At 74.8% G+C, this 47,836-nt stretch carries 38 protein-coding genes, 3 tRNA genes and 1 pseudogene; 17 read left to right on the forward strand and 25 right to left on the reverse strand.

The annotated features are described in order from the left end of the window. The first annotated feature begins 76 nt into the window (after positions 1-76). Complete coding sequence (locus tag ACFVVA_RS21950) at positions 77-1,336, forward strand: low temperature requirement protein A (protein WP_387691801.1); 1,260 nt, start codon at positions 77-79, stop codon at positions 1,334-1,336. Here ACFVVA_RS21950 and ACFVVA_RS21955 read toward each other — a convergent pair. Next, complete coding sequence (locus ACFVVA_RS21955) at positions 1,333-2,310, reverse strand: LysR family transcriptional regulator (protein WP_387691803.1); 978 nt, start codon at positions 2,308-2,310, stop codon at positions 1,333-1,335. The two genes, ACFVVA_RS21950 and ACFVVA_RS21955, sit on opposite strands and share 4 nt — an antisense overlap. 289 nt (positions 2,311-2,599) lie before the next feature. On the opposite strand from ACFVVA_RS21955, the gene snpA (ACFVVA_RS21960) reads away from it, so the two are divergent. The 4 genes from snpA (ACFVVA_RS21960) to ACFVVA_RS21975 all read left to right on the forward strand — a co-directional run bounded on the left by snpA (ACFVVA_RS21960) (position 2,600) and on the right by ACFVVA_RS21975 (position 7,360). After that, the gene (gene snpA / locus ACFVVA_RS21960; protein ID WP_387691805.1) at positions 2,600-3,244 is read left to right on the forward strand and encodes a snapalysin; all 645 of its coding nucleotides are present in this window, start codon (positions 2,600-2,602) and stop codon (positions 3,242-3,244) included. 312 nt (positions 3,245-3,556) lie between these two features. Further along, positions 3,557-4,180, forward strand: a complete 624-nt coding sequence (snpA, locus tag ACFVVA_RS21965) for a snapalysin (protein WP_359901799.1) — start codon at positions 3,557-3,559, stop codon at positions 4,178-4,180. 262 nt (positions 4,181-4,442) lie between these two features. Continuing rightward, entirely contained in the window at positions 4,443-5,102 is a 660-nt protein-coding gene (locus ACFVVA_RS21970) for a pentapeptide repeat-containing protein (RefSeq protein ID WP_387691807.1), read from the forward strand. A gap of 179 nt (positions 5,103-5,281) precedes the next feature. Beyond that, positions 5,282-7,360, forward strand: a complete 2,079-nt coding sequence (locus tag ACFVVA_RS21975) for a phosphocholine-specific phospholipase C (protein ID WP_387691808.1) — start codon at positions 5,282-5,284, stop codon at positions 7,358-7,360. A gap of 87 nt (positions 7,361-7,447) precedes the next feature. Here ACFVVA_RS21975 and ACFVVA_RS21980 read toward each other — a convergent pair whose 3' ends face one another. Next, a complete protein-coding gene (locus ACFVVA_RS21980; protein WP_387691809.1) occupies positions 7,448-7,987 on the reverse strand; it encodes a carboxymuconolactone decarboxylase family protein in 540 nt (179 codons plus the stop codon). Positions 7,988-8,106: 119 nt separating this feature from the next. After that, positions 8,107-8,913 carry a phosphoribosyl-dephospho-CoA transferase MdcG domain-containing protein gene (locus ACFVVA_RS21985; protein ID WP_387691811.1) on the reverse strand — a complete coding sequence of 269 codons (807 nt, stop codon included), beginning with the start codon at positions 8,911-8,913 and terminating at the stop codon, positions 8,107-8,109. A gap of 188 nt (positions 8,914-9,101) precedes the next feature. Here ACFVVA_RS21985 and ACFVVA_RS21990 point away from each other — a divergent pair, with 188 nt between their 5' ends. Continuing rightward, a complete protein-coding gene (locus ACFVVA_RS21990; RefSeq protein WP_359901784.1) occupies positions 9,102-9,314 on the forward strand; it encodes a hypothetical protein in 213 nt (70 codons plus the stop codon). 9 nt (positions 9,315-9,323) lie between these two features. On the opposite strand, the gene ACFVVA_RS21995 is transcribed toward ACFVVA_RS21990, so the two are convergent. After that, positions 9,324-12,545: a S41 family peptidase gene (locus tag ACFVVA_RS21995; RefSeq protein WP_387691813.1), complete on the reverse strand. Its 3,222-nt coding sequence runs from the start codon at positions 12,543-12,545 to the stop codon at positions 9,324-9,326. A 200-nt stretch (positions 12,546-12,745) separates the two neighbouring features. Here ACFVVA_RS21995 and ACFVVA_RS22000 point away from each other — a divergent pair, with 200 nt between their 5' ends. Together ACFVVA_RS22000 and ACFVVA_RS22005 are read left to right on the forward strand one after the other, a co-directional pair. Continuing rightward, complete coding sequence (locus ACFVVA_RS22000; protein WP_387691815.1) at positions 12,746-14,458, forward strand: chitinase; 1,713 nt, start codon at positions 12,746-12,748, stop codon at positions 14,456-14,458. A gap of 109 nt (positions 14,459-14,567) precedes the next feature. Further along, positions 14,568-15,776, forward strand: coding sequence for an MFS transporter (locus ACFVVA_RS22005; RefSeq protein WP_387691817.1), 1,209 nt, complete (start codon positions 14,568-14,570; stop codon positions 15,774-15,776). On the opposite strand, the gene ACFVVA_RS22010 is transcribed toward ACFVVA_RS22005, so the two are convergent. The 4 genes from ACFVVA_RS22010 to ACFVVA_RS22025 form a co-directional block, all read right to left on the reverse strand. Next, the gene (locus tag ACFVVA_RS22010) at positions 15,773-16,402 is read right to left on the reverse strand and encodes a DJ-1/PfpI family protein (protein ID WP_387691819.1); all 630 of its coding nucleotides are present in this window, start codon (positions 16,400-16,402) and stop codon (positions 15,773-15,775) included. The genes ACFVVA_RS22005 and ACFVVA_RS22010 overlap by 4 nt on opposite strands. Continuing rightward, positions 16,402-17,373, reverse strand: coding sequence for a GlxA family transcriptional regulator (locus ACFVVA_RS22015; RefSeq protein ID WP_387691821.1), 972 nt, complete (start codon positions 17,371-17,373; stop codon positions 16,402-16,404). Before ACFVVA_RS22015 ends, ACFVVA_RS22010 begins: the two co-directional genes overlap by 1 nt. A 190-nt stretch (positions 17,374-17,563) precedes the next feature. Beyond that, a tRNA-Lys gene (locus ACFVVA_RS22020) sits at positions 17,564-17,637 on the reverse strand. Positions 17,638-17,710: 73 nt separating this feature from the next. After that, entirely contained in the window at positions 17,711-18,619 is a 909-nt protein-coding gene (locus ACFVVA_RS22025; RefSeq protein ID WP_387691823.1) for an NADP-dependent oxidoreductase, read from the reverse strand. Between the two features lie 159 nt (positions 18,620-18,778). Between ACFVVA_RS22025 and ACFVVA_RS22030 the strand changes: the two genes are divergently transcribed. Together ACFVVA_RS22030 and pgi are read left to right on the forward strand one after the other, a co-directional pair. Next, positions 18,779-20,362: a Na+/H+ antiporter gene (locus ACFVVA_RS22030; protein WP_387691825.1), complete on the forward strand. Its 1,584-nt coding sequence runs from the start codon at positions 18,779-18,781 to the stop codon at positions 20,360-20,362. A gap of 196 nt (positions 20,363-20,558) precedes the next feature. Continuing rightward, on the forward strand, positions 20,559-22,220 hold the full coding sequence (gene pgi, locus ACFVVA_RS22035; protein WP_387691826.1) for a glucose-6-phosphate isomerase: 1,662 nt from the start codon (positions 20,559-20,561) through the stop codon (positions 22,218-22,220). Between the two features lie 131 nt (positions 22,221-22,351). On the opposite strand, the gene ACFVVA_RS22040 is transcribed toward pgi, so the two are convergent. The 3 genes from ACFVVA_RS22040 to ACFVVA_RS22050 form a co-directional block, all read right to left on the reverse strand. After that, positions 22,352-22,425: transfer RNA gene (locus ACFVVA_RS22040), tRNA-Lys, on the reverse strand. 68 nt (positions 22,426-22,493) lie between these two features. Beyond that, positions 22,494-23,030, reverse strand: a complete 537-nt coding sequence (locus tag ACFVVA_RS22045; protein WP_359909009.1) for a bifunctional DNA primase/polymerase — start codon at positions 23,028-23,030, stop codon at positions 22,494-22,496. 206 nt (positions 23,031-23,236) lie between these two features. Further along, the gene (locus ACFVVA_RS22050; RefSeq protein WP_380664254.1) at positions 23,237-23,590 is read right to left on the reverse strand and encodes a hypothetical protein; all 354 of its coding nucleotides are present in this window, start codon (positions 23,588-23,590) and stop codon (positions 23,237-23,239) included. A gap of 235 nt (positions 23,591-23,825) precedes the next feature. Here ACFVVA_RS22050 and ACFVVA_RS22055 point away from each other — a divergent pair, with 235 nt between their 5' ends. Next, positions 23,826-24,161: a hypothetical protein gene (locus ACFVVA_RS22055; protein ID WP_387691829.1), complete on the forward strand. Its 336-nt coding sequence runs from the start codon at positions 23,826-23,828 to the stop codon at positions 24,159-24,161. A 9-nt stretch (positions 24,162-24,170) separates the two neighbouring features. Here ACFVVA_RS22055 and ACFVVA_RS22060 read toward each other — a convergent pair whose 3' ends face one another. From ACFVVA_RS22060 to ACFVVA_RS22070, 3 genes are all read right to left on the reverse strand, one after another. Then, complete coding sequence (locus ACFVVA_RS22060; protein WP_387691890.1) at positions 24,171-25,523, reverse strand: AAA family ATPase; 1,353 nt, start codon at positions 25,521-25,523, stop codon at positions 24,171-24,173. Between the two features lie 8 nt (positions 25,524-25,531). After that, on the reverse strand, positions 25,532-27,139 hold the full coding sequence (locus ACFVVA_RS22065) for a hypothetical protein (RefSeq protein ID WP_387691831.1): 1,608 nt from the start codon (positions 27,137-27,139) through the stop codon (positions 25,532-25,534). Positions 27,140-27,209: 70 nt separating this feature from the next. Continuing rightward, the gene (locus ACFVVA_RS22070) at positions 27,210-28,454 is read right to left on the reverse strand and encodes a hypothetical protein (protein WP_387691833.1); all 1,245 of its coding nucleotides are present in this window, start codon (positions 28,452-28,454) and stop codon (positions 27,210-27,212) included. A 252-nt stretch (positions 28,455-28,706) separates the two neighbouring features. On the opposite strand from ACFVVA_RS22070, the gene ACFVVA_RS22075 reads away from it, so the two are divergent. Next, positions 28,707-29,363: a histidine phosphatase family protein gene (locus tag ACFVVA_RS22075; protein WP_387691835.1), complete on the forward strand. Its 657-nt coding sequence runs from the start codon at positions 28,707-28,709 to the stop codon at positions 29,361-29,363. Positions 29,364-29,409: 46 nt separating this feature from the next. Here ACFVVA_RS22075 and ACFVVA_RS22080 read toward each other — a convergent pair whose 3' ends face one another. Beyond that, positions 29,410-31,032, reverse strand: coding sequence for a tetratricopeptide repeat protein (locus ACFVVA_RS22080; protein WP_387691837.1), 1,623 nt, complete (start codon positions 31,030-31,032; stop codon positions 29,410-29,412). A gap of 262 nt (positions 31,033-31,294) precedes the next feature. Between ACFVVA_RS22080 and ACFVVA_RS22085 the strand changes: the two genes are divergently transcribed. The 3 genes from ACFVVA_RS22085 (at position 31,295) to ACFVVA_RS22095 (ending at position 33,410) form a co-directional block, all read left to right on the forward strand. Beyond that, entirely contained in the window at positions 31,295-31,810 is a 516-nt protein-coding gene (locus ACFVVA_RS22085; protein ID WP_387691839.1) for a hypothetical protein, read from the forward strand. Positions 31,811-31,915: 105 nt separating this feature from the next. Then, on the forward strand, positions 31,916-32,821 hold the full coding sequence (locus ACFVVA_RS22090) for a spermidine synthase (protein ID WP_387691841.1): 906 nt from the start codon (positions 31,916-31,918) through the stop codon (positions 32,819-32,821). A 130-nt stretch (positions 32,822-32,951) separates the two neighbouring features. Then, a complete protein-coding gene (locus ACFVVA_RS22095; protein WP_387691843.1) occupies positions 32,952-33,410 on the forward strand; it encodes a GNAT family N-acetyltransferase in 459 nt (152 codons plus the stop codon). 257 nt (positions 33,411-33,667) lie between these two features. Here ACFVVA_RS22095 and ACFVVA_RS22100 read toward each other — a convergent pair whose 3' ends face one another. From ACFVVA_RS22100 to ACFVVA_RS22120, 5 genes and pseudogenes are all read right to left on the reverse strand, one after another. Beyond that, a complete protein-coding gene (locus tag ACFVVA_RS22100) occupies positions 33,668-34,576 on the reverse strand; it encodes a hypothetical protein (RefSeq protein WP_387691845.1) in 909 nt (302 codons plus the stop codon). 110 nt (positions 34,577-34,686) lie between these two features. Then, a complete protein-coding gene (locus tag ACFVVA_RS22105; protein ID WP_359908975.1) occupies positions 34,687-35,133 on the reverse strand; it encodes a DUF4442 domain-containing protein in 447 nt (148 codons plus the stop codon). 183 nt (positions 35,134-35,316) lie between these two features. Beyond that, a tRNA-His gene (locus ACFVVA_RS22110) sits at positions 35,317-35,392 on the reverse strand. Between the two features lie 174 nt (positions 35,393-35,566). After that, the gene (orn, locus tag ACFVVA_RS22115; protein ID WP_387691847.1) at positions 35,567-36,169 is read right to left on the reverse strand and encodes an oligoribonuclease; all 603 of its coding nucleotides are present in this window, start codon (positions 36,167-36,169) and stop codon (positions 35,567-35,569) included. Positions 36,170-36,759: 590 nt separating this feature from the next. Continuing rightward, positions 36,760-38,049: pseudogene (locus tag ACFVVA_RS22120) on the reverse strand (helix-turn-helix domain-containing protein); the annotation flags it as partial. Between the two features lie 1,010 nt (positions 38,050-39,059). Between ACFVVA_RS22120 and ACFVVA_RS22125 the strand changes: the two are divergent. Next, positions 39,060-39,866 carry a GNAT family N-acetyltransferase gene (locus ACFVVA_RS22125; RefSeq protein WP_387691849.1) on the forward strand — a complete coding sequence of 269 codons (807 nt, stop codon included), beginning with the start codon at positions 39,060-39,062 and terminating at the stop codon, positions 39,864-39,866. Positions 39,867-40,042: 176 nt separating this feature from the next. Here ACFVVA_RS22125 and ACFVVA_RS22130 read toward each other — a convergent pair whose 3' ends face one another. Then, the gene (locus ACFVVA_RS22130; protein WP_387691851.1) at positions 40,043-41,200 is read right to left on the reverse strand and encodes an HAD-IA family hydrolase; all 1,158 of its coding nucleotides are present in this window, start codon (positions 41,198-41,200) and stop codon (positions 40,043-40,045) included. Positions 41,201-41,634: 434 nt separating this feature from the next. Further along, the gene (locus ACFVVA_RS22135) at positions 41,635-42,051 is read right to left on the reverse strand and encodes a hypothetical protein (RefSeq protein ID WP_387691853.1); all 417 of its coding nucleotides are present in this window, start codon (positions 42,049-42,051) and stop codon (positions 41,635-41,637) included. A gap of 357 nt (positions 42,052-42,408) precedes the next feature. Here ACFVVA_RS22135 and ACFVVA_RS22140 point away from each other — a divergent pair, with 357 nt between their 5' ends. Next, positions 42,409-42,885, forward strand: a complete 477-nt coding sequence (locus tag ACFVVA_RS22140) for a universal stress protein (protein ID WP_380351429.1) — start codon at positions 42,409-42,411, stop codon at positions 42,883-42,885. A 158-nt stretch (positions 42,886-43,043) separates the two neighbouring features. On the opposite strand, the gene ACFVVA_RS22145 is transcribed toward ACFVVA_RS22140, so the two are convergent. The 3 genes from ACFVVA_RS22145 to ACFVVA_RS22155 form a co-directional block, all read right to left on the reverse strand. Beyond that, a complete protein-coding gene (locus ACFVVA_RS22145) occupies positions 43,044-44,234 on the reverse strand; it encodes an acyl-CoA dehydrogenase family protein (RefSeq protein WP_387691855.1) in 1,191 nt (396 codons plus the stop codon). A gap of 176 nt (positions 44,235-44,410) precedes the next feature. After that, positions 44,411-45,409, reverse strand: coding sequence for a hydroxymethylglutaryl-CoA lyase (locus ACFVVA_RS22150; protein ID WP_387691857.1), 999 nt, complete (start codon positions 45,407-45,409; stop codon positions 44,411-44,413). After that, positions 45,406-47,685 carry a biotin carboxylase N-terminal domain-containing protein gene (locus ACFVVA_RS22155; protein ID WP_387691859.1) on the reverse strand — a complete coding sequence of 760 codons (2,280 nt, stop codon included), beginning with the start codon at positions 47,683-47,685 and terminating at the stop codon, positions 45,406-45,408. The genes ACFVVA_RS22150 and ACFVVA_RS22155 overlap by 4 nt, the downstream gene beginning before the upstream one ends. Positions 47,686-47,836 lie beyond the last annotated feature (151 nt).

Consider the following 47,836-nt stretch of genomic DNA (forward strand, 5'->3'; position numbering starts at 1 on the left):
CCGGTGCGTGCACCGGGCCGGAGGCGCTGCCAGGATGCGCGGGACGACTCCCCTCCCGACTCCCGGAGCAGCTCCGATGGTCAGTGACCCCGCGGCCGCGGCACCCCCCGGCCACCCCGTCGACCCGCCGCCGGTGCGCCGGATGGTCCCGCGCGACCGGCACGAGCCGCACCGGGTCGCCACCCCGCTGGAGCTCTTCTTCGACCTCTGTTTCGTGGTCGCGGTGGGCCAGGCCGGGCGCGAACTGGCCCACTCCCTGGCGGCCGGGCACTACGGCGAGGGCCTGCGCGGCTACACGCTGACCTTCTTCGCGATCTGGTGGGCCTGGATGAACTTCACCTGGTTCGCCTCCGCGTACGACGTCGACGACGTGCCGTACCGGGTCACCACGCTGGTGCAGATCGCCGGGGTGCTGATCCTCGCCGCCGGGGTGCCGCGGCTGTTCGCCACCCAGGACCTGACGCTGGCGATCGTCGGCTACGTGGTGATGCGCCTGGCGATGGTCACCCAGTGGTTGCGCGCGGCCGCCGGCGAACAGGGCCTGGCGCGCCGGGTCGCGCTGGGCTACGCGGCGGGGATCACGCTCTGCCAGGTCGGCTGGGTGGTGGTGCTGTTCCTGCCGCCCGGCGTCCGGTCGTACGTCATCCCCGTCGGGGTGCTGTGCGAGCTGGCCGTGCCGGTGATCGCCGAGCTGCGGATGCGGACCTCCTGGCACCCGCACCACATCGCCGAGCGGTACGGGCTGTTCACCCTGATCGTGCTCGGCGAGACGGTGGCGGCCGCGACCGTCGCGGTGCAGTCGGCGGTGGACGAGCACGAGGGCCTGGGCCGGCTGGTGCCGGTCGCGATCGGCGGGCTGCTGATCTGCTTCTCGGCCTGGTGGATCTACTTCGCCCGGTCCGTCCACGAGCACCTGCGGTCCAACCGGCAGGCACTGGTCTGGGGGTACGGGCACTACCTGGTGTTCGGCTCGGCGGCGGCGATCGGCACCGGGCTGGAGGTCGCGGTGGATTCGGCGGTGCACAAGGCGCACATCTCGGAGACCGCCGCCACCGCGACGGTCACCGTGCCCACCGCGCTCTACCTGTTCACGGTCTGGTTCCTGCACTCCCGGCACACCAAGCGGGGCGCGGTGGCCCAGGCGGTGGCGCCGACGGGGGCCGTGCTGGTGCTGGCCTGCACCGCGCTCGGCGGCTCCGGGGTGCTCGCGGCGGGCCTGGTCTGCGCGCTGATGGTCGTGGCGGGCGTGCTGATCCACGGCCGGGAGAGCAGGCGGGCGGGCGTCGCTGGCGCGGGTGCCGGTGGGGCGGGCGCCGGCGGGCTGGGCGCCCGCTAGCCGACCCGCTCCAGCAGCACCGGCTCGTGCCGGGCCAGCCAGTCCAGGTAGGCGGGGTTGACCTTGGCCAGATCCAGGTAGGCGGCCCGCAGTTCGCCGTACAGCGCGTCCAGCGCGGGCGGGCTGAGCACGCACGGACGCCAGGTGAACAGCAGCCGGACGGCCAGCGGGTCCCCGTGCACCGGGCGGACCACCGTGCCGGGCCCGGGCAGCGAGGTCGGCTGGCAGGGACGGACGGCCTCGCCGGAGGCGACCAGCTCGGCGGCGGTGGCGTTGTCCCGCACCTGTACCACCCGGGGGTTGAGCCCGGCCTCGCTGAACACCCGGCGCATCGCCGCGTACTCGTGGTCGGCGGTCGGGTCGACCATCCAGGTGTCCTCGGCGAGGTCGGCCAGGTGGACGACCGGCCGGGCGGCGGCCGGGTGCCCGGCCGCGAGCGCGACGAACTGCGGCTCCCGGGCCATCAGCACCCGCTGCTCGGCGTCCGGCGGCACCCGCAGCGGGAAGCCCTCGCTCTCGTACACGAAGGCCACGTCCAGCTGGTCGGCGGCGACCATCCGCAGCAGCGCGCTGGCCGAGACGTCCACGTGGATGGTGGTGTCGGTGTCCGGCAGCCGCTCGTGCACCCGGCGCAGCCAGGCCGCGACCGCCCGGCTGCCGACGCTGCCGATCCGCAGCCGCCGCTGCCGGCCGGGGCCGGCCGCGTCCCGGGCCTCCTGGCGCGCGGCGGTCACCAGGGCCGCCATCTCGGTGATCACCGGCCGGGCCCGGGAGAGCACCGAGTGACCGAGCGCGGTCGGCCGGCTGCCGGTCTGCTCGCGGGTGAACAGGGTGCCGCCGATGGCCCGTTCGATCCGGTGCAGCTGGGTGGTGAGGGAGGGCTGGGTCATGCCGAGCTGGAGCGCGGCCTTGCGGAGGCTGCCGCTGTCGGCGATCGCGCACAGCACCCGGAGGTGTCTCACGTCGAGCTCCACGTCCGGAGCATAGACGCCGCCGCACCACCTCGCCAAGGACATGACAGGCATTCAAGGGCATGCCGAAGGGCCGGTCGGCGGACCGACCGGCGCGGCGCGCGGCGGACCCGGCCGCTATGCGGCCGAGCTATCGCCGGTTGGCATCATCCGCGAGGGCCCCGGGCGGGTCGAAGCTCGGGGACAGCAACCCGCCCCGGTCACCACCGGGACGGCCCCCACCGTGCACCGCCCCCGGGCCCGGCCCCCACCGGCCCCGGTGCGGCGGCGCACCGCGAAACCGGAGCCCCGCATGAAGCGATCCGTGCTGTCCGCCGCCCTGGGCCTGGCCCTCGCGGCCGGCCTCGCGACCCTGCCCGCCACCGTGGCCTCCGCGGCCCCGGCCGCCCCGGCCGCCGTCCAGGGCTACACCCCCTCGACGTACGCCGGCTCGGCCGCGGAGACCGCGGACAACCAGGCCTTCTTCCACGCCGTGATGGCCTCGGCCAAGGCCCGGCAGGCCGCGAACCCGTGGCTGCTGACCGTCACCGTCACCTACGACACCGCGAACGCGCCCTCCTTCACCGGCCAGATATCCCAGGCCGCGCAGATCTGGAACAGCTCGGTGCGCAACGTGCGGCTCCAGGAGAGCAGCGGCAACGGCGACTTCTCGTACTACGAGGGCAGCGACAGCCGCGGGTCCTACGCCAGCACCGACGGCCACGGCCACGGCTACGTCTTCCTCGACTACCAGCAGAACCAGGAGTACAGCTCGCTCCGCGTCACGGCGCACGAGACCGGGCACGTGCTCGGCCTGCCCGACGACTACTCCGGCCCGTGCAGCGAGCTGATGTCGGGCGGCGGCCCCGGCCCGTCCTGCACCAACCCGTACCCCGACGGCAACGAGCGCGGCCAGGTCGACTCCCTCTGGGAGAACGGCCTCGCGGCGCGGAACTGACGCGGCCCGCAGGCGGGTTCGGAGCGGCGGGCCGCCCGGCCGGAATCGGGCGGCCCGCCGCACCGGGTACTTCCCCGGACGGGAGCCTAGCCGCCGCCGGAACGGAATGCCAGGGGCACGATTGAGTCAAGGCCAGGAAAAGACAACTCAATTCGGCCCCATCACAGGGGTATTGGACGGTGCTATCGCGGGTTGGCATCATCCGCGCACGCACCGGGTTGCCCGAAGCTCTGGGGACACCACCCGTTGACCAGGTGTTCCCCCGGGCCGGCCCCCAACCGGCCACGTCACCTCAGGAATCGGAGCCCCCACATGAAGCGATCCGTGCTGTCCGCCACCCTCGGCCTCGCCCTCGCGGCCGGCCTCGCCGTCCTGCCCACCACGGCCGCCGCCGCGGCCCCGGCCGCCCCGGCCGTGCAGGGCTACACCGCCTCGACGTACGCCGGCTCGGCCGCGGAGGCCGCGAACAACCAGGCCTTCTTCCAGGCCGTGATGGCCTCCGCCAAGGCCAAGCAGGCCGCCAACCCGGGCCTGGCGACCGTCACCGTCACCTACGACGCCAGCTCCGCCCCGTCCTTCCGCAACCAGATATCCCAGGCCGCGCAGATCTGGAACGGTTCGGTCGCCAACGTCCAGCTGCGCTCCGGCTCGGCCGCCGACTTCCGCTACTACGAGGGCAACGACAGCCGCGGCTCCTACGCCAGCACCGACGGCCACGGGCGCGGCTACGTCTTCCTCGACTACCAGCAGAACCAGCAGTACAGCTCGGTGCGCGTGGTGGCGCACGAGACCGGGCACGTGCTCGGCCTGCCGGACCACTACTCCGGCCCGTGCAGCGAGCTGATGTCGGGCGGCGGCCCCGGCACCTCCTGCACCAACCCGTACCCGAACAGCGCCGAGCGCACCCGCGTCAACTCGCTCTGGGTGCGCGGCTGACCCGAGTGGTGAACGCCCCGGACCGGCCGCGCCGAGGCGGCCGGTCCGGGGCACCGCCGTGTCGGGGAGGCGTCGGGCCCGCGCTGCTGCCGGGCGTCGCCGGAGGCCGGCTGCCGGATGCCGGTGCCCGGTGCCCGGTGCCGGGCGTCGTCGGAACCGGGTGTCGTCGCTGCCGGGCGTTGTCGGTGCCGGGCGTTGTCGGTGCCGCGTGCGAGCATGCGGGCGAGACCCCTCCGCCCCCCGACCGCCAGGAGCCACCGCCATGTCCCGTGCCGTCCCCGACCGGCTCGCCGACCTCCCTTACGCCGAGCTGCTGCGCCCGCACACCGGGCCGCTGCGCAGTGACGAGCGGTACGACACCGCGCACTTCGACGGGGGCGAGCACACCGACGAGTCGGGTGCCGGGGCGGCCTTCCTGGAGTGCGCCTTCACCGGTGTCGCGCTCAGCGGGGTCAAGCTGCGCCAGGCCCGGTTCAACGAGGTGTGGGTGCAGGCCGGCCGCTGGGTCGCCTGCGACCTGAGCGACTCCGAGTGGCAGGACAGCTCCTTCGCGGGCGGGGTGCTCGCCGGGGTCGCCGGGTACGGCTCGGCGCTGCGCCGGGTGGTGTTCCGGGGCTGCAAGCTGGAGGCGGTCAACCTGCGCTCGGCGGTCCTGCGGGACGTCGTCTTCGAGGACTGCCTGCTGCGCGACGTGGACTTCGGCGGGGCGAAGCTGACCGGGGTGTCCTTCCCCGGCTCGACCCTGGAGGAGGTCCGGCTGCGCGGCGCGACGCTGAGCCGGACGGACCTGCGCGGCGCCGTCCGGCTCGGCCTGGCCGACGGCCACCAGGGGCTGCGCGGCGCGGTCATCAGCTCCCCCCAACTGATGGAGCTGGCACCGCAGTTCGCTCATGCACTGGGGATCGAGGTCAAGGACCGCTGAGCACCCGGCCCCCTTCGCCCGTTCAGCCGGGCGTTGCTCGGTGACGCCCCGACGAACAGTCCGCCAATCCTGCCGCACGCATCTGGTGGGCCGCTTCGCGGGCGGTGGAGACTGCTGCGCGATCGAGTGAGCTCCGACTTGTGTGCACAACATCGCCAGCGAAGGGACGGGCCGGGCTGATGGCCGAGTTGAGTCGTAGGAAGTTCGTCACGCTGTCCGGTGCCGCCGCGGCGGGCCTCGCGGTGGCCGGCACCGGTGCCGCCGCGGGTGCCGCCCCGGGCGGCACGGCCGCGACCGCCGCCACCACCGCGCTCGGCACGACCGGCACCATCACCGACGCTCAGCACGTGGTGATCCTGATGCAGGAGAACCGCAGCTTCGACCACTACTTCGGCACGCTGCGCGGCGTGCGCGGCTTCGCCGACCGCAGCGCAATCCAGATATCCGGCGGCTACAGCGTCTTCAACCAGCCCAACGGCCTGTTCGGCCGCCAGTACCCGTGGCAGTTCAGCCAGACCAAGCCGGCCGGCGGCGCCGACCCCGAGCGCCTCGCCCAGTGCAACGGGGACCTCAGCCACGGCTGGTCCGACCAGCACAAGGCCTGGAACGGCGGGAAGCTGGACTCCTGGGTCGCCGCCAAGGGCAACGTCCGCACGCTCGGCTTCCTGACCCGCCAGGACATCCCGTTCCACTACGCGCTGGCCGAGAACTGGACCATCTGCGACGCCTACCACTGCTCGGTGCTGAGCGCGACCGGCCCCAACCGCACCTACCACTGGTCCGGCCAGATCGACCCGTCCGGCGCCGCGGGCGGCCCGGCCTACGACGGCGGCGACGAGAAGGGCCTGCGCTGGCAGACCTACGCCGAGGCGCTGGAGACGGCGGGCGTCAGCTGGAAGGTCTACCAGAACGCCGCCGACAACTACGGCGACAACGCCCTGGCGTACTTCACCAACTTCACCGGCGCCCCGGCCGGGAGCCCGCTGGCGGCCAAGGGCATGGGCTCGGTGCCCAAGGTCACCGGCAGGACCCCGGACGACATCGCCGCCGCGATCAAGGCCGACGTGCTGGCCGGCACCCTCCCGCAGGTCTCCTGGATCGTCGCCGACCAGGCCTCCTCCGAGCACCCGTACGCCACCCCGGCCGACGGCGCGCACTTCGTCCACATGGTGATCGACGCGCTCAACGCCGACCCGAACGTCTTCAACTCCACCGTGCTGTTCCTCAACTACGACGAGAACGACGGCTTCTTCGACCACGTCCCGCCGCCGGCCGCCCCGGCCGGCACCCCGGGCGAGTTCTACAACGGCACCAACATCGGCCTCGGCTTCCGCGTCCCGCTGATCGCCGTCTCGCCCTGGACCCGCGGTGGCTGGGTCAACTCCGAGACCTTCGACCACACCTCGGTGCTGCGCTTCCTGGAGGTCTGGACGGCCGCCCTCGGCAAGCCCGCCGCCTGTCCCGGCATCAGCGACTGGCGCCGCCGCGTCTGCGGCGACCTGACCAGCGTGTTCGACTTCGCCCACCCGGTGTACGGCCTGCCCGCGCTGCCCGACACCTCGCAGACCATCGGCCTGTCCGCCTGCGGCCCGCTGCCCAACCCGGCCCCGGTGAACAACCAGCTGCCGGTGCAGGAGTCCGGCACCCGGCCCGCGCGCGCCCTGCCGTACCAGCCGAACGCCAACCTGGACCACTGGGACACCGACGCCGGCGGCGTCATGCACGTCTGGGTGAAGATGTCCAACGACGGCGCCGCCCGGGCCTCCCACTTCGCCGCCTACGCCAACGCCTACCGCAGCGGCGGCCCCTGGCAGTACACCGTCGACTCCGGCAGCCCCGTCACCGACTTCTTCAACTGCGGCACCAACGGCTTCGGCAACGGCAAGTACGACCTGACCGTCGTCGGCCCGAACCGCTTCCTGCGCCGCTTCACCGGCGACCTCACCAAGGCGGGCAGGAACGCGGCCGTCACCGCCTCGTACGCGGTCGAGCCGGGGACGGGGAAGCTCGCGCTCCGGTTCGAGCTGGCCAACTCCGGCAGCACGCCGGTGACCTTCACCATCGCCTCGAACAACTACCGGACGGACGGCCCCTGGACGTACCAGGTCCCGGCCGGCGGCAGCGTCGGCGACTTCTTCAACGCGGTCGCGTACAACAACGGCTGGTACGACTTCACCGTCACGGTGGACGCCGACAGCAGCTGGTCCCAGCGCTTCACCGGCCACCTGGAGACGGGTGCGGCGAGCGTCACCGGCTGACCGCCGAACGCACCGGGCGCGGCGCGCGAACGCCGCCGGGCGGCGCCGTCCGAGGACGGCGCCGCCCGGTGCTCCGGCCCCCGCTGCTCAGTTCCCGCGGGCGTAGCCGGAGTCGACGATCCGCTTCGCGCCCTCGGCGTAGTAGCCCGGGTCCTCGGGAAGGTCGGTGGCCAGGCCGTCGACGTACCGGTTGTACATGCAGAAGGCGGCGGCGATCAGCACGGTGTCGTGGATCTCGGTGTCACCGGCGCCGGCCTCGCGGGCGGCCGCCACCGCCTCCTTCGAAACCGGCGCGGCCTGCTTCTGCACCTCCGCCGCGATCCGCAGCAGGGCCCGCATCCGCTCCGTGAGCGGCGCGGCCGAGGGATCGGTCAGGGCCGCCTTCACCAGGTCCTCGCCGCCGTCCAACTGCGCCGCGGCGAAGGCGCTGTGGGAGCCCTCGCAGAAGCGGGTGCCGTTGAGCCGGGAGACGTAGGCGGCGACCAGCTCGCGCTCGCCCCGGCTCATCGGGGCCGGGTCCCGCAGCAGCGCGTTGGCGAGCATCCCCAGCGGGGCCGCGGTGTCCGGGCGCAGCGCCAGCAGCCCGCTGATTCCCGGCTGTCCGTTGTCGATGGTGATGTGCGGCACGGGGCAACTCCCTTGTCCGGGACGGTCGGAGGACGCTCCATCGTCGCGGGTGCCGGGCCCTCGCGCCAACTCCGAGATTGCCCCGGCCCCGGCGGGAGCCGCCCGACCGGTCCGGCCGCTCAGACGAACGGGCCCCGGGGGAACCACGGGTCACGGACCTCGCGGGGGCCGTCCGGGGTGAGCAGGGTGAGGCTGTGGGTGCCGGAGGCGTACTCGGCCAGCTGGACCGAGCCGTGCCGGGTCTCCAGCTCGGCCTGCACGGGGACCGGCAGCTTGGTCAGCGCCCGCCGCAACTGCAGGGCGTCGCGCCGGCTGATCGGCTGCGGGCAGCGCAGCACCAGCCGCAGCGGGCTGAGCGGTCCGCTCACCGGCACCCCGCTGCCCAGCTCGTAGCCGACCGCGCCGATCGGGCCCCAGGGCAGCCGGTGGTCCGCCACCAGCCGGCCGACCTCCGGCAGCAGGGCCAGCGCCGGGATGCCGGCCAGTCGTTCGGGGGCCAGCCGTTCGCGCCGTTCGACCAGCTGCTCGGGCCGCAGCGTCCGGGCCACCGCCGCCCAGGGGGCCAGTGCGTCCATCCGCTGTCCGGGGCGCGGGCCGCGCACGGTGACCGGGAACCACAGTTCGGGCGCCGCCTCCGGGTCCCGGGTGCAGCGCTGCGGGTGCGGGAGGTCCACCGGGTTGCCGACCACGGCGGGTGCCCGGCCGACCGTCACCCAGGGGTGCGCCCGCAGCACCGCCCGCGCCCACGTCGGCAGCTCGCCGCCGGCGAGGGGCCGCAGCGAGCTGGGGCACTGCATCAGCAGCAGGTCGTGCGCGCCGGGCAGCCGGCCGTCCAGCGCGGCCAGCGGGCCGACCCGCCGGCGCGGTCCGTCGTGCGGGTCCTCGGCGGTGCGCCGGGCGTGGCTTCCGGGATGTGCGACGGTCACAGCGGGCTCCAGAGGGTGGCGTCGATTTCGCCGACGGCCCCAATCTGCGCCCGGCCGGGGGCCCGCGGCTACGGTCCTTGGGCGCGTCCACCAGGGACCAAAGGCTCAAGGTGCGCCCGTGGGCACCCGGTGTGAGAGTGGGGGCAGCCCGGTCTTCCGACCTCCCGTCCACCCCGTTTGGAGGAGTCATGGGCATCTTCGACAGGTTGTTCCACCGGCCGCAGCACGAGTCCACCGGGCAGGAGGCCGCCCAGCGCGCCGCCCTCGCCCACGACGAGGCCGCCGACGCGTACGGCAACGACGTCGAGCGGACCCGGGAGCAGCAGGAACGGCTCGCCCAGGAGGAGGACGACCGGCGCGCCGCCGAGAACATGACCGCCGAGGGCGACCCCTGGGGCTGAGCCCGGGGATCACCCCGCACGCGGCGGCAGCGGCGGTCGCCGCAGGTCCGGCCGGGGCGTGGACTCCGGCGGGGGCGCCGCGGCGGGCGCGTCCTCCAGCAGCTCCAGGGCCAGCTGGACGGCCGCGACCAGCTCCGGATGGCGCCCCCGGGCCCAGTCGCGCGGGGTGCGCAGCACGTGCACGTCCGGTTCGACGCCCCGGTTCTCCACCGACCAGCCCAGCCCGCCGCCGAACCAGGAGGCGTTCTTCGGCACCGAGATCTGGGTGCCGTCGCCGAGGGTGTGGCGCCCGCTCATCCCGACCACCCCGCCCCAGGTGCGGGTGCCGATCACCGGGCCGAGACCGAGCAGTTTGATCGCCGCGATGATCACGTCGCCGTCCGAGCTGGTGGCCTCGTCGGCCAGCGCCACCAGTGGTCCGCGCGGTGCGTGCCGGGGCCAGCGCACCGGTCGGCGGTCCCGGCTGAAGTCCCAGGCCAGGACGTGCCGGGAGAGTTTCTCCAGCACCAGTTCGGAGACGTTGCCGCCGGCGTTGCCGCGGACGTCCAGGACCAGCGCGGGCTTGTCCAGCTCGCGCCGCAGGTCCCGGTTGAACTGCGCCCAGCCGGAGCCGCCGAGGTCCGGGATGTGCAGGTAGCCGCACCGCCCGTCGCTGAACTCCCGCACCAGGGCGCGTCGTCTGGTCACCCAGTCCTGGTAGCGGAGGGGCCGCTCGTCGGTCAGCGGGGTGATCACGATCCGCCGCACCGGGCCGTCCGGGCTTTTGCGCAGGGCCAGTTCGAGCGTGCTGCCGCCGGTGCCGGCCAGCAGCGGCAGCGGTCCGCGCAGCGGGTCCACCGGGCGGCCGCCGATCTCCAGGAACTCGTCGCCGTCCCGGACGCCCTGGGCGGCCAGTGGGGCGCGGGCGCGCGGGTCGGAGGTCTCGCCGGGCAGCACCCGGTCGACCAGCCAGCGGCCGTCGGGGGCGTGGCGGGCGTTGGCGCCGAGCAGGCCGAGCGGCTGCTGGGCGAGCGTGGGGCCCTCGGCGCGCCGGGACGGGGTGACGTAGGCGTGCGAGGTGCCGAGTTCGCCGAGGAGTTCGCGCAGCAGGTCGGCGAAGTCGTCGGGGGAGCAGACCCGGTCCAGCAGCGGCTCGTACTGGGCGACCAGCGCGGGCCAGTCCAAGCCGGACATCCGCTCGTCCCAGAACTGGTCCCGGACGATCCGGGCCGCCTCGTGGTAGGCCTGGCGCCACTCGGCGGCCGGGTGCACGGTGTGGGTGATCCGGCGCAGGTCGACGGTGGTCCCGGCGGAGGGGGCGCCGACCGGGATCACCCGCAGCGTCCCGGCCGAGTAGACCGCGATCGAGCCGCCGTCCCCGGAGACCGCGTAGCCGTCCAGTTTGTCGACCACGGTGCTGCGGGTGCCCCGGGCCAGGTCGAAGTGCTCCAGCGAGGGGCGGCCCGAGGTGTCCTCCGGGCTGGCGAAGGTCTGGCCGAGGGTGCCGGAGATCGGCCAGCGCAGCCAGACCAGGCCGCCGCGCACCGCGTCGGTGGCCGAGTACTTGGAGGCGATCACCGGGAACTGGAGCAGCCGCTCGCCGATCCCGTCCGGGTCGACCCGGACGGTGCCGTCGCCGTCGTGGTGCGGGGCGCCGTCCTCGGCCGGGGCGGAGAACGGCGAGGGGGTGTCGGCGGCGAGCGGGACGAGGTACGGGCGGCAGCCGAGCGGGAAGGAGAGGTCGCCGGTGTGCACGTCGTGGACCGGGTCGAAGCCGCGCCAGGACAGGAAGGCCAGGTAGCGGCCGTCCCGGGTGAACACCGGCTGCTCGTCCTCGAACCGGCCGTCGGTGACGTCGGTGGTCGAGGAGGGCGCGTCGGCGCGGGTGAGCCGGATCCGGCGCAGTGAACGCCCGGCGACCGGCTCCGACCAGGCGATCCAGTGCGAGTCGGGGGAGAAGCGGGCGCTGGAGACCGGCCCGTAGCCGGAGGCGGCCAGTTCGCGCACCTCGCCGTCGGCGGCGCCGACCAGCAGCAGTCGTCCGTCCGAGGTGGTGGCGGCGAGCCGGCTGCCGTCGGGGGAGGCGGTGAGCTCCAGGACGCGGCCGATCCGTCCGGCGGCGAGCACCCGGTGGTGGTGCTTCCGCGGTCCGGCGGGGCCCGGCGGGTCGGCGTGGCCGGGCAGCGGCATCACCTCGATCGCGTCGGCGCCCTCGGCGTCGGTGATCCAGGCCGCCTCGCCGGTGTGTCCGAGCACCACCGGCAGCCGGGTGCGCACCCCGGGGGTGTCGGCGAGCGCGCGGGCCGGGCCGTCCTTGTGGGTGAGCCAGTACTGGCTGCCGCGCACGGTGATCACCCCGGCCCGGCCGGTCTGGTCGCAGGCGAGGTCCTTGACCTGGCTCGCGGCGCCGACCTGGTAGGGGCGGCGACCGGCCCGGGCACCGCCGAGCGGGACGTGCAGCCGGCGCGGGGCGGGGGCGTCCAGGCCGTCCAGCAGCCAGAGGTCGCCGGCGTGCTGGTAGACGATCCGGGTGCCGTCGGTGGCGGCCTCGCGGGCGTAGTAGGAGGCGTGGTCGGTGTGGCGGCGCAGGTCGGTGCCGTCGGGGCGGCAGGAGTAGAGGTTGCCGATGCCCTCGTGGTCGGAGAGGAAGGCGATCCGGCCGGCGACCGGCATGGGGGCGGCGAGGTGCCCGGTGTGCTCGGGCAGGATCCGCTCGCCGTCCACCCAGAGCCGGCCGGTGGCGCCGCCCCGGTAGCGCTTCCAGGCGGCGGGTGCGTGCGGGGCGGCGCCGGTGAGCAGCACGGTCCGTTCGTGGCTCATCTGGGCGTCGCCGACCGGCCCCCAGGGCATCCGGCGGCCGGGGGAGCCGTCCGGTGGCAGGGCGTGCGCCCAGGTGTAGTGGCCGAAGGGCTCGTGGTAGGAGGTGACGGCCAGGACCTCGCCGTCCGGCAGCCAGCCGCGCACCCGGGTGTCCTGGCTGCCCCAGAAGCTGAGCCGGCTCGCCTGGCCGCCGTCGACCGGGGCGGTCCACACCTCGGGGGTGAGGCCGAGCCAGCTGGTCCAGGCGAGGGTGGTGCCGTCGGGGGAGATGCGGGGGTCGCCGACCCGGGTGCGGTCGCAGCCGACCCGCCAGGCCCGGCCGGTGCCGGCGCCGTCGGCGTCCAGCGGGGCGATCCAGACGTCGTCCTCGGCGGTGAAGGTGAGCAGGCTGCCGTGCAGATGGGGGTGGCGGAGGTAGCCGGGCGGGGTCACCCCTCCATCCTTCGACGGGGTGTCACCCCCGGCAACCGGAGAAGCCGGGAACCGGTCTGGACCATTGACACCGCCCGGTCGAATCCACTTCAGTGGTCTAGTCCAACTTGGGTGCCAGGCCGGGCCGTTCCCCCCACTGGCGCGTGCTCCGGCGTGCCCTCGGACGTCCCCCACGACCGCGCCATCGCAGGAGCGCCCGCATGCGCAGAACACCCGTCCCCGGAACCCCGGTCACGAGCCGCCGCGCGGCCGTCGCCGCCGGTACCGCCTCCGCCGTCGCCGCAGCCGCCCTGGTCGGCGCCACACTGGGCCTGGCCCCCGCCGCCTCGGCCGGCGAGTTCCTGGCCAACGGCGGCTTCGAGTCCGGCTCGCTCGGCCCCTGGAGCTGCACCGGCAACTCCGGCAGCGTCGTCACCGGCCCGGTGCACAGCGGCAGCCGCGCGCTCGCCGCGGCCGCCACGGCCGGCGACACCGCCCAGTGCGGCCAGACCGTCACCGTCGCCCCGAACACCACCTACACGCTCAGCGCCTTCGTCAACGGCTCGTACGTCTACCTGGGCGTGGACGGCGGCGGCCCGAGCACCTGGACGCCCGGCACCGGCGGCGCGTACCAGAAGCTCAGCCTCAGCTTCACCACCGGCGCGAGCCAGACCAGCGCCACCGTCTACACCCACGGCTGGTACGGCCAGGGCACCTACTACGCGGACGACATCTCGCTGGACGGCCCGGGCGCGCCCAGCCCGACGCCCACGCCGACACCCACCGCGACCGCCTCGCCGACAGCGACCGCCTCGCCGACCGCGACCCCGACCGGGACGCCGACGGGCACCCCGACCGGAACGCCCACCGGAACCCCGACCGGGACCCCCACGGGCACGCCCACCAGCCCGCCCGCCGGCAGCCACACCCTGGTCGGCTACCTGCACGCGAGCTTCGCCAACGGCGCCGGCTACACCCGGATGGCCGACGTCCCGAACTCCTGGGACTTCATCAACCTCTCCTTCGGCGAGCCCACCTCCGTCACCTCCGGCGACATCCGCTTCAACCGCTGCCCGGCCACCGAGTGCCCGGGCGTCGAGTCGGACGACGAGTTCAAGGCCGCCATCGCCGCCAAACGGGCCCAGGGCAAGAAGGTGCTGATCTCGATCGGCGGCCAGAACGGCCAGGTCCAGCTGACCAGCACCGCCGCCCGGGACACCTTCGTCAGCTCCGTCTCGGCGATCATCGACAAGTGGGGCCTGGACGGCCTGGACATCGACTTCGAGGGGCACTCGCTCTCCCTCAACACCGGTGACACCGACTTCAAGAACCCGACCAGCCCGGTCATCGTCAACCTGATCTCCGCGGTGAAGACCCTCAAGGCCAAGTACGGCCCGGGCTTCGTGCTGACCATGGCGCCGGAGACCTTCTTCGTCCAACTCGGCTACCAGTACTACGGATCGGGCCCCTGGGGCGGCCAGGACCCGCGGGCCGGGGCGTACCTGCCGGTCATCCACGCGCTGCGCGACGACCTCACCCTGCTGCACGTCCAGGACTACAACTCCGGCTCCATCATGGGCCTGGACAACCAGTACCACTCGATGGGCGGCGCCGACTTCCACGTCGCGATGACCGACATGCTGCTCAAGGGCTTCCCGGTGGCGGGCAACACCAACAACGTGTTCCCGGCGCTGCCCGCCTCCAAGGTCGCCATCGGCATGCCGGCCACCACCAACGCGGGCAACGGCTACGTCGCCCCGGCCGAGGTGAACAAGGCGCTCGACTGCCTGACCAAGCTGGCCAACTGCGGGACGTACGTGCCGCGTTCGGGCGCGCAGCCGAACCTGCGCGGGCTGATGACCTGGTCGATCAACTGGGACCGGTTCGGCGGCCAGGAGTTCTCCAAGAACTTCAACGGCTACTTCGGGCGCTGACCCGGACGCCCCGGTAATTCAGACGTTCCGCGGGCCGGACGCCCCGCGGGCCGACGCCTCCGGGGCCATGCTTGAACCTGACACCGGTGTGAGGTCCGAGCATGGCCCCATGGCGACCACACAGCTCACAACCCCGGTACCCCGCAAGCCCTTTCCCCTGTCCGCCCTGCTCGCCCTGGCCACCGCCGTCTTCGTCACCGGTCTCACCGAGAACCTGCCCGCCGGCGTGCTGCCCGGGATGAGCGAGGCGCTCGGGGTCGGCGAGTCCGCGGCCGGGCAGACCGTCACCGTCTACGCGATCGGCTCCGCCGCCACCGCGATCCCGCTCAGCGCGGCCACCGCCGGCTGGGGCCGCAAGCGGCTGCTGCTCTCCGCGATGGCGGGGTTCGCGGTCGCCAACACCGTCACCGCGGTCTCCACCAGCTACCCGCTCACGCTGGCCGCCCGCTTCCTCGCGGGCGTCGCGGCCGGCCTGGCCTGGGCCCTGCTCGCGGGGTACGCGCGCCGGCTGGTGCCGGTCGAGCAGCAGGGCCGGGCCATGGCGGTGGCGATGGCGGGCGTGCCGGTCGCGCTGTCGCTGGGAGTGCCGGTCGGCACCTTCCTCGGGCAGGTGCTCGCCTGGTGGGTGCCCTTCCTGGCCATGACGGCACTGGCCGTCGGCGTGATCGGCTGGATCGCGGCGCTGCTGCCGGATCAGCCCGGGCAGCCGGCCGGCGAGCGGGCACCGGTCCGCGAGGCGCTCGCCGTGCCCGGCGTGCGGCCGGTGCTCACCGTGACGGTGCTCTTCGTGCTCGCGCACACCATCCTGTTCACCTACATCGCGCCCTTCCTGGACCGGTCCGGCCTCGGCGGCTCCACCGGCACCGTGCTGCTGGTCTTCGGGCTGGCCTCGCTGGCGAGCGTCTGGCTGATCGGCGCGCACATCCACCGCCGGCTGCGGCAGCTGACGATCGGCGCCGCGCTGCTGGTCGCGCTGACGGCGGCCGTCCTCGCGGTGCGGTCCGGCAGCGCGCCGCCGGTGTACGTCGCGGCGCTGTTCTGGGGCCTGGGCTGGGGCGGCGTCCCGACCCTGCTCCAGACCGCGCTCGGCGACGCGGGCGGGGAGCGGGCGGACGCCGCCCAGGCCGTCCTGGTGACCCTGTGGAACGCCGCGATGGCGGGCGGCGGCGTGGTCGGCGGCCTGGTCCTGAGCGGCCTGGGCACCGGCGCCCTGCCCTGGACGGTGCTCGCGCTGATGCTCCCCGTCCTCGCCGTGGCCACCGCCGCCCGCCGCCACGCCTTCCCGCCCCGCAGGCGGGGGTTTGAAGACAGGCTCTAGCGCACCATCAGCCGGTTGACCGCCTCGACCACCTCGGGGGACGCCTTCGCCATGGAGCCCGACGCGTACGGCGGCTGCGGGTCGTACTCGATCAGCAGCTGGATCGCCTGCGCGGTCGTGTCCCCGCTGATCACGCCGGCCAGCGTCAGGGCGAGGTCGATCCCGGCCGAGACCCCGGCGGCGATGGCGTACTTGCCGTCGATGACGACCCGCTCCGTCCCGGTCGGCTCCGCCCCGTAGTGGGGCAGCCGGTCCAGGACGCCCCAGTGGCTGGTGGCCCGGCGGCCCTTGAGCAGCCCGGCGGCGCCCAGGATCAGCGAACCGGAGCAGACCGAGGTGGTCCAGGTGGTGGTCGCGTCCACCCGGCGCACCCAGTCGAGCACGGCCCGGTCCGTCAGCTGGGCCTCCGTCCCGGGCCCGCCGGGCACCAGCAGCAGGTCGGCCGAGTCCACCTCGTCCAGGGCGGCGTCCGCGACGAGCGCCAGGCTGCCGACGTCGTTGCGCACCGGCCCCCGTTCGGCGGCGGTGAACACCACCTCGGCGCCGGGGATCCGGGACAGCACCTCGTACGGGCCGACCGCGTCCAGGGTGGTGAACTCGGGGTAGAGCAGGATGGCGATGCGCATCAGTGACCTCCGGTGGGTTCGGGTCGGAAGCGGCGTCGGTACTCGGCGGGCGGGGCGGCCAGGGCCCGGACGAAGGCGCGCCGCATCGCCTCCGGGGTGCCGTAGCCGCAGGAGTGCGCGATCTCCTCGATGCCGTCGTCGGTGTCCTCCAGCAGCCGCCGGGCGGCCTCCAGCCGGACCCCGTCCACGTACCGGCCGGGGGTCACCCCCACCTCGGCGGCGAAGGCCCGGGCGAAGTGCCGCGGCGACAGCGCCGACCGGCCGGCCAGCGCCTCGACCGAGAGGTCGGCCTCCGGGTGCTCGGCGATCCACCGCTGCACCTCGCGCAGCGGCCGCCGGGCCGCCACCTGGGCGGCCAGCTGGGTGCTGAACTGGGCCTGGTTGCCCGGCCGGCGCAGGAAGACCACCAGGTGGCGGGCGACCAGCAGGGCCGTTTCGCGCCCGAGGTCCTCCTCCACCAGGGCCAGCGCCAGGTCGATCCCGGCGGTGACCCCGGCCGAGGTGGCGATCCTTCCGTCCCGGACGTGGATCGGGTCCGGGTCCACCTCGATGTCCGGGAACCGCCGGGCCAGTTCCCCGCCGTAGGCCCAGTGGGTGGTCGCCCGGCGTCCGGCCAGCAGCCCGGCCTCGGCGAGCAGGAAGGCGCCGGTGCACACCGACACCACCCGCTCGGCCCGTCCGGCCAGCTCCCGGATCCGTGCCACCAGGGCCGGGTCCGGGAGTTCGGTGTCCATCCCGCCGGGAACCAGCAGGGTGTGCACCGCCCCGACCTCGGCCAGGTCCGCGTCCGGCAGCAGCCGCAGTCCGCTGTGGCTGCGCACCGGACCGCCGCCGGGGGAGGCGGTGGTCACCCGGTAGGCCGGGGGCTGCCCGGACGCCCGGCCCGCCCCCGCGAACACCTCCAGGGGGCCGGTCACATCGAGGCTCTGCACGCCCTCGAAGAGGACGATGACCACGCTGCGCGCTCTCATGCGACCAGCCTCCCAACGGGCGGCGGTGGCAGCAATGACCTGCTTCCCACCTTTCCTGCCATCCGGAGCCTGCGGGGGCGCATGTGGCGGTGTGGGAACGGAGGGGCACGCGGGAGGCGGGCGTACGGAAGGGCGGACGCGGAAACGCCGGAAGGCCCCTCGCTCTCGCGAAGGGCCTTCCGGCTGTCTGTGCGCCGCCAGGGACTCGAACCCCGGACCCGCTGATTAAGAGTCAGCTGCTCTAACCAACTGAGCTAGCGGCGCCTGCTGACGTGGAGAACATTACCTGGTCAGCAGCCGAAACTCACAATCGGCCGGAGCGGGGAGCCGGGCGCGCTCACATGGTCAGCACCACCTTGCCCCGGACGTGCCCGGCGCCGACCAGCTTGTGGGCCTGGGCGACCCGCTCGATCGGGAACGACTCCGCGATCTCCAGCCGCAGCCCGCCGGCCTCCCAGAGCTCGACCAGCTCGGCCAGCCTCCCGGCCGTCCGCTCGCCCCGCAGCCCCCGGACGCCCAGCCGCTCGGCGCCGGGGTAGTCGACCACGGTGCCGATCCGGGTCCGGTCGGCGACCAGTTCGACGGAGGCCTCCAGGGCGCCCCGCCCGGCGGCGTCGAAGGCCGCGGTCACCCCCTGCGGTGCCACCGCCCGGACCCGCTCGACCAGCCCCTCGCCGTAGCTGACCGGCACCGCGCCCAGCTCCCGCAGGTAGCCGTGGTTGCGCTCGCTCGCGGTGCCGATCACCGTGGCGCCCCAGGCCCGGGCCAGCTGGACGGCGACCGTGCCGACCCCGCCCGCGGCGCCGTGCACCAGCAGGGTGTCGCCGGGGCCGACGCCGAGCCCGGTGAGCGCCACGTGCGCGGTCTGGCCGGAGGCGGAGAGGGAGCCGGCCTGCTCCCACGGCATCCCGGTGGGCTTGGCCACCAGCCGGTCGGCGTCCACCGTGACCAGGTCGGCCTGGCCGCCCAGCACCCGGAAGCCCAGCACCTCGTCCCCGACCCGCCAGTGCCCGGCGTCCGGGCCGAGGGCGTCCACCACCCCGGCGAACTCGTTGCCGAGGACGAACGGCGGCTCGACCGCCAGTCCCGGCGGGCGGAACCCCTCGCGGATCGCGAGGTCCACCGGCTGCACGCCGGCGGCGTACACCCGTACCCGCACCTCGCCCGGCCCGGGCCGCGGGTCGGGCACCTCGGCGACCCGCAGGACCTCCGGACCGCCGTTCCCCGTCACGGTGACCGCTTTCATGCTGTTCCCGCCCCTTCTCGATCCCTCCGGTGTCGACGATCATCCGACCTGAAGTGCGCTTGAGGTCAAGTCATTGTTCAGCGTGTCGACACCGATGGGCGCATTGTCAGATTTATCCTGGACGGCGCTCAGCCGTCCGTCGTCGAGAGGAACCTCCCCGTGGGCCAGCTGCCCCTGTTCTTCCTGGTGCTGCTCGCCTCCGTGGTGACCATGCCGCTCGGTCGGAGGATCGGCGTGCCGCAACCGGTGCTGATGACCCTGCTCGGCATCGTCATGGCGCTGGTCCCGCAGATCCCGGACGTCACCATCGAGCCCGAGCTGATCCTTCCGCTGGTCCTGCCGCCGCTGATCTTCGCGGTGGCCCGGCGCTCCTCGGTGCGCTACTTCAAGGCCAACGCCCGCTCGATCCTGCTGCTGGCGGTCGCCCTGGTGGCGGTCACCACGGTCGCCGTGGCCGGCACCGTGCACTGGCTGCTGCCCACCCTGCCGCTGGCCGCCGCCATCGCGGTCGGCGCGCTGGTCTCCCCGCCCGACCCGGTCGCCGCCGTCGCGGTGGCCGGGAGCGTCGGGCTGCCCCGCCGCCTGGTGGCGATCCTGGAGAGCGAGGGGCTGTTCAACGACGTCACCGCGATCGTCATCTACTCGCTGTCCATCGAGGCCATGGTCAGCGGCGACTTCTCGGCCGGCGGCGCGGTGCTGCGCTTCGTGCTGTCCGCGGTGCTGGCCGTGGTGGTCGGCGTCGCGCTCGGCTGGGTCAACACCAGGCTCGCCGAGCGCCTGGACGACCCGACCCAGCAGGTCGCGCTCAACCTGCTGGTGCCCTTCGCCGCCTACACCCTGGCCGAGGAGATCCACGGCTCCGGCGTGCTCGCCGTCGTGGTCTGCGCGCTCTACCTCGCCGAGCGGGCCTCCGACGCGGACGCCGTCTCCTACCGGCTGGTCGGCAACGCCTTCTGGGAGGTGGTCGAGATCCTGATCACCGGCGTCGCCTTCGGCCTGATCGGCCTGGAGCTGGCCACCGTGCTCAAGGAGGCCGGCCGCGGCTGGACCGGATTCCTCGGCGACGCCGCCGTGGTCATCGCGGTGGTCGTCCTGGTCCGGCTGCTCTGGCTGCTGCCGGCCGGCTGGCTGTCGAAGAAGCTGCGCTCCGGCGACGACGAGGACACGCCGTTCAGCTGGAAGGAGAGCGTGATCCTCTGGTGGTCCGGCATGCGCGGGGTGGCCACCGTCGCCCTGGCGCTCGCCATCCCGCTCACCCTGCACTCCGGCGAGAACTTCCCCGAGCGCGGCCGGCTGGTCTTCATCGCCTTCAGCGTGGTGCTCTTCACCCTGCTGGTGCAGGGCCTCACCCTGCCCTGGCTGGCCAAGCGGTTCGAGCTGGACATCGACCAGGACAAGCACGAGCAGGCCGTGCGCCAGCTCTGGTGGCGGGCCGCCAAGGCCGGGCTCAGCCGGCTCGGCGAGCTGGAGGAGCAGGACCGGCTGCCCGCCGAGGTCGCCGACCGCCTGCGGGACCGTCAGCACGACCGGCTGGCCCGGCTCTGCCCGGAGAACTACGCCGAGGAGGAGGCCGCCGAGGCCAAGCTGCGGATGGCCCAGTGGCGCGCCGCCCGGGACGTCGAGCAGGAGATGATCGCCGCCTCCCGCCGCGAGATGCTCGCCGCCCGCAGTGAGCTCGGCGCCGATCCGGAGCTGGTCGACCAGGTGCTGCGCGGACTCGACCTGCGCTCCGAACGGAAATGACGGGGCGTCCGCTCCCCGCGGGCGCACCGTCCGCGCCCGCGGGGCGGAATGCGCACGACCGGCTCCGGGGTTGCATAGGCTGAACCCGGGCAGGCCGTCAACGGAGTCGGCGCACCACCAGTACCCGCACGACCTCGGCGAACCCTCACGCCTGGCCCTGCCGGTTTCTGCACCCAGATGAATCGAGGACCCACCGATGTCGGAGACCCGCGCCGACGCCCGCACCCCGCTGGACCGGACCCCGCAGTGGGCCGCCCTGGCCAAGCACCGGGCCGAGCTGGGCGACACCCACCTGCGTGAGCTGTTCGCCGCCGACCCCGAGCGCGGCCGCCGCCACACCCTCCGGGTCGGCGACCTGCACGTGGACTACGCCAAGCACCTGGTCACCGACGAGACGCTGGAGCTGCTGCGCGAGCTGGCCGCCGCCACCGGCGTCGCCGAGCTGCGGGACGCCATGTTCCGCGGCGAGAAGATCAACAACACCGAGCGCCGCGCCGTCCTGCACACCGCGCTGCGCGCCCCGCGCGGCGCCGTGATCGAGGTCGACGGCGAGAACGTGGTGCCCGAGGTGCACGCCGTCCTCGACAAGATGGCCGCCTTCGCCGACCGGGTCCGCAGCGGCGAGTGGAAGGGCCACACCGGCAAGCCGATCCGCGCCGTCGTCAACATCGGCATCGGCGGCTCCGACCTCGGCCCGGCGATGGCCTACGAGGTGCTCCGCTCCTACGCCAAGCGCGACCTCGACGTCCGCTTCGTCTCCAACGTCGACGGCGCCGACCTGCACGAGGCGGTCCGCGACCTCGACCCGGCCGAGACGCTGTTCATCGTGGCCTCGAAGACCTTCACCACCATCGAGACCATCACCAACGCGGTCTCCGCCCGCAACTGGCTGCTCACCGGACTGCGCGCCGACACCGACGCGGTGGCCAAGCACTTCGTCGCGCTGTCCACCAACGCCCGGGGCGTGCAGGACTTCGGCATCGACACCGCCAACATGTTCGAGTTCTGGGACTGGGTGGGCGGCCGCTACTCCTTCGACTCGGCGATCGGCCTGTCGCTGATGATCGCCATCGGCCCGGACGCCTTCCGCGAGATGCTGGACGGCTTCCACCTGGTCGACGAGCACTTCCGCACCGCCCCGCCCGAGCAGAACGTCCCGCTGCTGCTCGGCCTGCTCGGCGTCTGGTACGGCGCGTTCTTCGACGCCCAGGCGCACGCGGTGCTGCCCTACTCGCACTACCTGTCCAAGTTCACCGCCTACCTCCAGCAGCTGGACATGGAGTCCAACGGCAAGTCGGTGACCCGCGACGGCACCCCGGTGGACTGGCAGACCGGCCCGGTGGTCTGGGGCACCCCCGGCACCAACGGCCAGCACGCCTACTACCAGCTGCTGCACCAGGGCACCAAGGTCATCCCGGCCGACTTCATCGGCTTCGCCGAGCCGGTCGCCGACCTGCCCCCCGGCCTGGTCGCCCAGCACGACCTGCTGCTGGCCAACTTCTTCGCCCAGACCCAGGCGCTGGCCTTCGGCAAGACCCCGGAGGAGGTCGCGGCCGAGGGCGTGCCCGCCGAGCTCGTCCCGCACAAGACCTTCAAGGGCAACCACCCGACCACCACCATCCTGGCCGGCGAGCTGACCCCCTCGGTGCTCGGCCAGCTGGTCGCGCTCTACGAGCACAAGGTGTTCGTCCAGGGCGCGATCTGGAACATCGACTCCTTCGACCAGTGGGGCGTCGAGCTGGGCAAGGTGCTCGCCAAGCGGATCGAGCCGGTGCTGCTCACCGGCGAGGGCGCCGAGCAGCTGGACAGCTCCACCGCCGAGCTGGTCGCCCGCTACCGCGCGCTGCGCGGCCGCTGAGCCCGGGTCGGGCCGTCCGCTCCGGCGGGCGGCCCGGTCGCCCGGGGCCTTCGGGTCTTCGGGTCTTTGGATTTTCGGGCCGGAAACGCCGGAAGGCCCTTCGCTCTCGCGAAGGGCCTTCCGGCTGTCTGTGCGCCGCCAGGGACTCGAACCCCGGACCCGCTGATTAAGAGTCAGCTGCTCTAACCAACTGAGCTAGCGGCGCCTGCTGACAGAGAAGACTCTAGCAGCGCCGTGCGGCCGAGCCAAAATCGAATACCGGCCGCCCCGCGTTCACCCTCCGGTCACGACGGGCGCCCCGGCGGGAACCGGCTCGCGCGCCGCCCGCACGCAGGCCCAGAGCACCACCGCGGCGCCGGGCAGCCGGGGACTGCGCTGTTCGGGTGCGACGATCCACCGGCCGGCGCCCTGCCCGGGGGAGTCCGGGCTGTTCACCATCCGCTGCAGCGGCGGCACGGTCACGGCGTCGCCCCTGCCGTGGCACAGCAGCGGCGGCACGTCCCGGGCCCACTCCTCCCAGGCCAGCAGCCGGCGCAGCCGGGGCGCCGCGCCCGGCTGGACGAACAGCAGCATCCGCCCCCGGTGGACGGCCACCGGCCCGCAGCCCGGTCCGGAGGCCCACAGCTCGTCCAGCACCCGGCGGCCGAACAGCGCCGGCATGCTGATCACGTCGAAGGCGCGCCCGCAGGGCAGCACCGACGGCGCCCAGGGGCGGCTCTCCCACAGGGCGCGCATGCTGCGCGGGTACTCGCTGGCGGAAGCGAGCCAGGCCTCCCCGGCCGCGCCGACGTACTCCACCGACGGGTGCATCACCGACGGGTATGTCGCTGACGGGTACGTCACCGACTGCTGCGTCACCGACTGCTGTGTCCAGATCTCCACGGGGAGCAGCCTGCGCGGCGCCCGCCCGCGCCGGGACGGAAAGCACGGTTCGCCGGACAGCGCGGCGGGGGACGGCGTACCCTTCCCCGCCGCGCATATGCCAGCGGCCCGTGTCCGGCGGACGGGCGCGGGGCTCAGTCCTCGTGCCGGCGCGGCTGGAGCAGGGTGCGGCCGTACTCGATCATCTTGGCGGCGTAGTCCGGGGTCCAGTCCGCCCGCTGGGCGACCTCGGCGTCGGACAGCGCGTCGAACCGGCGCGGGTCGGCGAGCTGCGCGGCGGCGACCGCCTGGAAGTCCGTTGCCCGCTCGGCGGCGGCCCGGAAGGCCAGGGCCAGTTCCGTGGAGCGGCGCAGCAGCTCCGCCGGGTCCTCGATCGACTCCAGGTCGAAGAATCGTTCCGGCTCGGGTTCGGCGGACTGCGGCTCGAACAGCAGCTGCACCGGACGCAGGCGCCTGGTGGGCTCGGACGACTCTGGGGAGTCGGGCATGGACGGACACCTCCGGGTCTCGGGTGGGGTGGAAGGAATCTGCTCCGGGCCGCGCCGCCCGGTCGTGGCCGCCGTCCATTGTCTCGCGGCGGTGGCCGGTAGCGGAACGGTGCGCACGCGAGCGCTATTCCCCGGCCCGCGCCGGGCGTGCGCCTCCCGCGCCGCGCTTCCGGATCGCATGCGAACCGGTTGTCCCGGTGTACCCGGTCGTCCGACCGAACTGGAGGGAACCCCCATGCGTGTGAGAAGAGGCCTCACGGCCGTCGCCCTGTCCGTCCTGCCCCTGCCGGGCGCGCTGCTCGCCGTCGTCACCGTTGCCGCCGTCGCCGCCCCACCCGCCGCGGCCGCCGAGACGGCGCTGGTGGTCACCGGGGAGCCGAGCGGCGCGGACGGCGTCTCGACGGCGACCTGCCCGTCCGGCACCCACCTGACCGGCGGCGGCTACCGGCTCCAGCCGGACGCGGACGGCCCGGTGCGCGCCACCGGCCCCACCGCCGACGGGCGCGGGTGGAGCGCACAGACGGAGCGGGGCCCGGTGGTGGCGTTCGCGGTCTGCGAGACCGAGGACTGACACCGGCGGCTACCTCAGGTGGACCCGGTGGCCGTTCAGGTGGTGCAGCACCTGGTGGTTGGCCTCCCAGCCGTCCGGAAAGGTCACCGGCACGCCCAGCTGCACCGGCTCGGTCGCGGGGTGCTCGTCCAGCAGCTCGGCGATCCCGGCCCGGGCCACCACGATGCAGGCGTGCCGGTGCCGGGAGGCGAGCACGCAGAGCCGGCCGGTCTCCAGGTGGAAGGCGGTCGCGTCGGGGCGCCCGGAGAGCGGGTGCAGCACCACGGTGACGTCGTACTCGCGGCCCTGGAGGCGGTTGGCGGTGTCCACCGTGACGGCCGGACCGGCCGCGCCGTCCACCGGCACGCCCGCCTTGAGCAGCGCCGCGCGCACGGCCGCCGCCTGGTCCCGGTGGGCGGTGCCGACGGCGACCCGGTCCGCGGTGAGCGGGGTCTCGCCCTGCTCGGAGTGGGCGGTCAGCCCCCGCTCCAGCAGCCGGCGGACGGTGGCCGCGACGGCCGCCACGGCCTGCGGGTCGGTCCGTACGGTGTGTCGGGCGGGCAGCTCCAGCAGGGCCCAGCCGTGCTCGGCGGCCCGGTCGATCACCGCGTCCAGGGCCGAGCCGTCCGGGCGCACGGAGGCCGTCAGCCGGCGGTCGTCCGGGCCGGTGCCGGAACGGAACGGCGTGTACGGGTAGAAGGCCCGCGAGATCAGCGGCGCGGCGCTGGCGGGCAGCCGCCAGGAGACCGGCAGCCGGTGCGGCTCGATCTCCGGGTTGTGCGCCAGCATGGTGACCACCGCGCTGCCGGACGGGTCGTACGACAGCCCGGCCCACTGCTCGGTGCCGACCACGGTGAACGGGTCCAGCTGGCCCGGGTCGCCGACGAACAGCGCCCGCTCGAACAGCCGGGCCACCGCGAGCAGGGCGTCCGAGCGCATCTGGTACGCCTCGTCGACGATCGCGTGCCGCCACGGGGCCTCGGCCCGCACCCACTGCCACTTGGCCGAGGTGGAGATCACCACGTCGTGCTCGACCAGGTCGGCGACCTTGTCGGAGGGCGTCACGTTGGCGTGCTTCAGCACCTCCGGGCCGGGCCGGGAGTCCGCGGCGTGCAGCCGCCCGATCGTCAGCTCCGGCGCCTTCCCGGCCAGCCGGCCGACCAGGTCGTCCACCTGGCCGTTGGTCTGGGCGACGATCATCAGCCGCTCGCCGGCCTCGACCAGCTCGCGCGCGGCCCGCACCACGAGCGTCGACTTCCCGGCGCCGGGCGGGGAGTCCACCACCACGCCGCGCGGGGCGCCGGCCGGCGGCCGGACGGTGGCCGCCAGGATCCGGGCCACCGCGGCGTCGGCGGCCTCGCCCGGGGCCTGCTCGGGGGTCATCGGACGGCTCACTCCCACTCCTCGGAGACGGACGGGGCGGACGGGGCGGGTACGGGCGCGGCGCCGGGCGGGCCGCCGTGGGTCCAGGGGGTGTCGTCCGGCTCGGGCAGCGGCGCGGACTGGCGCACCGTCAGCTCGAACAGGGTGAAGGTGACCGACTCGCCGGGCTCGGGCAGGCTGCCCGGCTCCGGCTCCTTCCGGCGGCCCATGCCGGAGAGCACCCGCAGGGTGAGGGTGCCCCCGGCGGTGTCCACCGCGACGATCTCCGCCTTCTGCGCGGACGGGCCGTGCACGCGGTGCACCTCCCGGCCGAGGTCCGCGTGCGGACGGTCGGCGGTGCGCAGGGTGACCAGCGGGCGCGGCTTGGGGGAGCGGCCGGTGGTGTCCCAGTCCGGCACCACCTCCGTGACCACGCCGCTGAACGCCTCGCCGGCCAGCCGGTGCTCGGCCATCGCCAGCGGGTCGTCCAGCGCCTCCTGGACGTCGAGCCGGGCCTGTTCGCGCTCGCGCTGGGCGAGCTTGCGGGCCGCGGTGACGGCGTCGTCCTGCCGGGGCTGCGGCGGCTCGCCGGCCGCCAGCCGGTCCCGGTGGCCGGTGTAGGACCAGCGGTCGCCGGTCCAGCGCTCCTCCAGGTGACCGGCCGGCGGCAGGGTCCGCAGCAGGTCCAGGCCCTGCCAGACGTCCCGCCAGGTGGGCAGCAGGACGGTCGACAGCGCCTCCTCCAGCGCCGTCACCGCGGCCCGCACGGCCGCCCGGGCGCGTACGGCGGCGGCCTCGTCGCGCTGCTCGGTGCTGTGTTGCAGGGCGCCCACCGCGGCGTCGTAGCGGGTGATCGCTGGGGCGAGCACGAACTCGTCGAAGCGGGGGTCGGTCGTCGGCCCGGCCGGCGGGTGCAGCAGCTGCCCCCGGTCGTCCCGGGCGGACTCGGCCAGCTCGGCCGCCTGCGCGCCGGTCAGACCGGCCGGCGGGTGGTGCCAGGCGAGCCGGGCCGCCAGGTGCTGGTCCTCCAGGTGGCTCTGGCCGGTCGCCCAGTGCCGGGCCAGCAGGCCGGTCATCGGCAGCAGCAGCGAGGACCCGGGCACCTGGGCCCGGTCGGTGAGGTGGGTCAGCCAGCGGCCGAGCAGCGGCACCCGGACCGGCGCCGGGTACGGGCCCGGTTCCGCGTCCTCGGCGGTACGGCGGAAACGGGTCGAGCGGCCGATCAGGGCGAGGTGGTGCACGCCCGCGCCGTTCGGCACGATCAGCTGCGGGGCGTCCGCGCACAGCTCGCGGAACACCTGGGTCTTCTCGCCGCTCTCCGGGTCCTTCTCGGAGCCCTCGATCTGCTCGACGTCCTCGGCGAAGGACTCCAGGTAGGGCAGCAGGTCGGCGGCCAGCTCGGCCAGGAAGTCGAACCGCAGGGTGCGGTTGAGCGGCTGCGGCACCAGGTGCAGCCGCGGCGCGTCCCGGTCGGTGCCGAGCAGCACCGCGAGCGGCGCGCCGGACTCGCCGGCGGCGGTCAGCGGGACCAGCACCATCGGGCGGTCGGACAGGTGCCGGTGCCGGACGGTGGCCAGCGGCTCGGCCCGGCCGCTGCGGACGGCCTCCAGCCGGGCGAGGGTGGTGAGCAGACTCATGCGCCCGCCCCGCTTCGCCCGGCGGTGCTCCCGCGGCCCTCGGCCGGGGCCGCTCCCGCGTCGCGCCCGCTCATGCGACGGCCCCCGGGGCGCCGGCTCCGGCGGCCGTGGCTGCCGCGGCCGCCGCTCCCAGGGCCTCGGCGCGCAGTGCGGCCGCGTAGGCCAAGCGCTCGGCGGCGTCGTCCGCGCCGTCCAGGTCCTCGCTCTTGGTGCCGGCGGCGGCCAGCGCCCCGGACACCGTCCGGATGCTGCCCAGCTCGCCGCGCACGCCCCGGCCGAGCTGCTCGACCCGGTCGCCGCAGCGGGCCCGGGCACGGCAGTGGAAGCCGAGTTCGCAGGTGGAGAGGCAGTCCGGGCTGTACGCGGCGGGCACCGCCTCGACCGAGGCGGCCAGCTGCTCGGTGGTCCGGGCCGGCGCGCCGTCCTCGTCGGCGGCCAGGTCGAAGCCGGCGTCCGGCGGCAGCGCCTCCAGCAGCCGGCCGATGCCGGTCAGCCGGCTCAGCTGGCGCCGGGTGGTGGCCAGTTCGCGGCGGACGTCCACGGCCACCGCGGTCGGCCGGTTGCCGAAGTCCTTCGGGCAGACCAGCAGCACGCTGGTGCGCGGGCTGCCCGCGAGCCGCTGCTCGGTGTACGGGTCCTCGGCGAGCGGCTGCCCGGCCGCCGCGGCGGCGGCCTGCTGGAGCGCCAGCACGTACACGGCGGCCTGCCGGGCGGCGGCGCCGACCTTGGCCGGGTCCGCGCTGCCGTCCAGCACCGGGAAGGACTTGATCTCGACCACGGTGCACCGCCCGCCGTGCACCACCAGGGCGTCCGGCTCCAGGTAGGCGGTGCTGCCGGCCACCGCCAGGCGCAGCATCGGGTGGTCGAGCAGCGTCCAGGCCTCCGGGTCGGCGGCGGCCGCGGCCAGTGCCTCGGCCGTCCGGTCGGCGCGTACGGCCGGGCCGGAGCGGTGCAGCAGGTCCGGCACCCGGAGCGGGGCCCGGTCGTCCGCCGGGAGACCCAGGTGGTGGCGCAGCGGCTCCAGCAGCGGGGCGTAGCCGTCCGCCTTCAGCCGGGACTCGAAGATCACGCCGCGGGCGATGGCGAAGGGGGACTGGCCGAAGGGGGCGGGGCGGCCGAGCCGGGCCGCCAGCGCGGACTTGTCCACCCCGGCCGCGTCGAGCACGGCGCGGCGGTGGCAGCCCGGATTGGCGGCGAGCGCGGCGAGGGAGCGGGCGTTCAGACTGCGTTGCGGGGCCGGTCCGCGCAGCTCCGCGAGCCGCTGGGCGAGCGGCTCAGCGGGCCCGCCCGGCAGGACGTTCGTCGAGACGTTCATGGTGCGGCCCAGTGTCGCATCCGGGTCCGACAACGCGGTGCGGACCGGCCGTTGGACGACCGGGCGGTACACCGGTCGGCACCCGGGGCGGCCGTGGTCGGACCCCCGGCGGACCGTGCCGGCCGGCGTGCGGCCGCGCCCGCCGCCACGGGCCCCGCGATCGTGGCCGCCGCCCGGGTGGGGGATCATGGAGCCCGGTGCTCAATGGTGAGACCGACCGTTGCCACCGCCCTGCTGTCGCTAGGAGCCCCCATGCCCGCCCGCATCGTGCTGGTCCGCCACGGCGAGACCGAGTGGTCCGCCACCGGCCGCCACACCGGCCGCACCGACATTCCGCTGACCGAGGAGGGCCGCGCGATGGCCCGGGCCCTCGGCGCCCGTCTCGCCAAGGCCCCCTGGAACGGGCTGCCGGACGCGCTCGTCCGCACCAGCCCGCTCGGCCGGGCGAAGGAGACCTGCGAGCTGGCCGGTTTCGGCGACCGGGCCGTGGAGCGCCCGGAGCTGATGGAGTGGGACTACGGCGCGTACGAGGGCCGCACCGGCGCGGACATCCGGGCCACCGACCACCCCGGCTGGCTGATCTGGCGCGACGGGGTGCCCGGCGGCGAGAAGCTCTCCGACGTGGCCGCCCGGGTGGACGCGTTCCTGGCCGGCCTCAACGAGGAGCACGGCGTCCCGGAGCCGGACACCACCGTGATGCACTGCGCCGACCGGGACGTGGTCCTGTTCGCGCACGGCCACCTGCTGCGCATCCTGGCCGCCCGCTGGCTGGGGCTGCCGCCCGAGTACGCCCAGCGGTTCAAGCTCGGTACGGCCGCGCTCTGCGTGCTGTCCTGGGAGTACGGCGCGCCGGCGGTGGAGATCTGGAACGACCTGTCCCACCTGGACGGCCTGACCGCCGGGCACTGAGCCCGGGCGAGGCCTGCCCGGGTCCTGCCCAGGTCCTGTACGGGTTCTACGCGGCCGCCGCCCGGTCGTAATCGGTCAGGAACCGGCGCACCTCGGGCACCGCGACGTGCCGGCGCAGCCGTCCCGCGGTGTCCGCGAGCATGCTCCGGATCCGGGCCGAACCGACGGCGTCGAACAGCGCGACGGCGGCCGAGCCGTGGTGCGCCGCGCCCGCCAGGTCCCCGCGGCCGAGCCGGTCGTGGGCCAGCTCGGCGGTGTACAGCACCCGGTTGCGGAGGAAGTGCGGCTCCTGGAGCGTTATCGCCAGCACGGCCTGCTCGCTGGCGCGGTCCCAGTCGCCGAGCGCCGACCAGCACTGCGACTGGAGCCCGGCGATCTCGGCCTCGCCGAAGAAGGACATCCACTCCGGGTCCCGCTCACCGGGGCCCCGGTCGAACAGGGCGTACGCCCGGCCGAGGGCGCGCTCGCAGGAGGCGCGGTCCTGGAGCAGGGCCCACGCACCGGCCTCGCGCATGGTCAGCAGGGCGAGCAGCCGCTCGGAGTCCAGCTCCCGGGCGGCGACCTGCCCGGCCTGGGCGGCGCGCAGCGCCTCGCGCGGGCGGCCGGCGTCCCGGGCGAGGAAGGCGCTGTTGCAGAAGACGTGCGCCTCCAGGCCGGAGTCCCCGGCCATCCGGGCGGTGGCGAGCGCCTCGGAGTAGAACGAGCGGGCGTCCGCGAGACGGTTCGAGTCATGGGCCAACCAGCCGACGGAGATGGCGAGTTCACCTGCCCCGGCCTGGAGCCGGCGCTCCGTCTCGGCGCTGTACTCGCACTCGTTGAGCAACACGTAGGCGTTGCGCAGCGACCGCCCGGCGAGCTCGTACAGGGCGTCGGCGCCGTGCGCGTCGTCGGCCAGCCGGATCTCCCGGACGGCCTGTTCGACGCCGAACACCTCGGCGGCGCCGATCCGGCGAGACGGCGCCACCGGCCCGGGGCGGCCGGGCACCAGCGGTTCGCCGCCGAGCAGCGACGGTGCGGTGAACTCCGCACCGGGGAAGGCGCCTCGGCCGGTGAGCGCACCGGAGGCGCCGTCGGCACCGGCCTGCCGGCCGACGGCCGGTGCGGGTCGGTCGATGCCGATCACGGCGGCCAGCGCGGTGGTGCCGCCGGCCAGGAACGTACGGCGACGCACGTCGTCGTTCTCCTCGTCGAGATTGGGCGATCCATCGAGCCCCCGGGGCGCCGTCCCGGGACTCGGCCACGGGGGCCCGTCCGGAGCGGCTGGATCCGCGTACGGCGAGGCAGCGTAAGGGAGTTGAGTGGAGATTGGTGAGCGCGGGGCGGGCGGGGGCGGGAACGTCGGGTGGAGCGGAGGCGGTTCGCTCCACCTGCCGGATCCGGCCACCGGGCGGCGGCGGACGGAGGTCCGGGGGGCGAAGCCGAGGTCGGTGAGCGTGCGGTCCGGCCACATGTGCCGGAACACCCGCTCGTAGGCGTAGTTGGGGCAGCGGATCTCACCGGATTCGACCCGTCCGACGTAGCGGGCGTCGCAGGACACGTGCTCGCCGATCTCGCGGGCGGCCCTGCGGACGGCCGTGGCGAACTCGCCGGGTGAACGGTCGCCGCGCAGCGCGCGCATCACGGGGTTGGGGGACGGTCGGTTCGGCTCGGCCGGTGGGGTGGCTGCCATGGCGCCGAGGGTACTCGGAGTCACCGAGCGGCCACATTCGGTTGGCGGGACATTCCTTGTCAATACGGGGCGAAAGGGGCGATGTTGCTGGGTATCCGCCATGAAATGCCATGCCTTGCTGTAATGCGCCCCGTGGCCTGCGGCGCGGGCCCCGCGTTGTGCTGGTACGCGGAAAAAGCCCATGCCGTCGCCCCGGCCCGTCCCAGCCCGGCGGCCCCGCCCAACGGCTGTGCTTCCGGACCGACGAGGTACAGGAGAGCCCATGATGGCCACCGGACTGCCGCAGTACCGACCCGTCCGCGGGGGAGTGCTCGCCGCCGCGGCTCCCGCCCTGCTCCCCGAACCCGCCGACGACCGGCACCCCGGCCGGGGACCGGTCGAGGGCGGCCGCACCCCCTGCGGCGGCCGCCGGCGCGAGCGTACGACCGCCGACGAGGGGACCTCCGTCACCGCCTGCGACACCGTGACCGTCGCCCTGCGGCACGGCCTGGAAGCCGTCGACATCCTGAGACTGCGCCGCGCCTGCGGAGCCGTCCTGCAGAGCCGCAACGGCAGCACCGTCTCCTTCCTCGTCCCGGCCGGCACCTGGGAGACCTGGCACCTGCCCGGCAGCTCCTGTACCGCGGGCGCGCTCGTGCCCGCCACCACCGACCCGCGCTGGGTTATCCCGCCCTCCGGCGCCGGCCGCACCGCACGCCCCACCGACGCCTGGGTGCTCCGCTCCGCCCTCTGCGAGGCCGCCTGCACGCTCACCGCAGGCGGCCTCGGCCCGTTCTAGCGGGCGTGCCGCGCGGATCCCGCCGGGCCCCCGAATCTCCGGCCGGGTCCCCGGGGCACGCCCCTGACCTGTGGGTGTTCCACCCCGACGGCGATAATGGCCGGTATGGGACGAAGCAGCAGAGCCGCGCGCAGCCCGGAACCGGCGGCCACCACCGGACCGGACGGACGCACCCACGCCCAGGGCCCGCTCAGCCGCCCCGTCGGCTCCGGCCTCGCCGAACTGCGCCCCGACCGCGACCGCCCCGCCGCCTGGTCGCTGCTGATCGACGGCGCCCCGCAGTCCCTGGTCGACCTCGCCGACCCCACCCACCTCGGCTTCGAGTACCAGCGCCGGCTCGGCCACCTGATCGACCTGGTCGCCCCGCCCGGCCGCCCGCTCACCGTCCTGCACCTCGGCGGCGGCGCCCTCACCCTGGCCCGCTACACCGCCGCGACCCGGCCGCGCTCCCGCCAGCAGGTCGCCGAGATCGACACCGCGCTCACCGAACTCGTCCGCGCCGAACTCCCCCTGGACCGCGGCTGGCAGATCAAGGTGCGCGGCGCGGACGCCCGCAGCGTGCTGGAGCGCACTCCCGAGGACAGCGTCGACCTGGTGATCACCGACGTCTTCTCCGGGGCCCGCACCCCCGCCCACTGCACCACCGTCGAGTTCACCACCCTCGCCGCCCGGGCCCTCGCCCCCGGCGGCTGGTACGCCGCCAACATCGCCGACGGCGGCGCCCTGCCCTTCGCCCGCTCCCAGGTCGCCACCCTCGGCGCGGTCTTCCCCGAGCTGTGCCTGATCGCCGACCCCGCCGTGCTGCGCGGCAAGCGCTTCGGCAACCTCGTCCTGGCCGCCGCCCACACCCCCCTCCCGGTCGCCGACCTCACCCGCCGCGCCGCCTCGGACTCCGCCCACGCCCGGGTCGAACACGGCCGCGCCCTCACCGACTTCGCGGCCGGAGCCGTTCCGGCGACGGACGCCACGGCGGCCCCGTCCCCGGAACCGCCGCCGGGGGTGTTCCGCTGACGGCCGCGGTCCGGCGCCGCCAGCGGTGAACCCCGGCAGCGCCGTGCCGCCCGCCGCAAATCCGTTGGCGGACGACCGGATCGCGGCCGACAATGGCGCTGCCGTCCGGCCACCGACCCGAGGGGGAGCCATGGAGATCAGACCGGCCCGGCCGGACGAGGCCACGCTGCTCACCGGCATCGCCCTGCGGTCCAAGGCGTACTGGGGCTACGACGAGGCGTTCATGGCCGCCTGCCGGGCGGAGCTGACCGTGGACGCCGGCGTGATCGAGCGGTCGGCCACGGTGGTGGCCGAGCACGGCGGGCGGGTGCTGGGGTTCGTCTCGTTCTCCGGCGCCCCGCCGACCGGGTCGCTGGACCAGCTGTTCGTCGAGCCGGAGTCGATCGGCCGAGGCGTCGGCCGCGCGCTGTTCGAGCAGGCCCGGGGCCTGGCCGTGGAGCTCGGCCTGCGCCGGCTCACCATCGACTCCGACCCGAACGCCGAGCCGTTCTACCTCGCGATGGGGGCCACCCGGATCGGCAGCGTCCCGTCGGGCTCGATCCCGGGGCGCGAACTTCCTCTGCTGGTCCTGGACCTGGCCGCGCGATAGGCGGGCTGCCGCTGCCGCCACTGCCGCTGCCGCCTGCCTGTCCCGGCCCGCGCCCGGCGGCGGGAGACGCCTCGGCGGCCCCGGGACGCGCGCGGCCCGACGCCGCGGCTCGACCGACCCGGGACCGTTCGCTGCCGGAGAGGCACCGAGTTCCGGGCCTTCGGTCCTCGGCCGGGCGATGCCCCGCCCGTGCCTCGCGATGCGCGTACCCCGGCGTCGGCCCGCTCGTTCTCCGGGTGGACGGCGGGGGAGCGAGTTCAGTGCCCGCGTGGCAGCCCGCGGTGCTTCCACATGGCCGCCCCGGTGAGCAGCAGCCCTGCGGCGATGGGGGCGAGGACGGCGGTCGCGGTGGCGGAGCCGTCATGGGAGGTGGTCGCCGTGGCGGTGTCGGCGATGGCCACCGTCGCGGGCGTCCGGCCGGGGCCGGCTCCGGCGGGGGCCGTGGAGTCCGCCGGCCGGTTGGGCTCGGCGGCGGGTCCTGCCTGGTCGACGGTCGTGGCCGTCGCCTCCTGGACCAGCGCTCCCTCCGCGGCCTGGCGCTGCCGGGGAACGGCGGGAAGGGTGCCGTCGGGTCGGCGGCGGGCGGCGGAGGACAGGCCGGCGGGTCCGCCCTCGCGGGAGGCGCGGGGACCGTCGGGCCGGGCCTGGGCGGGGAGGGTGTCGAGGAGGCCGGAGGCGAGCGCGAAGGCGTCGGGGACGGCCGCCCGTTGGCCGGGCAGGGGAAGGCCGCCGGCCCGGATGCGTTCCTGGAGGGTGCCGCCGACCGCGCTGGTGGTCCCGTCGGCCGGGCCGTTGCCGGCCGGTTCCCCGGCGGCCCCGGGGGAGCGGTCCGGCGGGCCGCCCGCCGAGGGTCTGCCCGTCGGGGGCCCGGACCCGACAGGACGTTCGGCTGACTGCCCGTCGAGGGCGGGTCCGTCGAGCACCGGCCGGTCGAGCGCCGGTGCGCCGGCCAGCGCGCGCCGGACGGCGGGCCGGGCCGGGTCCGGCGGTGGGTCGGCGGCGGCCGCGTACGCCCCGGGGGCGCCGACCCCCCAGAGCTGCGTGAGCAGGGCTCCCGCGGCGGCGACGACCCGGGGGCGGGGCAGCCACCGGGCGATCCCGCGGCGGGCACCGGCGCCGCCGCGAGGGGCGGGTTCCTGGGGCTTGGTCGCGTGATTGGCTCGCACGTGAATCGAGAACGAGCGGCCGGGTGGTGAGGTCACGCCCGCCGTCACGGACGGTCATCGCGCGGGTGGCCCCGGGGCCGGCGCTCCCGGGGCCAACGACCGCGTGGTGGTCAGGAGTTGGGGCGCAGGGTCCAGGTGACCGTCATCACGCCGGTGACGGCGCCGTCGGCGCGGGTGATCTCGACGGTGACCGGGAACTCGGGGCGGCCGCCGGCGTCCAGCTCGGCGACGATCTCGGCGGCCGGGCGGCCGAGCACGGCGGTGGCGGTGACGTCGCCCATGGCGAGCTTCTTGTACGCGATCTCGGCGTTCACGGCGAGCGGCACGGCCCGGGACAGCTGGTCGCCGAAGGCGGCGAGCACGATGCAGCCACTGGCGGACTCGGCCAGCGTGAACATCGCGCCGGCGTGCGGGCCGCCGACGTGGTTGTGGTAGGCGGGCTGGTCCGGCAGTCGGAGCACGGCCCGCTCCGGGGTGGTCTCCAGGTAGTCCAGGTTGAGGGTGTGCGCCATCGGCACGGTGTCGTCGAGCAGCTTGCCGATCGTGGGTGTGGTCATGGCGACGATGTTACTAGCCGGTAGCTTCCGGTGGCAGGGGGTCGGCCGGAAAGTCGACCCGGCGGGTACGTGTGAGGGAGCGCACATCCGGGCGGGGGGCGTGCAACTGAGGCCGTGCACAGCTGAGGGAGCGCGAAAACGCCCGAGGGGCCGATCTCTTGAAGAGATCGGCCCCTCGGGCTCTGGGGTGAGTGACGGGACTCGAACCCGCGGCCACCTGGACCACAACCAGGTGCTCTACCAACTGAGCTACACCCACCATCTGTCCGGTCCGTTCCCGCTCTCGCGTTCCCGTTCCGACAGGAAGAACTCTACAGGATCCGAGAGGGTGCTCGCGCCAGGGTTTCGACCCGGCTGACAGGCACCTTCTCCGACCCTCCGGCGGGGTTCCGCCGGGCCGTTCCAGGAAGTGGACCGGCCGGCGGCCCCGGGTTCAGCTCGCCGGGGACCGGTACTTCCCGGCGATCGCCCGCGCCGTGTCGGCGTCCGGGCCGGGCTGCGGGACGAACACCGCCTCGCGGTAGTACCGCAGTTCGTCGATGCTCTCCCGGATGTCGGCGAGCGCCCGGTGGTTGCCGCCCTTCTGCGGGCTGTTGTAGTACGCCTTCGGGTACCAGCGGCGGGCCAGCTCCTTGATCGAGGAGACGTCCACGATCCGGTAGTGCAGGTGCTTCTCCAGGGCCGGCATGTCCCGGGCCAGGAAGCCGCGGTCGGTGGCCACCGAGTTGCCGCAGAGCGGGGTCTTCCCCGCCTCCGGCACGTGCTCGCGCACGTAGGCGAGCACCCGCTCCTCGGCCTCGGCCAGGGTCACGCCCTCCTCCAGCTCCTCCAGCAGCCCGGAGGCGGTGTGCATCTCGCGCACCACCTCGGGCATGTTCGCCAGCGCCTCCGCCGGCGGCCGGATGATGACGTCCACGCCCTCGCCGAGGATGTTCAGCTCGGAGTCCGTCACCAGCACCGCGACCTCGACCAGGGCGTCCCGGTCGAGGTCGAGGCCGGTCATTTCACAGTCGATCCATACCAAACGGTCATTCACACAACTCACCCTACGGCGCGATCACGCGCCGCGGGGACCGGTGGAGCCGAGCGGGGTGCCTCGGCCTGGTGCTCCTCCGGCCCGTCGTGCGTGCCGGGGCCGTCCGGGTGCTCGCCCTCCCGGCCGGCCCGGACCGCATGGCCGTCCCGTCCGGCCCGGACCTCGCGCGCCGCCCGGGCGCCCTCGGTCGAGGGCCGGCCGGGCGCCTGGCCGCGGACCTGCGGAGCCCGGGCCTGGCGACCGCGGAGCTCACCCGGCCCGGAGCCCGGCTGCCCGGCCGGGGCCGGCATCCGTCCCGCGGACGAGCCGTGACCGCGCCCGGCCGCACCCGGCTCGTCCGCGGGCCGCTCGGCCGCGCTCCGGTGCCCCTGGCCCTGACCGCGGACCCCCGGCTGCGGGAGACCGTCCTCCGCCGCCGCGTGCTCCGCGGTGCGCGGCGGACGTCCGGTCCCCGCCCCCGGTCCGGCCTGCGGCGGAACCACCGGCGGCCGCAGCGGACCGCGCCCCGCCGCACCCTGCTGCCCGGGGTGCGACTGCTGGGCGGCCTGCTGGTGCGGGTACGGCTGACCGGCCCGGACGTGGAAGGGCTGGCCGGTCGGCGTCCCGACCTGGCCCGGACCGAACCCGCCGGGCTGGCCGTGCGCACCCGGCTGCCCGTGACCGACCTGCTGCCCCTGCTGGCCGTGCGGCACCGGTTGCCCGTGCTGCCCGACCGCGAGCGGCGCCCCCGGACCGGCCGGGAACGGCTGCGCCGACGGCACACCGTGCGCCCCGCCGAACAGCGGCCCGCCCGCCGGCGCGACCGCGCCCGCCGGGTGCGGCAGCGCTCCCGGCAGCCGCAGGTCGCCGAGCGCACCGGCCGGCGCGCTCGGCTGCTGACCGGGACGGCGGGCCCGGTAGCTGGTCCGGTACGCGGCCGGGGAGACCCCGAGCTGGCGCCGGAAGTGCCCGCGCAGCGCCACCGGCGAACGGAACCCGCACCGGCGCGCGACGTCGTCCACCGACAGCTCCGAGGTCTCCAGCAGCCGCTGTGCCTGGAGCACCCGCTGGGTGATCAGCCACTGCAACGGCGCGCTGCCGGTGAGCGTGCGGAACCGCCGGTCGAAGGTGCGCCGGCTCATGTACGCGCGAGCCGCCAGCACCTCGACGTCGAACTGCTGGTTGAGGTTCTCCAGCGCCCACGTGACCACCTCGGCCAGCGGGTCGTTGCCGATCTCTTCCGGTAAAGACTGATCGATGTACTGGGCCTGTCCTCCGCCGCCGCGGCGGCTCGGCACCACCAGGCGGCGGGCCAGCGCGTTGGCCGCCTCGGCGCCGTGGTCGCTGCGCACCACGTGCAGGCACAGGTCGATTCCGGCGGCGGTGCCGGCGGAGGTCAGCACGTCGCCGTCGTCGACGAACAGCTCGCGCGGGTCGACGTGGACCCGCGGGTAGCGCTTGGCCAGCGTCGGCGCGTACATCCAGTGGGTGGTCGCCGGGCGGCCGTCGAGCAGACCGGCGGCGGCCAGCACGAAGGCGCCGGTGCAGAGCCCGATGATCCGGGCGCCCTCGTGGTGGGCCTTGCGCAGGGCGGTGATCGCCTCGACCGGCGGCGGCTGGGAGATCGAGCGCCAGGCCGGAACGACGATCGTGCCGGCCCGGGCGAGCGCCTCCAGGCCGTACGGGGCGGAGAGGGTCAGGCCGCCGGTGGTGGCGAGCGGACCCTCCTCGCCGGCGCAGACCAGCAGGCGGTAGCGGGGCACCCCGGCGTCCTGACGGTCCACGCCGAAGACGGAGAGCGGGATGGAGCTCTCGAAGATCGGGGCGCCGCCGAAGATCAGCACGGCGACGGTCTCCCGGCGGCGCCGGCCGGACAGCTTGCGCGGGGCGGAGGACGCCATCGGGGTCGGGGAGCCGTTCGCGCCGGGCCCGCCGTGGCCCAGCGGGCCGTGGCCGGAGCCGAGGGCGAGGCCGCCGAGCGGACCGCCGCCCGGGCCGGCGGCGGGGGCGCCGTTCAGGCCCGGGGTGCCGCCGCCGTAGCCGGGGTGGCCGGAATGACCGGCGTGGCCGGCGTGGCCGGGATGGCCTCCGTAGTGGCCGGGATGGGCGAGGTGTCCGGGGTGGCCGGAATAGCCCGGGTGTTCGCCGCCGTAGGACTGGCCGGGACTGACGGGTCCTCGGCTGACGGGCTGTCCGCCGAACGACGACTGTCCGCCGAAGGCGGGCTGGCCGCCGTAGGGGGACTGGCTCCCGTAGGGCGTCGCCACGCCGTGGTCCGCGGCGGTCGGCGTCGCACCGGGACCGCCGCCGGCGCCCGCCCCGGGGGAGGGCACCGTGGAGTACGAGGAGTGCGAAGCGGCGCCCTGGGGGCCGGAGGTTCGGGTGGTGGCGATCGCGGTGGTGCCAGTGCCTCTCGCGGACCGACCCGCGCCGCCGGCCGCCGCCTGGCCGCTGTCAGGACCCGCGTCGCTCCTGCTCACCCTGCTCAAGGCGCTCAAGCCCCCTCGGTGGTGTGGTGTGGGTGGTGCGGCACTGCTGGCCAAGATCGAAATCTATCGGGTGGACCATTGCCGTTGTGACAAGTTCACCATCCGACGCTATGTCGACATGGCAATTTGGCGTGATGCATTCGATCACGAAGCGTGGCACCCGTCGACCTTTCTGGGAAGAGGGCCGGGGCAACGGTGGCTGGTTGTCGCGGGACGGTTCCTGGGGCGTCCGGCTCCGGTGCGCCCGGCCGGCTGGTCTGGGCTGCGGATTTGCCCAAGCGGGAGGGATCGGCGCGAAATTGACCGAAAATCGGCGGTGCACGAGGGGGCGCACGGGGAGAAGTCGTGCGCCTCCCAGGCTTCATCCGGCCAAGCCCAGAACGGGGGAACCGGGAACCGGACCGCCGGGTTACGGTCCTGCCGTGAACACCAGCAGCCGGCTCGAACGGGCCAACGACAATGCCGCCGCCTTCTGGCTCGCCCAAGCCCGGGTCCACGGCTGGCAGTCCCGCACCCGCCCGGGGCTGACCGCGGTCCGGTGCGCCCGGACCCCGGACGACGCGCACCGCGTCGTGGTGACCCGCCCCTACGACGAACCAGCGCCCTTGGCGCAGGAGTTGGCGGACCTGATGGCCGAGTGGTCGACCATACGCTGCACCGTGGAGGACCCGTACGACGGGCTCGACCTCACGGGCCTCGGGGCCACCCGGATGCCGATCATGCCGGTGATGGTCCGGGACCCGGGACCGGTAGAAGGTACGACCGCCGTCCTGCCCGCGGTCTCGGAGGCGCGCGGAGGCGGAGTCCTGACGGTGGATGAGGCGCGGGACGGCGACAGCTTCGCCATGGTCGAGCGGGCCATCGTGGAAGGCTTCCCGCTGCCCGCCCGACAGCCCTGGGTCCGGGGCGGAGCCCTCCCAGAGCAACTGCTGGACGTACCCGGCTGGCGGGGCTGGCTCGGCCGCGTCGACGGCGCGGTGGCGGGCACCTGCCTCACCTATGACGACGGCCGGGCCACCGGCGTGTACTGGGTCGCCACCCTGCCCGACCGGCGCGGCCGGGGCGTGGCCGGCGCCGTCCTCCGGACCGCGCTGGCCCACGCACACCCGGACCGCCCGGCCACCCTGGTCGCCACCTCGCTCGGCGAACCTCTCTACCGCAAGCTCGGCTTCGTCGAGCAGGCCCGCACCTGCTGGTGGACCCGCACGTCGGCGGCGCCGGTGGGGTAGCCGGGGCGGGGCGGGGCGGGGCGGTGGCTGCCGGGTGCGGGTGCCGGGCGGCGGGCAGGGGGGGCGGGTGCCGGGCGGTGGGTGGCGGGCAGGGGCGCGGTGACGCCGGCGCGCGGCGGTGCTGGGATGCGGCGGGGACGGTGGGGACGGCGGGATGTGAAGGGGGCGGCCGGGCGCTACTGGGCGGCCGCCACGGCGGCTGTGGACGCGGTGGTGGCCGAGCGCGATGCGGAAGATGCGGACGATGCCGTGCCGGGCGCAACGGTGAGGGCGACCGGGGCGGGTGCGGCGCCGTCGGGCCTCGGGCGGACGGTCGTGGCTGCGGTCGTGGCTTTGGCCGTCGCTGTGATCGGTGCGGGGCGGAGGCCGTCCGGGGCCGGGCCCGGTCTGCCGGCCGCCCGGGTCCCGGAGTCCGCTCCGGTGTCCGTGCGGGCCTCGGCGATCACGGCAAACCCGCCTGATCGGTTTCGGACACCGGGCCCGCCCGCGGGGGCGGGCTCGCCGGCCGGCCCGGTCGTTGCGGAAACGGATGCGCTCGGGCCGTCCAGGGCGGCCATCGCGGGATGTGCGCCGGACCGTGCGCCGACCAGCGCCGTCGCGTAGCCCGGCATCCCCGCTGCCGTCTTCCGGAGCGGCCCGTCGGAGCGGACGCCCGGTCGGGGCGAGGGCGCGTTCCGTGCGGCGAGGACCTGGCCGACCGCCTCCGGCAGACCGGCCGCCTTCAGCGTCGGCCGGTAGCCGCTCTCCGCCCACGGCCGCCCATGGTGCAGCCAGACGCTGCGCAGCCCGGTCAGTTCGGCACCGGCGATGTCGGCGGGTGCGTGGTCCCCGATCATCCAGGTGTGGTTGGCCCAGTCCCCCGTGGGTGCGACGCCGCACCGTTGGGCGGCCATCTCGAAGATCAGCGGGTCCGGTTTGACGCAGTCGGCCTCCTCGGAGATGACCCAGCCGTCGACCAGCGGGCCCAGTCCGGTCCGCCGGATCTTCTCCAACTGCGGCCGGGTGCCGCCGTTGCTGACGATCCCGAGCGTCCACCCGGCCGTCCGGGCGGCTCGCAGCGCCTCGATGTGCCGGGGCGGGCAGTGGATATGGGAGTTGATGCCGCGTCGGTAGTGGGCAATCAGGAAGTCGGCAGAGACGTCCAGCCCGTAGCGGCGCCGGACCGCCGACAGTACGGTGCTGCGCGGAACGTATCCGCCGCCGTCGAGGGTGACGAACCACTCGAGGTCGCCCGGCGGGAGATCGTGTTCGGACAGGAAGTCCTGCGCCCAGGCCCGGTAGGCGGCGTCCCGGGGCAACAGGGTGTTGTCGAGGTCGAACAGGAGCAGGGGCATGCCAAGCATGGTGCCAGCGGCCGAGCCTATGCACCTGGCAAATGCCAGACGGCGTCGCGAAGCCGTACGGAGTGGCCGAAACGGCCTCCGTGCGCCTGCGGCGGGCGGTGACGCGCGGGCCGTCCGGGGCTGTTGGGGCAGGTCGGACGTCACGGTTCGCGACGCACCGCAACGGATCGTCGCCGATCCATGACAGTCCGGTCACGGTGTCCCGTGGGGCTGTTGCGCCGCCCGGTCCGCTCAGTCAAGCTCCAGGGAACCTCCTTTCCGGAGGGGGCGCGATCGCCTGTGGGCGGGGCGCACTGCCTCAGCGGGCGCATCCCCCTTTCGCGGGAACAACGTCGCTCAGGGGCTTCCTCGCTGGGCGGGGCCCCAGGCCCGTCGTACTCTGAAAGGAACAGGTCACATACGGTGCTGCGCGGCGCAGACCGACGTCATCCCGTGGGCGGGCCTGCTGCCCGGGCAGCGTTGTTCTCCTCTCCTGTCGGCCCCTCTCCATCGAAGAGCCGTGAGCCATGGCTGGTTTTGAGCCTCCCCGACCGGTCGAACCGGACACCCTCCGCAGCGTGGGCCCGGCGGGCGGGTCTGCCTGCGACCGTCCCGACGAACCGGCCGAAGTCCGTGCCGACCGGCAGGGCGACGACGACCGTGATCGCCGCAGCGGCCACCTCGGTGAGGGCCGCGAAGGCGGTCTCGACGACGCCCGTGACGACGACCGCGAGGGTGGCCACGGCGACGGTCGCCGGGACGGCCGCGGGGACAGCGGCGCGGGCGGGTCTGCCGGCCCGCGAGCCGATGGACGAGTCGATGAACGAGTCGACGAACGGGTCGATGGACGAGCCGACGCGCACGCCGAGGCCCCGGGCCGCGTCCCGGGCGTACGGACGGGACGCGAGCGAGCCGACGCCGCCGAGGAACCCGAGGCGGCCGGAGCGGCCCGTGCGGCCCGGCCGACCGACGTGGCCCGGCCGACCGGCGTGGCCCGGCCGGCAGAGCCAGGGGAGTCCGGCCCGGGGCGTGACGGCCCGCCGGGCTTCGCGCGCGCTCTGCGCGGCCTCGCCCGTCGGGGCAGCCTCGCCCGCCGTGAGCGCCAGGGGCCCCGCCAGCGGCGTGGCGAGCCCCCGGCCGACCCTGCCGGGTCTCCGGTGACGGGCCGCCTGGGCCCGGGCGCCGAGCGTCCGGAGGCGGCTGCCGGCGCGGCCGGCCCGCTGGGTGGCCACGCCGAGCCGTCCGGGCAGGAAGCCCCGGCGCCGTCCCTCGACCCGGTGTTCCAGCACGGTGTGGTGGTCGGCTTCGACGGCTCGCTGTCGAGCGAGCGCGCTCTCGCCTACGCCGTCGGCATGGCGCGCCGTTCGCAGTGCGGTCTGGTGATCGTGCACGTCGCCAACCGTCTGCCCGCCACCGTCTGGGCAGGCTGCGAGCCACCCGTCTTCGTCGACCTCCCCGACCACCGGACCGAGGTCCTCGGCCTGGAGCTCGCCTGCGCGGATTTCCTCACCGGGGTGCCGTGGATCCTGGTCGAGCGCGGCGGGGACATCTGCCACGAGATCGAGGAGGTCGGTCGTGAGTACGCCGCCGACGCGATCGTCGTCGGCACGACGCACGGCCTGCTCGGCAAGATCTTCGGCTCGGTCTCCGGACGGCTGGCGCGGCGGGCCAACCGTCCGGTGATCGTGATCCCCTGAGGTCTCTCGTTCCTGAGGCTTCTCACGAAGCCTCCCCGAGGTCTCCTCCTGCTGCCTCCTCCATCGTCGGGCTCCCCAACTCTGTTCGCGGGGAAGCGCGTTGAGTGGTGCGCGACCAGGTGGGCGCAGCTCAGGAGGTGACCATCAGGGTGTGGTCGTCACGAACCGACGCCGAGTTCCCGGGCGATGAGCATGCGCTGGACCTCGGACGTGCCCTCCCCGATTTCCAGGATCTTGCAGTCGCGCCAGAAGCGGGCGACCGGGAATTCGTTCATGAAGCCGTACCCGCCGTGGATCTGGGTCGCCTCGCGGGCGTTGTCGACGGCGGCCTCGGACGAGTACAGCTTCGCGATCGCGGCCTCCTTCTTGAACGGTTCACCGTGCAGCAGCCGGGAAGCGGCGTCCCGCCAGGCCAGGCGGGAGGTGTGGGCGCGCAGCTCCATGTCGGCAAGCTTGAACTGGATGGCCTGGTTGGCGCCGATCGGCCGGCCGAAGGCCCGGCGCTCGCCGGCGTACTTCACGGACTCGTCGACGCAGCCCTGGGCCAGGCCGGTGGCCAGGGCCGCGATCGCGATGCGGCCCTCGTCGAGGATCCGCAGGAACTGGGCGTAGCCTCGGCCACGCTCGCCCAGCAGGTTGGCCGCGGGAACGCGGCAGTCGGTAAAGGACAGTTCGCGGGTGTCGGATGCGTTCCACCCGACCTTCGAGTACTTCTTCGAGACCTGGAATCCGGGGGTCCCGGTGGGCACGATGATGGAGGAGATCTCCCGTGCAGGCGAGCGGAATTCGCCCTCTTCACTCGAACGAGCGATCGGTTCGGTGAGTGCGGTGACGGTGACCAGACCGGTGATGTCGGTACCGGAGTTGGTGATGAAGCACTTGGTCCCGTTGATGACCCACTCGTCGGTGGCCTCGTCGTAGCGCGCCGTGGTGCGGGTGGCCCCCGCGTCCGACCCGCCCTCCGGCTCGGTGAGGCCGAAGGCGCCGAGGAGTTCGCCCGAGGTCAGCCGGGGCAGCCACGTGCGCTTCTGCTCCTCGGTGCCGAACCGGTAGATCGGCATCGCGCCGAGCGAGACGGCGGCCTCCAGGGTGATCGCCACCGAGGAGTCGACGCGGGCGAGTTCCTCCAGGGCGAGGCCGAGGGCGAAGTAGTCCCCGCCCATGCCGCCGTACTCCTCCGGGAAGGGCAGGCCGAAGAGCCCCATCCGCCCCATCTCCCGGACGATCTCGTAGGGGAACTCCTCCCGCTCGTAGAACCCGCCGATCTTCGGCGCCACCACGTCCTGGGCGAACTCGGCGACGGTGCGCCGCAGTTCCTCGTACTCGCTGCTGAGCCTGTGGTCGAGCATGGTGATCCTCCTGGCGCCCGGCCGGGTCGGCCGCGGACGTGAGCGGGGTGACCGGCGTCCGTCGGACGGTGTGACGGACGCGCGGTGTGATGTGAGGGACGGGTGTCGGGCGGTGCGGGTGGTGCGCGGCGCCGGCCGGGTTGCGGGCGGTCGGCGCCGGGACGGGTGCGGGCGGGTCAGCTCCCGGTGGAGCCGAGCAGCGCCTGGACGGCACGGGAGGGACTCGGGCGGCCGAGGCGCTCGGCCATCCAGCCGCTGGTCGCGACGAGCGCGCGCAGGTCGACGCCGGTTCGGACGCCGAGCCCGTGCAGCATCCAGACCAGGTCCTCGGTGGCCAGGTTGCCGGTGGCGCTCTTCGCGTACGGGCAGCCGCCCAGGCCGCCCGCCGAGGCGTCCACCGTGGTGACGCCCTCGCGCAGTGCCGCCAGGGTGTTGCTGAGCGCCTGGCCGTAGGTGTCGTGGAAGTGCACGGCGAGCCGGTCGACCGGGACGCCGGCCCGCGCGAAACCCGCCAGCAGGGCAGTGACCTGGCCCGGAGTGGCCACCCCGATGGTGTCGCCGAGGCTCAGCTCCGCGCAGCCCTGCTCCAGCAGCTGCACGCCGTACCGGACCACCTGGTCGACCGGGACGGGGCCCTCCCACGGGTCGCCGAAGCACATCGAGAGGTAGCCGCGGACCGCGACCCCGGCCTCGGTGGCCCGGGCCACGACCGGGCGGAACATCGCCATGGCCTCGTCCGCCGAGCGGTTGAGGTTGCGGCGGGCGAAGGTCTCGGTGGCGCTGGCGAACACCGCGATGTCGGACGCGTGGTGGGCGAGCGCGCGGTCCAGGCCGCGCTCGTTGGGCACCAGCACCGGCAGCCGCAGGCCGGGGTGGCGCTCCGGCAGGCCGGCGAGCCGGGGGAACAGCTCCTCCGCGTCGGCCAGCTGCGGTACCCATTTCGGGTGAACGAAGCTGGTGGCCTCGACGGTGCGCAGCCCGGCGGCCGCGAGCCGGGCGATGAACTCGGCCTTCACCTCGACCGGCACCGAGGACTTCTCGTTCTGCAGGCCGTCGCGCGGTCCGACCTCGTGGATCCGGACCTCCTCGGGCAGGCCGGGGGCGCGGACCGGGTCGGGCAGGCCCAGGTCGAGGGCGTCGGGCTCGCGGGCGGGGGCGGTGGCGGGGGTGGTCACGACCGGACCTCCGCGGGCTCGGCGGGGGCGGCGACCGGATCGGCCGCCGCGTCCCCGGCCGCCGCGTCCTCGACCGGGGTGACCACGACCAGCAGGTCCTCCATCGCGACGGTGGCGCCGGCGGCGGCCCGCAGTTCGCTCACCACGCCGTCGTGCGGTGCGGCGATCACGTGCTCCATCTTCATGGCCTCCAGCACGAGCAGGGGCTGCCCCTTGCGGACCGTCTCGCCCGCCGTGGTCTTGACGACGGTCACGGTGCCGGGCATCGGGGCGGTGAGGGCGCCGTGGTGCGCCCCGGCCCCGGCGGCGCTCTCGACGACCGGGTCGTAGGCGTGCAGCGGCCAGGCGTCGCCCTCGATGCCGAGCCAGGTCACCGGTCCGGCGGCGAGGCCGGGGGTGGCATCGGTGGCCAGTGAGAACGTGGTGCGGAGGCCGTCGACGGTCAGGTGCAGCCGGTCGCCGGCCAGGGTCGCGCGGGCGCGGTGCGCGGGGCCCTCGTCGAGCCGGAGCTCCACCTCGCGGGTGGTCCCGGCGGAATTGTCAGTGGCATCGGCTACGTTGCCCGCAGTGATCGAACGGATGCGCACCGCCACCGGGTCCTGGCCGGGGGTACGGAGTCGGTGAGTGGTCCAGGCGGGGGTGCCGCCCAGGCGCCAGCCGGAGGGAAGGGAGAACGGGTCGGTCCAGCCGTCGGGGTCGGCGGCCGGGGTGAGTTCCAGGTGTCGTGCCAGTGCGGCCGCGTAGTAGAGGAGGTGAGCGGGTGACGGTGCTTCGAGCGCCGCGGTCGGGTCCGCCGCAGCCGCGTCCGGGGTGATCGCGTTCACGGGGGAGTGCGGCGAGGTGAGCAGGGCCGGCTGCTCCTGGGCCGTCCGCTCCACCAGGCCGGTGTCCAATCGGCCGGCGGCGACCTCGGGGTGTGCGAGCAGTCGGCGCAGGAAGCCGGTGTTGGTGGTGATGCCCAGGATGCGGGTGTCGGCCAGCGCCGCGCGGAGCCGGCGCAGCGCGGTCGGGCGGTCGGGCCCGTACGCGATGACCTTGGCGAGCATGGGGTCGTAGGCGCTGGTGACGACGGTTCCGGCGGCCACTCCGGAGTCGACGCGGATGCCCTCGCCCCGGGGCTCGTCCAGGGTGAGGATGCGGCCGCCGGTGGGCAGGAAGTCCCGTTCCGGGTCCTCGGCACAGATGCGGGCCTCGATGGCGTGGCCCAGGAAGGAGACGTCGGACTGGGTGAAGGAGAGCGGTTCGCCGGCGGCGACGCGCACCTGCCACTCGACCAGGTCGAGCCGGGCCGAGTCCGCGCCGACCGCGACGGCGAGCTCGGTGACGGGGTGTTCCACCTGGAGACGGGTGTTCATCTCCATGAAGAAGAAGTCCCGCACCCCGTCGGTGTCGGAGGCGGCGTCAGGGGCGTCCGGGTCAATGCCGGGGACGATGAACTCCACGGTGCCGGCACCGGTGTAGCCGCAGGACTCCGCGGCGCGGACGGCCGCGGCGCCCATCGCGGCGCGGGTCTCGGCATTGAGGAGAACGGAGGGAGCCTCTTCGATCACTTTCTGGTGGCGGCGCTGCAGGCTGCACTCGCGCTCGCCGAGGTGGACGGTGGTGCCGTGGGCGTCGGCCAGCACCTGCACCTCGATGTGGCGCGGCCGGTCGACCCAGCGCTCCAGCAGCAGGGTGTCGTCGCCGAAGGCGGTGCGGGCGACGCGGCGGGCGGCAGCGATCTCGGTGGGCAGGTCGGCGCGGTCCCGCACGAGCCGCATGCCCTTGCCGCCGCCGCCGGCGGACGGCTTGAGCAGCACCGGGTAGCCGATCTCGTCGGCGGCGGCGACGAGTTGATCGTCGGTGGGCGCGGTGGCCTGGCTGCCGGGGACCACCGGGACACCTGCGGCCCGGACGGCCTCCTTGGCATTGATCTTGTCGCCCATCAGCTCGACCGCACCGGGAGGAGGTCCGATGAAGGCGAGGCCCGCGTCGGCGCAGGCGCGGGCGAAGCCGGGGTTCTCGGCGAGGAAGCCGTAGCCGGGGTGGACGGCCTGGGCGCCGGTGCGGCGGGCGGCGTCGAGGATCCGGTCGGTCCGCAGGTAGGTCTCGGCCGCCGAGCTGTCGCTGCGGTCGGCCGGGCCGAGCCGGACCGCGACATCGGCCTCGCGGACGTGCGGCGCGTCGGCGTCCGCGTCGCTGAACACGGCGACCGAGCGGATGCCGAGCCGCCGCAGGGTGCGGATCACCCGGAGGGCGATCTCGCCGCGGTTGGCGACCAGAACTGTGTCGAACATGGGAGGCGTTCCTCCGGGTCGAGGGGAGCCGTACGAAGGAGGTGGCGGTGGGCGGTCGGGGCGCCCCCGGGGGGGGGGGGGCGCCGCCGGGGGTGGGACCACCCGGGCGGGGGGGGGGGGGCCGCGCGGGGGGGGACTGGGGGGGGGGCGA

The sequence above is a fragment of the Kitasatospora sp. NPDC058048 genome (genome assembly GCF_042885555.1).
In the GTDB taxonomy this organism is placed as follows: Bacteria; Actinomycetota; Actinomycetes; order Streptomycetales; family Streptomycetaceae; genus Kitasatospora; species Kitasatospora lactacystinica.

Coding starts and splice junctions, on each gene's coding strand:
- ACFVVA_RS21950 (WP_387691801.1), top strand. CDS start 77: ATGGTCAGTGACCCCGCGGCCGCGGCACCCCCCGGCCACCCCGTCGAC.
- snpA (WP_387691805.1), top strand. CDS start 2,600: ATGAAGCGATCCGTGCTGTCCGCCGCCCTGGGCCTGGCCCTCGCGGCC.
- snpA (WP_359901799.1), top strand. CDS start 3,557: ATGAAGCGATCCGTGCTGTCCGCCACCCTCGGCCTCGCCCTCGCGGCC.
- ACFVVA_RS21970 (WP_387691807.1), top strand. CDS start 4,443: ATGTCCCGTGCCGTCCCCGACCGGCTCGCCGACCTCCCTTACGCCGAG.
- ACFVVA_RS21975 (WP_387691808.1), top strand. CDS start 5,282: ATGGCCGAGTTGAGTCGTAGGAAGTTCGTCACGCTGTCCGGTGCCGCC.
- ACFVVA_RS21990 (WP_359901784.1), top strand. CDS start 9,102: ATGGGCATCTTCGACAGGTTGTTCCACCGGCCGCAGCACGAGTCCACC.
- ACFVVA_RS22000 (WP_387691815.1), top strand. CDS start 12,746: ATGCGCAGAACACCCGTCCCCGGAACCCCGGTCACGAGCCGCCGCGCG.
- ACFVVA_RS22005 (WP_387691817.1), top strand. CDS start 14,568: ATGGCGACCACACAGCTCACAACCCCGGTACCCCGCAAGCCCTTTCCC.
- ACFVVA_RS22010 (WP_387691819.1), bottom strand. CDS start 16,402: ATGCGCATCGCCATCCTGCTCTACCCCGAGTTCACCACCCTGGACGCG.
- ACFVVA_RS22015 (WP_387691821.1), bottom strand. CDS start 17,373: ATGAGAGCGCGCAGCGTGGTCATCGTCCTCTTCGAGGGCGTGCAGAGC.
- ACFVVA_RS22025 (WP_387691823.1), bottom strand. CDS start 18,619: ATGAAAGCGGTCACCGTGACGGGGAACGGCGGTCCGGAGGTCCTGCGG.
- pgi (WP_387691826.1), top strand. CDS start 20,559: ATGTCGGAGACCCGCGCCGACGCCCGCACCCCGCTGGACCGGACCCCG.
- ACFVVA_RS22045 (WP_359909009.1), bottom strand. CDS start 23,030: ATGCACCCGTCGGTGGAGTACGTCGGCGCGGCCGGGGAGGCCTGGCTC.
- ACFVVA_RS22050 (WP_380664254.1), bottom strand. CDS start 23,590: ATGCCCGACTCCCCAGAGTCGTCCGAGCCCACCAGGCGCCTGCGTCCG.
- ACFVVA_RS22055 (WP_387691829.1), top strand. CDS start 23,826: ATGCGTGTGAGAAGAGGCCTCACGGCCGTCGCCCTGTCCGTCCTGCCC.
- ACFVVA_RS22060 (WP_387691890.1), bottom strand. CDS start 25,523: ATGACCCCCGAGCAGGCCCCGGGCGAGGCCGCCGACGCCGCGGTGGCC.
- ACFVVA_RS22065 (WP_387691831.1), bottom strand. CDS start 27,139: ATGAGTCTGCTCACCACCCTCGCCCGGCTGGAGGCCGTCCGCAGCGGC.
- ACFVVA_RS22070 (WP_387691833.1), bottom strand. CDS start 28,454: ATGAACGTCTCGACGAACGTCCTGCCGGGCGGGCCCGCTGAGCCGCTC.
- ACFVVA_RS22075 (WP_387691835.1), top strand. CDS start 28,707: ATGCCCGCCCGCATCGTGCTGGTCCGCCACGGCGAGACCGAGTGGTCC.
- ACFVVA_RS22080 (WP_387691837.1), bottom strand. CDS start 31,032: ATGGCAGCCACCCCACCGGCCGAGCCGAACCGACCGTCCCCCAACCCC.
- ACFVVA_RS22085 (WP_387691839.1), top strand. CDS start 31,295: ATGATGGCCACCGGACTGCCGCAGTACCGACCCGTCCGCGGGGGAGTG.
- ACFVVA_RS22090 (WP_387691841.1), top strand. CDS start 31,916: ATGGGACGAAGCAGCAGAGCCGCGCGCAGCCCGGAACCGGCGGCCACC.
- ACFVVA_RS22095 (WP_387691843.1), top strand. CDS start 32,952: ATGGAGATCAGACCGGCCCGGCCGGACGAGGCCACGCTGCTCACCGGC.
- ACFVVA_RS22105 (WP_359908975.1), bottom strand. CDS start 35,133: ATGACCACACCCACGATCGGCAAGCTGCTCGACGACACCGTGCCGATG.
- ACFVVA_RS22130 (WP_387691851.1), bottom strand. CDS start 41,200: ATGCCCCTGCTCCTGTTCGACCTCGACAACACCCTGTTGCCCCGGGAC.
- ACFVVA_RS22145 (WP_387691855.1), bottom strand. CDS start 44,234: ATGCTCGACCACAGGCTCAGCAGCGAGTACGAGGAACTGCGGCGCACC.
- ACFVVA_RS22155 (WP_387691859.1), bottom strand. CDS start 47,685: ATGTTCGACACAGTTCTGGTCGCCAACCGCGGCGAGATCGCCCTCCGG.